General features: G+C 27.2%; 50 protein-coding genes, 1 riboswitch and 1 other annotated feature (1 of these 52 running past the window's edge). Of the genes, 14 read left to right on the top strand and 36 right to left on the bottom strand.

The window, feature by feature from the left end; genetic code table 11:
- On the top strand, positions 1 to 843 hold the 3' portion of the coding sequence (locus tag Q3223_RS18245) for a DEAD/DEAH box helicase (RefSeq protein ID WP_407812343.1). Its footprint begins 303 nt before the window's first position; the window shows 843 of its 1,146 coding nt (coding positions 304-1,146); the start codon falls outside the window, past its left edge; the stop codon is at positions 841 to 843.
- Positions 844 to 937: 94 nt separating this feature from the next.
- On the opposite strand, the gene Q3223_RS18240 is transcribed toward Q3223_RS18245, so the two are convergent.
- Positions 938 to 2,314 carry an NCS2 family permease gene (locus Q3223_RS18240; RefSeq protein ID WP_054270573.1) on the bottom strand — a complete coding sequence of 459 codons (1,377 nt, stop codon included), beginning with the start codon at positions 2,312 to 2,314 and terminating at the stop codon, positions 938 to 940.
- Between the two features lie 93 nt (positions 2,315 to 2,407).
- Positions 2,408 to 2,510: riboswitch (purine riboswitch) on the bottom strand.
- Between the two features lie 387 nt (positions 2,511 to 2,897).
- Here Q3223_RS18240 and Q3223_RS18235 point away from each other — a divergent pair.
- Positions 2,898 to 4,292, top strand: a complete 1,395-nt coding sequence (locus tag Q3223_RS18235) for an SLC13 family permease (RefSeq protein WP_407812342.1) — start codon at positions 2,898 to 2,900, stop codon at positions 4,290 to 4,292.
- 123 nt (positions 4,293 to 4,415) lie between these two features.
- Here the strand turns inward: Q3223_RS18235 and fsa are convergent, their stop codons facing one another.
- Positions 4,416 to 5,090: a fructose-6-phosphate aldolase gene (gene fsa / locus Q3223_RS18230; RefSeq protein ID WP_054276903.1), complete on the bottom strand. Its 675-nt coding sequence runs from the start codon at positions 5,088 to 5,090 to the stop codon at positions 4,416 to 4,418.
- Between the two features lie 272 nt (positions 5,091 to 5,362).
- Here fsa and Q3223_RS18225 point away from each other — a divergent pair, with 272 nt between their 5' ends.
- Positions 5,363 to 6,127: a DeoR/GlpR family DNA-binding transcription regulator gene (locus Q3223_RS18225; protein WP_054270576.1), complete on the top strand. Its 765-nt coding sequence runs from the start codon at positions 5,363 to 5,365 to the stop codon at positions 6,125 to 6,127.
- Positions 6,128 to 6,339: 212 nt separating this feature from the next.
- On the opposite strand, the gene Q3223_RS18220 is transcribed toward Q3223_RS18225, so the two are convergent.
- The 6 genes from Q3223_RS18220 to Q3223_RS18195 form a co-directional block, all read right to left on the bottom strand.
- Entirely contained in the window at positions 6,340 to 6,561 is a 222-nt protein-coding gene (locus Q3223_RS18220; RefSeq protein WP_054270577.1) for a hypothetical protein, read from the bottom strand.
- 409 nt (positions 6,562 to 6,970) lie between these two features.
- Entirely contained in the window at positions 6,971 to 8,248 is a 1,278-nt protein-coding gene (locus Q3223_RS18215; protein WP_054270578.1) for a cell wall metabolism sensor histidine kinase WalK, read from the bottom strand.
- The gene (locus tag Q3223_RS18210) at positions 8,232 to 8,900 is read right to left on the bottom strand and encodes a response regulator transcription factor (protein ID WP_003424455.1); all 669 of its coding nucleotides are present in this window, start codon (positions 8,898 to 8,900) and stop codon (positions 8,232 to 8,234) included. The genes Q3223_RS18215 and Q3223_RS18210 overlap by 17 nt, the downstream gene beginning before the upstream one ends.
- A gap of 159 nt (positions 8,901 to 9,059) precedes the next feature.
- Positions 9,060 to 11,558: a heavy metal translocating P-type ATPase gene (locus Q3223_RS18205; RefSeq protein WP_407812341.1), complete on the bottom strand. Its 2,499-nt coding sequence runs from the start codon at positions 11,556 to 11,558 to the stop codon at positions 9,060 to 9,062.
- Positions 11,559 to 11,857: 299 nt separating this feature from the next.
- On the bottom strand, positions 11,858 to 12,049 hold the full coding sequence (locus Q3223_RS18200) for a hypothetical protein (RefSeq protein WP_003424459.1): 192 nt from the start codon (positions 12,047 to 12,049) through the stop codon (positions 11,858 to 11,860).
- Between the two features lie 145 nt (positions 12,050 to 12,194).
- Positions 12,195 to 12,437, bottom strand: a complete 243-nt coding sequence (locus Q3223_RS18195) for a hypothetical protein (RefSeq protein WP_021384973.1) — start codon at positions 12,435 to 12,437, stop codon at positions 12,195 to 12,197.
- A 210-nt stretch (positions 12,438 to 12,647) separates the two neighbouring features.
- Between Q3223_RS18195 and typA the strand changes: the two genes are divergently transcribed.
- The gene (gene typA, locus Q3223_RS18190) at positions 12,648 to 14,471 is read left to right on the top strand and encodes a translational GTPase TypA (protein ID WP_054270580.1); all 1,824 of its coding nucleotides are present in this window, start codon (positions 12,648 to 12,650) and stop codon (positions 14,469 to 14,471) included.
- An 87-nt stretch (positions 14,472 to 14,558) separates the two neighbouring features.
- Here typA and trxB read toward each other — a convergent pair whose 3' ends face one another.
- Entirely contained in the window at positions 14,559 to 15,467 is a 909-nt protein-coding gene (gene trxB, locus Q3223_RS18185) for a thioredoxin-disulfide reductase (RefSeq protein ID WP_054270581.1), read from the bottom strand.
- A gap of 856 nt (positions 15,468 to 16,323) precedes the next feature.
- Positions 16,324 to 16,555: a binding site (T-box leader), on the top strand.
- A 105-nt stretch (positions 16,556 to 16,660) separates the two neighbouring features.
- Here trxB and thrC point away from each other — a divergent pair.
- The 3 genes from thrC to Q3223_RS18170 all read left to right on the top strand — a co-directional run bounded on the left by thrC (position 16,661) and on the right by Q3223_RS18170 (position 20,230).
- Positions 16,661 to 18,142: a threonine synthase gene (thrC, locus tag Q3223_RS18180; RefSeq protein WP_231300698.1), complete on the top strand. Its 1,482-nt coding sequence runs from the start codon at positions 16,661 to 16,663 to the stop codon at positions 18,140 to 18,142.
- Between the two features lie 9 nt (positions 18,143 to 18,151).
- Positions 18,152 to 19,045, top strand: coding sequence for a homoserine kinase (gene thrB / locus Q3223_RS18175; RefSeq protein WP_407812340.1), 894 nt, complete (start codon positions 18,152 to 18,154; stop codon positions 19,043 to 19,045).
- 126 nt (positions 19,046 to 19,171) lie between these two features.
- On the top strand, positions 19,172 to 20,230 hold the full coding sequence (locus Q3223_RS18170) for a nitronate monooxygenase family protein (RefSeq protein WP_074179651.1): 1,059 nt from the start codon (positions 19,172 to 19,174) through the stop codon (positions 20,228 to 20,230).
- A 164-nt stretch (positions 20,231 to 20,394) separates the two neighbouring features.
- Here the strand turns inward: Q3223_RS18170 and Q3223_RS18165 are convergent, their stop codons facing one another.
- The gene (locus Q3223_RS18165) at positions 20,395 to 20,907 is read right to left on the bottom strand and encodes a flavin reductase family protein (protein WP_054270585.1); all 513 of its coding nucleotides are present in this window, start codon (positions 20,905 to 20,907) and stop codon (positions 20,395 to 20,397) included.
- Between the two features lie 519 nt (positions 20,908 to 21,426).
- Between Q3223_RS18165 and Q3223_RS18160 the strand changes: the two genes are divergently transcribed.
- On the top strand, positions 21,427 to 22,362 hold the full coding sequence (locus tag Q3223_RS18160; RefSeq protein WP_021384983.1) for a magnesium transporter CorA family protein: 936 nt from the start codon (positions 21,427 to 21,429) through the stop codon (positions 22,360 to 22,362).
- A gap of 91 nt (positions 22,363 to 22,453) precedes the next feature.
- Here the strand turns inward: Q3223_RS18160 and Q3223_RS18155 are convergent, their stop codons facing one another.
- Positions 22,454 to 24,325 (bottom strand): tetratricopeptide repeat protein, encoded by a 1,872-nt coding sequence (locus tag Q3223_RS18155; protein ID WP_407812339.1) that lies wholly within the window; start codon positions 24,323 to 24,325, stop codon positions 22,454 to 22,456.
- Between the two features lie 191 nt (positions 24,326 to 24,516).
- On the opposite strand from Q3223_RS18155, the gene Q3223_RS18150 reads away from it, so the two are divergent.
- The gene (locus tag Q3223_RS18150; RefSeq protein ID WP_074179650.1) at positions 24,517 to 25,443 is read left to right on the top strand and encodes an AEC family transporter; all 927 of its coding nucleotides are present in this window, start codon (positions 24,517 to 24,519) and stop codon (positions 25,441 to 25,443) included.
- A 138-nt stretch (positions 25,444 to 25,581) separates the two neighbouring features.
- On the top strand, positions 25,582 to 25,728 hold the full coding sequence (locus tag Q3223_RS18145) for a hypothetical protein (RefSeq protein WP_167640550.1): 147 nt from the start codon (positions 25,582 to 25,584) through the stop codon (positions 25,726 to 25,728).
- Positions 25,729 to 25,837: 109 nt separating this feature from the next.
- On the opposite strand, the gene Q3223_RS18140 is transcribed toward Q3223_RS18145, so the two are convergent.
- On the bottom strand, positions 25,838 to 26,362 hold the full coding sequence (locus tag Q3223_RS18140) for a GNAT family N-acetyltransferase (RefSeq protein WP_054276912.1): 525 nt from the start codon (positions 26,360 to 26,362) through the stop codon (positions 25,838 to 25,840).
- 46 nt (positions 26,363 to 26,408) lie between these two features.
- A complete protein-coding gene (locus tag Q3223_RS18135; protein WP_054270588.1) occupies positions 26,409 to 26,633 on the bottom strand; it encodes a hypothetical protein in 225 nt (74 codons plus the stop codon).
- Positions 26,634 to 26,828: 195 nt separating this feature from the next.
- Here Q3223_RS18135 and Q3223_RS18130 point away from each other — a divergent pair, with 195 nt between their 5' ends.
- Entirely contained in the window at positions 26,829 to 27,953 is a 1,125-nt protein-coding gene (locus tag Q3223_RS18130; RefSeq protein ID WP_054270589.1) for a DUF3810 domain-containing protein, read from the top strand.
- Between the two features lie 196 nt (positions 27,954 to 28,149).
- Here the strand turns inward: Q3223_RS18130 and ispG are convergent, their stop codons facing one another.
- The 4 genes from ispG to Q3223_RS18110 all read right to left on the bottom strand — a co-directional run bounded on the left by ispG (position 28,150) and on the right by Q3223_RS18110 (position 31,931).
- Positions 28,150 to 29,205 carry a flavodoxin-dependent (E)-4-hydroxy-3-methylbut-2-enyl-diphosphate synthase gene (ispG, locus tag Q3223_RS18125; RefSeq protein ID WP_407812338.1) on the bottom strand — a complete coding sequence of 352 codons (1,056 nt, stop codon included), beginning with the start codon at positions 29,203 to 29,205 and terminating at the stop codon, positions 28,150 to 28,152.
- Positions 29,206 to 29,391: 186 nt separating this feature from the next.
- Positions 29,392 to 30,396, bottom strand: coding sequence for an RIP metalloprotease RseP (rseP, locus tag Q3223_RS18120; RefSeq protein WP_074179647.1), 1,005 nt, complete (start codon positions 30,394 to 30,396; stop codon positions 29,392 to 29,394).
- Positions 30,397 to 30,408: 12 nt separating this feature from the next.
- Positions 30,409 to 31,563 carry a 1-deoxy-D-xylulose-5-phosphate reductoisomerase gene (locus Q3223_RS18115; RefSeq protein WP_054270592.1) on the bottom strand — a complete coding sequence of 385 codons (1,155 nt, stop codon included), beginning with the start codon at positions 31,561 to 31,563 and terminating at the stop codon, positions 30,409 to 30,411.
- A gap of 164 nt (positions 31,564 to 31,727) precedes the next feature.
- Positions 31,728 to 31,931 carry a helix-turn-helix transcriptional regulator gene (locus Q3223_RS18110; protein WP_021384994.1) on the bottom strand — a complete coding sequence of 68 codons (204 nt, stop codon included), beginning with the start codon at positions 31,929 to 31,931 and terminating at the stop codon, positions 31,728 to 31,730.
- Positions 31,932 to 32,107: 176 nt separating this feature from the next.
- On the opposite strand from Q3223_RS18110, the gene Q3223_RS18105 reads away from it, so the two are divergent.
- Both Q3223_RS18105 and Q3223_RS18100 read left to right on the top strand, forming a co-directional pair.
- Positions 32,108 to 32,833 carry a hypothetical protein gene (locus Q3223_RS18105; RefSeq protein ID WP_231300701.1) on the top strand — a complete coding sequence of 242 codons (726 nt, stop codon included), beginning with the start codon at positions 32,108 to 32,110 and terminating at the stop codon, positions 32,831 to 32,833.
- A 130-nt stretch (positions 32,834 to 32,963) separates the two neighbouring features.
- A complete protein-coding gene (locus Q3223_RS18100; RefSeq protein WP_219673371.1) occupies positions 32,964 to 33,545 on the top strand; it encodes a hypothetical protein in 582 nt (193 codons plus the stop codon).
- An 85-nt stretch (positions 33,546 to 33,630) separates the two neighbouring features.
- Here Q3223_RS18100 and Q3223_RS18095 read toward each other — a convergent pair whose 3' ends face one another.
- From Q3223_RS18095 to Q3223_RS18040, 12 genes are all read right to left on the bottom strand, one after another.
- Positions 33,631 to 35,448, bottom strand: a complete 1,818-nt coding sequence (locus Q3223_RS18095; RefSeq protein ID WP_074179645.1) for a bifunctional diguanylate cyclase/phosphodiesterase — start codon at positions 35,446 to 35,448, stop codon at positions 33,631 to 33,633.
- Between the two features lie 198 nt (positions 35,449 to 35,646).
- Complete coding sequence (locus Q3223_RS18090; RefSeq protein ID WP_054270595.1) at positions 35,647 to 38,688, bottom strand: diguanylate cyclase domain-containing protein; 3,042 nt, start codon at positions 38,686 to 38,688, stop codon at positions 35,647 to 35,649.
- Positions 38,689 to 39,373: 685 nt separating this feature from the next.
- Positions 39,374 to 40,153, bottom strand: coding sequence for a phosphatidate cytidylyltransferase (locus Q3223_RS18085; RefSeq protein ID WP_054270596.1), 780 nt, complete (start codon positions 40,151 to 40,153; stop codon positions 39,374 to 39,376).
- A 12-nt stretch (positions 40,154 to 40,165) separates the two neighbouring features.
- Positions 40,166 to 40,900: an isoprenyl transferase gene (locus Q3223_RS18080; protein WP_054270597.1), complete on the bottom strand. Its 735-nt coding sequence runs from the start codon at positions 40,898 to 40,900 to the stop codon at positions 40,166 to 40,168.
- Between the two features lie 28 nt (positions 40,901 to 40,928).
- Positions 40,929 to 41,132: a hypothetical protein gene (locus Q3223_RS18075; protein WP_054270598.1), complete on the bottom strand. Its 204-nt coding sequence runs from the start codon at positions 41,130 to 41,132 to the stop codon at positions 40,929 to 40,931.
- Positions 41,133 to 41,134: 2 nt separating this feature from the next.
- Positions 41,135 to 41,692 carry a ribosome recycling factor gene (frr, locus tag Q3223_RS18070; RefSeq protein WP_021384992.1) on the bottom strand — a complete coding sequence of 186 codons (558 nt, stop codon included), beginning with the start codon at positions 41,690 to 41,692 and terminating at the stop codon, positions 41,135 to 41,137.
- Positions 41,693 to 41,717: 25 nt separating this feature from the next.
- On the bottom strand, positions 41,718 to 42,422 hold the full coding sequence (gene pyrH, locus Q3223_RS18065) for a UMP kinase (protein WP_021384989.1): 705 nt from the start codon (positions 42,420 to 42,422) through the stop codon (positions 41,718 to 41,720).
- An 84-nt stretch (positions 42,423 to 42,506) separates the two neighbouring features.
- Positions 42,507 to 43,418, bottom strand: coding sequence for a translation elongation factor Ts (gene tsf / locus Q3223_RS18060; protein ID WP_054276922.1), 912 nt, complete (start codon positions 43,416 to 43,418; stop codon positions 42,507 to 42,509).
- Between the two features lie 78 nt (positions 43,419 to 43,496).
- Positions 43,497 to 44,210, bottom strand: a complete 714-nt coding sequence (gene rpsB / locus Q3223_RS18055; RefSeq protein ID WP_003424537.1) for a 30S ribosomal protein S2 — start codon at positions 44,208 to 44,210, stop codon at positions 43,497 to 43,499.
- 207 nt (positions 44,211 to 44,417) lie between these two features.
- Positions 44,418 to 45,602, bottom strand: a complete 1,185-nt coding sequence (locus Q3223_RS18050) for a D-alanyl-D-alanine carboxypeptidase family protein (RefSeq protein ID WP_176702528.1) — start codon at positions 45,600 to 45,602, stop codon at positions 44,418 to 44,420.
- A gap of 103 nt (positions 45,603 to 45,705) precedes the next feature.
- Entirely contained in the window at positions 45,706 to 46,764 is a 1,059-nt protein-coding gene (locus Q3223_RS18045) for a potassium channel family protein (RefSeq protein ID WP_054270601.1), read from the bottom strand.
- Positions 46,765 to 46,956: 192 nt separating this feature from the next.
- On the bottom strand, positions 46,957 to 47,601 hold the full coding sequence (locus tag Q3223_RS18040) for a helix-turn-helix domain-containing protein (RefSeq protein ID WP_054270602.1): 645 nt from the start codon (positions 47,599 to 47,601) through the stop codon (positions 46,957 to 46,959).
- Positions 47,602 to 47,784: 183 nt separating this feature from the next.
- On the opposite strand from Q3223_RS18040, the gene ytaF reads away from it, so the two are divergent.
- Positions 47,785 to 48,408 carry a sporulation membrane protein YtaF gene (gene ytaF, locus Q3223_RS18035; RefSeq protein ID WP_074179643.1) on the top strand — a complete coding sequence of 208 codons (624 nt, stop codon included), beginning with the start codon at positions 47,785 to 47,787 and terminating at the stop codon, positions 48,406 to 48,408.
- Between the two features lie 54 nt (positions 48,409 to 48,462).
- Here ytaF and Q3223_RS18030 read toward each other — a convergent pair whose 3' ends face one another.
- The 7 genes from Q3223_RS18030 to Q3223_RS18000 all read right to left on the bottom strand — a co-directional run bounded on the left by Q3223_RS18030 (position 48,463) and on the right by Q3223_RS18000 (position 57,372).
- Positions 48,463 to 50,379 (bottom strand): endonuclease MutS2, encoded by a 1,917-nt coding sequence (locus Q3223_RS18030; RefSeq protein WP_074179642.1) that lies wholly within the window; start codon positions 50,377 to 50,379, stop codon positions 48,463 to 48,465.
- A 518-nt stretch (positions 50,380 to 50,897) separates the two neighbouring features.
- Positions 50,898 to 51,965 carry an RNA ligase RtcB family protein gene (locus tag Q3223_RS18025; protein ID WP_407812337.1) on the bottom strand — a complete coding sequence of 356 codons (1,068 nt, stop codon included), beginning with the start codon at positions 51,963 to 51,965 and terminating at the stop codon, positions 50,898 to 50,900.
- Between the two features lie 249 nt (positions 51,966 to 52,214).
- The gene (locus tag Q3223_RS18020; RefSeq protein WP_223152915.1) at positions 52,215 to 53,195 is read right to left on the bottom strand and encodes a protein kinase domain-containing protein; all 981 of its coding nucleotides are present in this window, start codon (positions 53,193 to 53,195) and stop codon (positions 52,215 to 52,217) included.
- 181 nt (positions 53,196 to 53,376) lie between these two features.
- Positions 53,377 to 54,636, bottom strand: coding sequence for a VanW family protein (locus Q3223_RS18015; RefSeq protein ID WP_054270607.1), 1,260 nt, complete (start codon positions 54,634 to 54,636; stop codon positions 53,377 to 53,379).
- Positions 54,637 to 54,875: 239 nt separating this feature from the next.
- Positions 54,876 to 55,505: an endonuclease/exonuclease/phosphatase family protein gene (locus tag Q3223_RS18010; RefSeq protein ID WP_054270608.1), complete on the bottom strand. Its 630-nt coding sequence runs from the start codon at positions 55,503 to 55,505 to the stop codon at positions 54,876 to 54,878.
- 204 nt (positions 55,506 to 55,709) lie between these two features.
- Positions 55,710 to 55,871, bottom strand: coding sequence for a hypothetical protein (locus tag Q3223_RS18005; protein ID WP_003424559.1), 162 nt, complete (start codon positions 55,869 to 55,871; stop codon positions 55,710 to 55,712).
- A gap of 340 nt (positions 55,872 to 56,211) precedes the next feature.
- Positions 56,212 to 57,372, bottom strand: coding sequence for a DUF819 domain-containing protein (locus tag Q3223_RS18000; RefSeq protein ID WP_054270609.1), 1,161 nt, complete (start codon positions 57,370 to 57,372; stop codon positions 56,212 to 56,214).
- Between the last annotated feature and the right edge of the window lie 299 nt (positions 57,373 to 57,671).

Genomic DNA, 57,671 nt, shown 5'->3' with positions numbered 1-57,671 from the left:
ACTTCTTTAGCTTTAATTGGGGAAGTAAATATACAAAAGCAAATAAAAAACATAAAAACAATAAAACCACATATAGTAATTGGTTCTTGTGGAAGAGTTTTAGACTTAATAAAACAAAAGAAATTAAAATCACATAATATAAAAACTATCGTCTTAGATGAAGTAGACAATCTATTGAATGGAAAAAATATAACTTGTATAGAAGATATAATAAGAACTACATTAAGGGATAGACAGATTATAGGATGTTCTGCAAGCCTTACTGATAATACTATAAAAATTTGTGATAAAATTATGAAAGAATTTGAAATAATAAAAACGAAAGAAAAGTCACAAATAAATCCTAATATAAATCACTCATATTTATTAGGTGAAATAAGGGATAAATTTAATTTTCTTAGAAAAACATTAGCTGCCACAAATCCAAAAAGAGCAATTGTATTTGTAAACAACGAAAAAAATATAGAAGTCCTAGTATCAAAACTAAATTATCATAATTATAAGGCAATTGGAATCTTTGGAAACATGGCAAAAGAAGATAGAAAAAATGCAATAAATAAATTTAAACTTGGAAAAGCAAAAATTTTAATTACAACTGATTTATCTGCTCGTGGACTAGATATAGTAGATGTAAGTCATGTTTTTAATTTAGATTTTCCAAAAAGTAAAAATGAATACTTGCATAGATGCGGCCGAACTGCTAGAGGGAATCGAGATGGTAACACAATCTCAATAGTAACAAAACAAGAATTAGATGTTATAAAGGATTTACAAAAAGAATTTAATATAACAATTGTGCCTAAAACTTTACAAAACGGAAAGCTAATAGATACAGTTAAATAATTTAACAAATACAAAAGAGCTGTAATTTCTCATTAAAACATGTTAGAAATTACAGCTCTTTATTTTATTAAATTAATTTTTTAAATAATATTCATTATAAAAGCCAAAGTTTTATTATAAATAATATAGCCAAGACAATCATTACTATAGAAACATGCTTCTTATCTTCTGCTTTTTTAGTTCCAAATATATTGTAAAATACATTTACGAAAACATAAGTTAATATACCTAAAGTTAAACCATCACCTATACTATAAGTTAATGCCATACAAGCAATAGTAACAAATGCTGGAACACCTTCAGTTATATTGTCAAACTCTATATCCTTAACTGTACCAAGCATTAAATATCCAACATATATTAAAGCTGGTGCCGTAGCACATGATGGAATTGCTATAAATACAGGAGAGAAAAACATTGCAGCTAAGAATAAAATCCCAACTGTAACTGCTGTCCATCCAGTTCTTCCACCTGCAATAACTCCTGTTGAACTTTCAACATAAGTTGTAACTGTAGACACTCCAAGTCCTGCACCTACTGTAGTTGCAACTGCGTCTGTAAGTAAAGCTCTTCCTACATTAGGAACATTTCCTTTTTCATCTAGCATGTTTGCTTTAGAACAAACACCTACTAATGTACCAACTGTATCAAAGAAATCAACAAATAAAAATGTGCAAACTACTACTAAAAATCCACCTATATTCGTTGGATGTAATACATATCCTAAATCTATTTTACCTGCTATTGGTGCTAAACTTTCAAATTTAAATACTCCACCAGGTAAATATATCCCTAGTTTTTGTGCATACTCTGGATTCATAAAAGCAAATCCCCAAGCAAGTAATGAACTTACTACTATTCCAAAAAGTATAGAACCTTTAACTCTTTTTTTATCTAATACAGCAATAATTATTAATCCTATACAAGTTATTATTACTGCTGGTGTAAATCTACCCATTTTGATAAGAGTAGCTTGATCTCCAATAACAATTCCGCTATTTACTAAACCTATAAGTGCAATAAATATACCAATACCACCTGTAACAGCTAATTTCATATTTTTTGGTATTGCATTTACAACAGCCTCACGAACTCCACTTACTGATAAAACTATAAAAATAATACCTTCTACAAATACTGCTGTAAGAGCCACTTCCCAAGGAACACCCATTTGTAAAACTACTGTGTATGCAAAAAATGCATTAAGACCCATACCTGATGCCAAAGCAAAAGGAAGATTTGCAACTACACCCATTAAAATACATCCAAATGCTGCTGCTAAACATGTCCCTGTAACAAGTGCACCAGCTGGCATACCTGTCTCAGATAAAATATTTGGATTTACAGCTATTATATAAGCCATAGTTAAAAAAGTAGTTACTCCTGCAATGACTTCTTTTTTCATATCAACATTTTTATTAGTCAAGATTGGAAAAAGTTTCTGCATGGTACTACTGTTTGTTGTTTGCATAACAACACCTCCTATTAAATTTTACAAAAAAACGACACAGTAATTGATAAGCTGAGCCGTATCCTTCATAATTCAGTTAATTAAATATTTAATTAACTAAATAATAGTATACATAGTCAGAATATTTACGGTATTCCGGTAGAAACTTATGACCCATATTGTCAAAATTATATGTTATACAATCCAAAACATTATTTTTTCTTTACGAATATTATTTTAATTTATATAATTAATTTTGTCAATATATACGTATATATTATACTGATTTTGTATTAATATTCGATTATATTAAGTATTAATTTCTCTTATCCCGATTATAATTATATTCTTTACATTTTCGAAAAATATATGATATTTTAATACAATTTATTTATAGTTGAAATATAAAGCTTACTCTAAGATTATATTATAATGAATTGATAAATTTTTTATTTTAAAAAAACAAAGTGAAGAATTTAACTATATGCCATAAAGGGTATCAAAAAATTAAAGTTATTGTAAATCATATAATCAATGAATAATCTTTTGATAAAATGTATTTACCTCCATTATGATATAATAAATTATGGAGGTGAATATAAAAATGGGTATTATTCTTAAGCCAAAAAAATTTTATATGACTATTATAGCTACAATAATTCTGTACCTTTCTCTTAATTACAGTTTTAATATAAAATTTTCTATATGCTTATCTTTTTTGACCATCTTAATTTGGGCTATAGACTCTGTTGAAAAAACTGTAGTTGCATTATTTTTCGTAATTCTAGCATTTATTTTTAACATTGCACCCTTAAATGTAATTTTACAATTTTTATTTACAGAAAATTTTTATATAATAGTCCTTGCCTACATAATTACTAATGCAGTTACAAAGACAGGTGTTGCAAGGATTATTTCTGAAAAATTAATTTTAAATATTGTTAACACTCCTAAAAAAATGATTCTTTTATCATATATTTTAGGTATCTTGTTAATATTTTTTATTCCACAACCATTCCCAAGGGTCATTTTGGTATCAGCTTTTTACAAAGAGTTTTTAAAAGAACAAAAAATAACTGAAGATTCAAAATCTATACTTTTATTTAGCATATTTACAGCATCTACCTTTACATCTATGTTTTTTATAAATGGAGATACCCTTTTAAACTACGTTGTATTAGAACTTGGAAACTGTAATATAAATTGGGGTCAATGGGCTTTTTATATGTCTGTTCCAACTATAATTACTTGTCTTGTAACTTATTTTTTATTTATTTTTATTTTTAAAAAAGAATTAGCTTCAATAGAATTTATTTCTAACAAAAATCTTGATTCTAATAAATTTCAATTTTCATATTCTAATTTTAAAATGGAGTTTAATTTATTGAATAAGGAACAAAAATACACTTTTTTATGCCTAGGAATAATGTTTTTTATGTTTTTGACCCAGTTTATACATAACATAAACACTCTAATCATAATGTCAATTTGTGTACTTCTTTTATTATTAAGAAAAATAATTGGATTCAATACTTTAAAAGAAATAAACTGGAAAGTCCTTATTTTTTTCGTAGCGGCATTTTCAATTGGAGGAGTATTAAAGTACTCTGGAGTTGTAGATATAATGGGAAATTATTTGATAAAGTTTATACCACACTCTTCAGAAATTATTTCAATCTTATTTTTAATAACTCTAACAATAGTATTGAATATATGTCTTGGAAGTGCTGTTACTACATCATCTGTGGTAATACCATTGCTTGGAAGTTTGCACATACTAAAAGAAAATAGCATTACATTATGCCTATTTGTCTATATCATAGTAAGTATACAGTACATACTACCATTCCATCATGCAACAATAATGGTTGGACACGGTGAAAATCTGTATAATAGCAAGGTTATTTTTAAGTATGGTTTAACTTTAATTCCTTTAACTTATTTTATAATAATATGTGTGACATTCCCCTGGTGGAGATTCATAGGTTTAGAAATCTAAAAAGATGAAAATATGAATTAACTTAAAATAATAGCTTAAATTATTAAAAATAATTCATATTTTCACCTTTTAATACAAGTCTACTTACATAATTAGGCATAAAACCACTTTTTAATTATAATGCTAGATATTATTTGTTTTACTACCTTTTCCAAAAGTATTCTCCCAATCTTCTATAAACTTATCTACACTCCAGTCTGTCAATGGATGATTCATCATAGCCTTACAAATATCGTATGGTACTGTAACACTATGTACTCCATTTTGCATTAATTCTATAACTTGTTGTGCATTTTTAAAACTTGCAGCAAGTACTTTTGTGTCCATTTTATATGTATCTATTATTTTTATAAGCTCTGAAACCATAGATACTCCATCGCCAGATATATTATCAAGTCTATTTACATAAGGCGCAATATAGTTTGCTCCAGCTTTTGCAGCCAAAAAACCTTGATGTGCTGTAAATATTGCAGTAGCAGTTATTTTTATCCCTTTTTTATGAAGGTCTTTTATAGCTCTTAAACCATCTTGTGTTACAGGTATTTTTACATATATGTTTTTTCTCAAACTACTTATATATAATGCCTCTTCTAATATTTCTTCATACTTTTTACTTAACACTTGAGCATGTATAGGCATATCCTCACCTATAATTTCACCAATCTCATTTATGAGTTGCTTAAAATTCTTTTTTTCTTTTGAGACAATACTTGGATTTGTAGTTACACCATCTATTGGTAAACAAGTACATAATTCCTTAATCTCCTCTACATTACCTGTATCTAAGATTAGTTGCATTAAAATATCCCCCTTTAGTTTTTATTTATTCTTATTATATATTGATTTGGTATTATTTTCAATAATTTTGTTATTGTTTTTTCTTTTTTATTATTGTTTTGCTTTTCTTTTTAATTTTATAATCTCTTTATTTATTAAATTCTAAATATATAATTATCAAAAATATACTTTTTATATTAAATTAATTTTGTATTCCATGTTAAAATAGTTGATATATGGTATTTTATCTTATAATATTTACTATAATACTACATTAGGAAAAGAGGTAAAAAATGTTTGCAGAAGAAAGGATTCAAGCTATATTAAATATCCTAAAAAAAGAAGGTAGAGTTACTGTAAAAGAACTCAGTTCTAAATTTAACGTTACAGAAGATTGTATAAGAAAAGACTTAAAAAATATAGAAAAAATCTCTTCAATACGAAGAATTTATGGTGGAGCTGTATTAGCCAGAGAAACCTTAGAAAACCAAGATACAAAAGATAGAAAAGAAATCAACATTCCAACAAAGAAAATAATAGCAGAGAAAGCATTTAATCTAATTACAGATAGAGAAACTATATTTTTAGACATCTCTACAATTAATATTTTACTGGCAAAACTTCTAGCTGAAAGTAATAAAAAGGTGACACTAGTGACAAATATGTTGGACATACTAAATGTAGTTACTTCAAGACCAAATAATTTAAATATAATCTCTACTGGAGGTTTATTAAATCTTAGTCTTGATGGATTTGTTGGCACTCCAACTATAGACTTTATATCAAAATATAAATTTGACAAGACCTTTATGGGTAGTTGTGGTGTGGATGTATTTAACTCTTCACTTACAACTTTTGAAATTGAAGATGGGCTTACAAAAAAAGCTATAATAAATTCAAGTAAGAAAGTATTTATAGTTATGGAAGATAAAAAATTTAAATTTGATGGAAACTTTAAATTTGCTCACTTAGAAGATATTAGTTCTATAATTACAGAAAAATCTCCTACTCCTGATATAGTAAACACTTTATCCGAATTTAATGTAAATGTTTTATAAACTCAATTACACACTTTATAGATTTACTTATAAATATAAATTATTATTTTATAAAGAAGCTTAAAAAACCTAATTTTCTAATAATTATTTTACAATTGAATTTAGTAGTTAAAACTAATTTGAAATAGACTTTCTAAATCTAATACAGTTATTTTTAGAAAGTCTATTTCTTTAACAAACAATTTAATACTATTATACACTATATATAAATCTTATTTCATTTCATCTTTCATTTGCTTTTCTATTTCTTTAGCAAATTTTTTTTGCTCGTATCTTTCCATCATTTCGTCTTTTTTCATTTCTAAGTTTACCATAGCACCTTGTGCATCATCTTTTAAATCCTCAGCAGTATTCTTCATTACATAAGCTGTCTTTTTAACACCGTCTTTTATATCTTCTTTCATATTTTTCATGTCTCTTTTTAATCTATCCATCAAAACTACCTCCTCTGTAAATATAATATTTTCTATATTTATTTTTCCCAAAGTACATATATTTATTTGCAATATCACTTATAATTTTTAAGTCATTAAATGTAATTTAATAGTGCTTAAATATATAAATTTCGATAGATTAAATATTTCTTGTTTCAAAATAAAAATAACATCAAACATAAACTATATGCTCGATGTTATTTTCTAAATTCACAATAACTTAATTGTTGGGATTACTATAATGATGACTTATATGGAGGATGTAATAAAATCTCATCATTATAGTTTGGTGTATTCTATGGTTTAAAACTTTTTTTATTTATATTTATATAATACATTTTTAGTATGAATTTTTTATGATTTTAGAATGAACTATTATTGAAACTTCTATATTATTTATTCAAACAAATCAATTTTTAAATTCGACTGTAAATACTACAGAGTTTTCTTTATTTTTTATACTATAATCAAATCCATGACTTTTAAAAATTTGACTGACTATATAAAGTCCAAGTCCACTTCCTCCAGTTTTTCGTGAACGAGATTTTTCTATTCTATAAAACGGATTAAATATTTCTTCTAAATAACGTTTCTCTATAGTTACACCAGTATTTTCAATTTCTAAAATTACCCTTTGATTAGAAGTCTTTTTATTTATACGTTTATTTTTATCATAAAGTCTAATTATAAGCTCTGAACCTTCAGGAGAATATTTTATGGCATTATTTATTATATTATTAATTGCCTTAGTTATTCTTTCTTGGTCTGCTTTTACTTCTAGATTTTCCTCTATTTTTAAAATAGTTTTCATATGTTTTTCTTCTATTAAAAATACTTGTCTTTTTACCAATCTATTTAAAAGTTCGCTTATATTTATTGATACAAGCTTCAAATCTTTTTCAAGTATCTCTGATTTTGAAACTTCTATCATTTCATTTACTAAATCTTTTAATTCTTGTGTACATTCATATGATTTTTTCAGATAAGTATCCCTATCTTTATACTTACCTACACTATAAATCATCCCTTCAATTTGACCACTTATTATGGTTATTGGAGTTTTTAGTTCATGTGATATTGTGGCGACAAAATCCTTTCTCCTATATTCTTGTTCTCTCTCACTCTCTATTATATTTATCAGAGGTTTTGTTATTACAATCGAATATATATAGGCTCCAATAATTGCTATTAATATCGCTATTGATATGATGTATGGCATTAACTTTCTTATAACTTCGTTTGCTTCATCAATTGGCTGTAATGGCATAACGAGTTCCAAAGTATATGGCCCATCTTTTGCATCTTTAGTATATATAGGTATAGATGTTCTATATTCATCCTCAATGCTATTAATCATGTACTTACTGTATCTTAAAATAACTACTTCATTTTTACCATATACGATTTTTCCTTGACTATCTTTTAATAAAATAGCAAGATTTTGGTCTTTAGCCATATAATAAAGTCTTTCTTCTAGAGTATACGTATCAAAATGAATCGAACTATCTACTAAAGACTTTAAACTTTCTTGAAGAGACTCAATTTTATACTCATGATAATATGATGGCAATAAAAAATATAAAATTAAATATATTATTAAAGCTAATGCTATTAATAATGATGTCGTTATAGAAAATAACTTATACTTTATGCTTAACTTTTCCCACTTATCAAATATCCTTCTCAAGTGTATATCCTATCCCTTTTACAGTTTTAATATATGGTAATGATATTTTTTTTCTTATATTTTTTATATGTGCATCTACAATCCTAGTATCTCCATAATAGTCATAACCCCATATACTATCTAAAAGACCTTCTCTAGTTATAACCTGTGGATACTTTTCTATTAGAGCTTTCAATATATTAAACTCTTTTAGTGTAAGCTCTATAGGTTCTCCATCTATCTCAGCTATATATGTGTTTAAATCTAACTTTAATTTTTCAAAAACTATAAATTTATCATTTATAGTTTTGTTACTTCTTCTCAAAATAGCTTCTACTCTTTTTATAAGAAGATTAAATGAAAATGGCTTTGTTATATAGTCATCACATTCTAGGTCAAAGCCTTTAAGTTGGTCCCCTTCATCATTCAAAGCAGTCAAAAATATAATTGGAACACTTGATGATTTTCTTATCATTTTACAGACCCCATAACCATCTAGATTTGGCATCATTATATCTAATATAACTAAATCATAACTTCCTTGTTTAAACTTTTGTATACCTTCCAACCCATCATTGGCTGTATCAACTTGATAACCTTCTGCACTTAAAAATTCTGATATTAATTCTTGTATATTTGAATCATCTTCAATTACAAGTATTGACGAGTTCATTCTATCAATCCTTTCTATTTTATTTGAAATTTCCTACATTACTTATATTTTATATCATTGTTGTGAATTTTACATGAAAAAGGAGCTATCTTAATTTGTAAATTAATTCTTTTAATTTAAAGATAGCTCTTTTTTATACATTTTATTTAACTTTTTAATCTAATCTCTTTTATATGGTTTGAAATTTTTAAGTCTAAGTGCATTTGAAACAACTGAAACTGAACTTAAACTCATAGCCGCTGCTGCAATCATGGGATTTAACAAAGGTCCTCCAAATATATACAATAATCCTGCTGCTACAGGTATACCAATCGTATTGTATCCAAATGCCCAAAATAGGTTTTGTTTTATGTTTTTTATAGTCTCATGACTAAGTTTAATTGCTGTTGGAACATCCATCAAGTCACTCTTCATAAGTACTATATCTGCAGACTCAATTGCTACATCAGTTCCACTTCCTATTGCTATACCTATATTTGCTTTTGCAAGGGCTGGAGCATCATTTATTCCATCTCCTACCATTGCAACAAAGTTGCCTTGGTTTTGTAATTTTTCAACTTCTTTAGACTTATCTTCTGGTAATACTTCTGCTAACACCATATCTATACCTACTTGACTTGCTATAGCATTTGCAGTTTTTACATTATCTCCAGTTACCATTGCAACTTTTATTCCCATATCATGAAGGATTTCTATTGCTTTTTTACTACTTTCTTTAACTACATCTGCTACTGCAATTATTCCTGCCAACTTTCCATCTACAGCTATATACATAGGTGTTTTACCTTGGCTTGCCAACTCATTAGATTTTTCTTCTAAATCTTCAAGAAGAATATTATTATCATTCATAAGTTTTTTATTTCCAAGTAATATATTTTCTTTATTGATAATAACTTGTATACCAGCACCTGGTATAGCTTTAAAGTCGTCAACTTTTTCCAATTTTATATTCTCTTCTTCACCATATCTTACTATTGCTTCACCAAGAGGATGTTCTGAACCTTTTTCTGCACTTGAAGCAATCTTAATAAGATATTCTTCTTCTACATTATTTAATACAATATCTGTTACCTTTGGTTTTCCTTCTGTTATTGTTCCTGTTTTATCAAATATTACTGTATTTACTTTATGTGCAGATTCTAATGCTTCTCCACCTTTTATCAATATACCATTTTCTGCGCCTTTTCCAGTCCCAACCATTATAGCAGTTGGTGTTGCTAATCCTAGTGCACAAGGACAAGCAATTACAAGCACTGATATAAAGATAGTAAGTACAAAGACTATATCTTTTCCACCTACTAAAAACCACAATAATGATGCCACTACTGCTATTGCAATTACTATTGGTACAAAATATCCAGACACAGTATCTGCAAGTTTGGCAATAGGTGCCTTTGTACCTTGAGCATCTTCAACTAATTTTATTATTTGAGCAAGAGCTGTGTCTCCACCGATTTTTTCAGCCTTAAACTTAATAACTCCATTTTTATTTATACTAGCTCCTGTAACTTTACTTCCAACATTCTTTTCTACTGGTATACTTTCTCCTGTAAGCATAGATTCATCAACTGATGTATATCCCTCTATTACGACACCATCTACTGGTATCTTAGTACCTGGCTTTACTAATATTATATCTCCAATTCCTACTTCTTCTATAGGAGTCTCTACTTCTTTACCATCCACTAATACTATTGCAGTTTTTGGTTGTAATCCCATAAGTTTTTTAATTGCTTCTGATGTTTTTCCTTTTGATTTTGATTCTAAATATTTGCCAAGTAAAATAAGTGCTATTATTATTCCTGCACTTTCATAATATAACTGATGATGGTGCATACCTTGAATTTGTCCATTTGCTATTTGTATTGTTGTATATAAACTATACAAAAATGCTGCTAATGTACCAATTGCAACTAAAGAATCCATATTAGGGCTTAAAGAAAAAAGTGCTTTAAATCCATTTATATAAAATTTATATCCAGCTATCATTACTGGTATTACTAAAATCAGCTGAATTAATGCATAATTCAAAGTATTCGTCATAGGGTTTATAATCTCTGGCAAAGGCCATGGCCCTATAGGCCTTATTATCATAGGTCCCATTGCTATATAAAACAATGGAACTGCAAATACTATTGCAACTATAAATTTAACAAATAAAGACTTCATTTCTTTTTCTTTTCTTAATTTATCTTCATCTACATCAACCTTATCTCTTACCTCTTCTATTGGCTTATATCCAGCTTTTTCAATAGCTGCTTTTATTTGAGATAATTTTACCTTTGATGGATTATAATCTATATTAGCTTTATCTGTTGCTATATTTACACTAATGTTCTCTACTCCATCCAATTTCTTTACTACTCTCTCTACTGCTTTTGCACAAGCTGCACATGTCATTCCATCAATTTTCATATCAATTTTTTTATTACTTTCTTCCTTTACAATTCCATATCCAGCTTTTTCTACAACCTGTTTTATATCATCAAAACTAACTTTAGAATTATCATATTCTATTTTAAGTTTTTCAGTAGCTATATTTACACTCTGGTCATATACTCCATCCATTTTCTTGGTTACTCTTTCTACTGCCTTTGCACAGGCTGCACATGTCATACCTGTGATTTTATAACTTTCTACTACTTTATTTGAACTCATAATAAATCCGTCCTTTCTTTTAACATGTTTTCAATCAATTTATAATTTTGCACTTTGATATGTAATCTTGATAAATTATTTATTTAGAAATCTATATTTTTATTATACCCCCTATAGGTATGCTTAATCAATATTTTTTTATAATTTTTTATAAATAAATTTATTAGTTATATTTATTTGTATTTACTAAAAAAGTATACTCCTAATTAAATATATAAATAAAAATAGAGTATATAAATTGTTTAATGTTTGTACAATTTATATACTCTATTTCTTATAATTTATATTCTATTTATAGTTTATTCCTTACATGCTTCGAAAAATTCTGCTTCTGTTTCTTTTATTTCAAGCTCATTGTCTATTATCCCGACAGCTTCTTTTTTAAATGCTCTACATTGACCTATACAACCAGTCTTCACATTTTCTTCTCCAACTAAAGTTTTTAACTTATTTACATCCACATTTGAACAGTTTGGACATACTCTTATCATATTTAAGTTCCTCCTAATTAATGTCTAATTAATAGTTTTATACCCAAATATAAATTTTATAAAAATCTTTTTTGTTATAAATTATTTCCATAAATTCCATTTTTATCATATTATCAACATTATATAGACATTTTATATATTATTATTACATGTATGGTGGTATCTGTTGTTTTCTTATTATTTCCAATTCTTTAATTTCCAAAGATTTAATTACATTTACTTTGTAGTTTTCTTTAGACTTTATATATAAAACATCTTCTGTCTTTTTACCTTCAATAAATTTATGAGACCATTCTAATAGCTCATCAAAATTACAAATCTCTTCTTTTAAGAAAGTATCACTTTCGCTAGCAAAATACTTAATTATTATTTTTGTTACTTCCAACATATATCATCCTTTGCTTTTTATTAATATTTTCATTTATAAATCTATTATTTGTATATAAAAATTTTTTAAACAAAATAAATTTTTATATACAAAACTAGCATTTTTGTTCAATTTGAGCTATATTAATACATTTTAATCTATTTCTCCTTGTACCTAATAATATATTGTGATATAATTAGTAAGTTATTTTAATCGAAGGGAGCAACAAAGATGTCACAAAAACATAAAATTATAAATATCGCAGTTATAGCCCACGTTGATGCTGGAAAGTCAACATTGGTTGATGCGTTCCTTTCTCAAGGTGGTGTTTTTAGAAAGAACGAAGTAGTCAAAGACTGCGTTATGGACAGTAACGACCTTGAAAAAGAAAGAGGCATAACTATATATTCAAAAAACTGTGCAATAAACTATGAAGATTATAAAATAAATATAGTTGATACTCCAGGACATAGCGACTTTTCTTCTGAAGTTGAGCGTGTTATGAAAACTGTTGACACAGTTATTTTATTAGTTGATGCTAGTGAAGGCCCAATGCCTCAAACTAGATTCGTTTTACAAAAATCTTTAGAGTTCGGTTTAAAACCAATATTATTTATAAACAAGATTGATAAAAAAGACCAAAGAGCGGAAGAAGTAGTTAATGAAGTTTTCGATTTATTTGTAGACTTAAATGCAACAGATGAACAATGTGAATTCCCTATAATATATGGTATAGCTAAGCAAGGTATAGCTAAACTTGAAATGGATGATGATAGTGAAGACCTTTCTCCTCTATTTAAAACTATTGTAAATCATGTTGAAGCTTATCCTGATTATGACAATGAACCTTTACAGTTCCAAATATCAGCCCTTGCATATGATGATTATGTAGGTAGACTTGGTATAGGTAGAATTTACAAAGGTACTCTTAAAAGCAATACACAAGTTGCTATATGTAGAGAAGATTCTGTTGTATCTAAAGGAAAAGTATCAAAACTTTCTGTGTATGAAGGTTTAAAACAAGTTGAAGTTGATGAAGCTACTAGTGGAGAAATAGTTGTTATAGCTGGTATACCAGATATATCTATAGGAGAAACTCTATGTGATTTAGATAATCCACTACCTATGGAAATGATAAGAATAGAAGAACCTACTCTTTCAATGAACTTCTTAGTAAATGACTCTCCATTTGTTGGAAAAAGTGGAAAGTTTGTTACAACTAGACATTTAAAAGATAGACTTGAAAAAGAACTTGAAGTGAATGTTGGGCTTAAAGTTGAACCTCTTGAAACTACTGATGGATATAAAGTTTCTGGACGTGGAGAACTTCACTTATCTATACTACTTGAAAATATGAGACGTGAAGGTTATGAAATTGGTGTTTCTAAACCTGAAGTTTTAATGCATAAAGAAGATGGAAAATTAATGGAACCAGTAGAAAGAGTTGTTGTAAACTGTCCTGAAGTTTATTCTGGTACTATTATAAACGAATTGAACTTAAGAAAAGGTATGATGGAATCTATGTCAATAGAAGGAGACTATGTAAAAATAGAATTCTTAGCACCTACTCGTGGTCTTTTAGGATATAGAAGTGAATTTATAAATGCTACTCGTGGAGAAGGTACTCTAGTTCGTTCATTTGAAAAGTTTGAAGAATTCAAAGGAGAGATACCTTCAAGAGGAAATGGTGTTTTAATAGCACAAGGACCTGGTGTTACTATGGGTTATTCTCTTAATGCTTTAAGTGATAGAGCTGTAATGTTCGTAGACCCTGGTGTAGAAGTTTATGAAGGTATGATAATCGGTATGAATTCTAGAAAAGACGACATGGTAGTCAATCCTTGTAAAAATAAAAAAATGAGTAATGTACGTGCTTCTGGTTCAGATGATGCTATAAAACTATCTCCACCTAGAATATTTACTCTTGAAGAAGCTCTAGAATTTATAGAAGATGACGAATTAGTTGAAATCACACCTGATTCTATAAGACTTAGAAAAAGATTCTTAAATGAACATGATAGATTAAGATATAATAAATCTAGACAAGGTAAATAATATATATTTATCTCTAGTTAATAAAATAGCCATACATACTAAAAGATATCTTTCAGTATATATGGCTATTTTTATTTAAAATTTATATTATTCAATATTTATATAATTAGCAGCTTGAACGGCCGCAATTGCTCCATCTGACGCTGCTGTTATTATCTGGCGTAAAAATTTAGTTCTACTATCTCCTGCTACATATACACCTTCTACTGATGTTGTACAAGATTCATCTGAAATTATATATCCACCTTCATCCAAGTCAAGAACATTTTCAAACATTTTATTATTAGGTTTAAGACCTATAGCAATAAAAATACCACTAACATCTATTGTTCTTTTCTCTTCAGTCTTTAAATTCTTTACTTCTATATTTGATACAGTCTTTTCACCTTCTATTTTTTCTACACCATGATTATAAAGTATCTCAATATTTTTTCTTGCCTTTACAGATTTTTCTAATACTTCTTCACCTCTAAAACTGTCTCTTCTATGAATTAAGTACACCTTTGTACAGTTGTTAGCCAAAAATAAAGCATCTTCTAAAGCAGTATTTCCTCCACCTACTATGGCTACTTCTTTATCTTTAAAAAATGCTCCATCGCACGTAGCACAATAAGATACTCCTCTACCTGTAAATTTTTCTTCTCCCTCACAACCTAATTTACGTCTTTCAACTCCATTTGCAAGAATAACAGCCTTTGCTTTATGCTCACCTGAAGATGTCTTTACAACCTTTATCTTTCCTTCAAGATTTATCTCTTCAACCTCATCAAACTGAATATCAACACCTTGAGCGATAGCTTGATTATATATATTATTAGAAAATTCTACCCCAGAAATCTTTTGAACTGCTGGATAATTTTCTACTTCAGATGTACTTGCAACTTGACCTCCATAAATACTTTTTTCAAATACTGTGACACTTAATCCTGCTCTCATAGCATAAATTGCTGAAGTTAAACCTGCTGGTCCAGCACCAATTACAATAATATCTACCATAACATTTTACCTCTCTTTATATTATTATTTCTTATATATTATTCTCATTATTCTTATACTTTACTATTATTATCCATATATACTATAAACAAAACATTATTTTTTATTAATGTATAAAAAGTTTAATTAACCTTTATTTCGATATAAGGATTGTTTTTTATTAGTTAACTTTATTTTACATATATGTAAAAAAACTGCAAATAAAAGTAATTTTTATTTACAGTTCCTACTCATTTATATAATTTAAAACCTTATTGGTTATCATTTACAGTGTCTTCTAATATATTGTTTTCTGATATATATGATAGAATTGAAAGTCCATACATAACCAAAACTAATGCTGCTGTTATAAGTACTATTCCCATATTTAATACCTCCTTTTGTTTACAGTATACTATTATTATGTGAAATACTTGTGAATTTAATTTGAATATAGCTGTAATTTTATATTAACAATTTCTTCAAATTAAATATTCCTAATTATATACTTTTATTAAGTCAATTGTTATTAATAGTTTAAATATTAACATTATTTACTTATATTTATATCATATACCATATAATTACATTTTTCAAATTAAAGTTTTGTAAACTTTTTTTGTAATATAGTGTAGTATAAAACTGTAATATTACAGAGATGTAACTGTTCCCTCTTGATTAGTTATATTAAAAACAGCTTCATTCCTATGAAAACACAAAATCCTAAGATTTTAAAAACAGTTAAAAAAATATTTTTCTATGACCCAATTTGATTACAATTTTTTTACAATTTAAAAAATATTTTTCCCAAATTTTTATATTAATACTTGACTTTGTCTGTTTTATAATCTAGAATAATTAATAATATTAAGAATATTGAAAGGCTTTGATTAGGAAGAGTAAATCTGAATCGGTTACCAGAGAAGGAAACTATTAGCTGAAATGTTTCCCTAATTAGAAAGATTGAAAACTACCTATGAGCTTCTATCTGAAGTTATCTTAATGATTTTAGTAGGAATAGACGTTTTTATTACTTACGTTAAAGTATCAAGTGGATTTTTTTAAATCAATTTGGGTGGAACCGCGGGAAACAGATTCTCGTCCCTTTTTTAGGGATGAGGGTCTTTTTTTATTACCTAAATTCAGTTTTTAAAATATTCTGTACTTAACTTAATTAGCTAATTAAAAATCTAAAATATATGGAGGATTATAGAATGTATTATTCAAGTACAAGAGGCACCGAAGAAAAAGTAACTGCATCACAAGCAATAATAAAGGGAATATCAAATGATGGTGGTCTTTATGTCCCAAGTAAATTTCCAAATGTTGAAAATGAACTTATAGATTTAATGAATTTAACGTATTCTCAGATAGCATTCTTTGTGCTTAGTAAATTTTTATGTGATTTTACTGAAGATGAGATTAAAGACTGTATAGAAAATGCATATGACGAAAAGTTTGATTGCACTAGTATAGCTCCATTAAATAAAATAAATGATACTTATTTCTTGGAATTATATCATGGACCAACTTTAGCATTTAAGGATATGGCACTTACTATAATGCCTCATCTTCTTAAAACATCTATTAAGAAAGATAATTTAGAGAAAGATGTCGTGATTCTTACTGCTACATCTGGAGATACAGGAAAGGCTGCACTTGAGGGATTTAAAGATATTGATAAAATAAAGATAATTGTATTCTTCCCAGAAGATGGTGTAAGTGCAGTACAAAAGCTTCAAATGAAGACTCAGACAGGAAAAAATACATATGTAGTTGGTATAAAAGGAAATTTTGATGATGCACAATCTGGTGTAAAGAAAATTTTCTCTGATAAAGAATTTAATCAAAAATTATTAGATAATAATTATATACTATCTTCTGCTAATTCAATTAATATAGGAAGACTTCTTCCACAAGTTGCATATTATTTTTATTCATATATGAAATTAGTTGATAAGGGTGAGATAAAGTTAAATGATAAAATAAATTTTGTTGTACCAACTGGTAATTTTGGTAATATTTTAGCTGGATATTATGCTAAACAAATGGGACTTCCAATAAACAAATTGATATGTGCATCAAACGATAATAATGTTCTTTATGATTTCTTTAAAACTGGTATTTATGATAAAAATAGAACATTAAAATTAACGTCTTCTCCTTCTATGGATATATTAATATCTAGTAACTTAGAAAGATTGTTGTTTGAGATATCAAATAGAAACACTGCTATCGTAAATAAACTATTATCTGACCTTAATGATAATGGAGTCTACAAAATAAATGAAGATATGGAAAAAAATTTATCTTCATTTTATGGAGAATATTCAAATGAAAAAGAAGTTAAAGAAACAATAAATAATGTATTTAAAAATTATAACTATTTGATAGATACTCATACTGCTGTTGCATACAATTGTTATGAAAAGTACAAAAAAGAAACTTCTGATAACACAAAAACTGTTATTGTAAGTACTGCAAGTCCATTCAAGTTTTCTGAGGATGTTCTAAAATCTATAGATTGTGATTTTGAGAACCTTGATGACTTCGCTATAATTGATAGATTATCAAGTATTTCTAAAACAGATATACCAAAACCTATTAAAAATCTTAAGGATGCAGAAATACTACATAAAGATATTTGTGAAAAAGATGAATTAAAACTAGCTATAAAAAAATTTTTGAAAGTATAGGTGATTATTATGTTAGAGATTATAGTACCTGCAACAAGTGCTAATATAGGTCCAGGGTTTGATTGTCTTGGAATTGCATTAAATATATATAATAAATTTTATATTGAAGAAATTGAAAAGGGTCTTGAAATAGAAGGCTGTGAAGATGCCTATAAAAACGAAAATAATTTGGTTTATACATCTATGAAGTACTTTTTTGATAGAGTTAAGCCAGACAAAATACCTACTGGCATCAAAATAAAAATTCAAAGTGAAGTCCCTATATGTAGAGGTCTTGGTAGTAGTGCATCTTGCATAGTAGCTGGTGTTATAGCTGCAAATGCTCTATCAAATGCTAATTTGGATAAATGCCAGTTGTTAAATATAGCATCAGAAATAGAAGGGCATCCAGATAATGTTGCCCCTGCTATTTTAGGAAATATGATTGTCTCTGTGACTGATAATGATAACATACACTATGATATTATAGAAATTCCTAACGAACTTAAATTTTGTGCAATGATACCTAATTTTAAGTTATCAACTGAAAAAGCTAGAGGTGTTTTACCAAAAGAAATACCTTATTCTGATGGTGTATTTAATGTCAGTAGGGTTGCATTACTTGTATCAGCTCTACTAAACAAAAACTTTGACCTTCTTAAAGTGGCTTGTCAGGATAAATTACATCAAGATTATAGAGGAACTCTAATTGAAAACTACAGTGATATTGTTAAAAAATCTGAGCAATTAAATAGTATTGGAGTCTTTTTAAGTGGAGCTGGGCCTACTATAATGTCTTTAATAAAAGAAAATGATGATAATTTTGTAGATAATATGAAAGACTACCTATCAAAATTAAAATCTGATTGGCAAATAAAAGAGTTATGTTGTGATTCTAATGGAGCTGTTTTAAATATTATATAATTATCATCTCATCTATAAAATATAACTACTCTTTTATTATAATTTGTAGTATAATAATTAGGACTAGGTAATAATATTAAGTATTATAATCTAGTTCTTTAAACATGTTTACATTAAGGAGGGATTATCATAAAAGAGTTAATAATTAGAGATTTAGTTGCAAAAGTTCCTATAATTCAAGGTGGAATGGGCGTTGGTATATCTAGATCATCATTGGCTGGTGCAGTTGCTAAGCTTGGTGGTGTTGGTGTAATTTCTGGGGTTCAAATTGGATATGATGAGGAAGATTTTGAAACTAACACTATAAATGCAAATTTAAGAGCTATAAAAAAACATATTTCTAAAGCTAAAGAAATTTCAAATGGTGGTATTATTGGTATTAATTTCATGGTAGCTATGAAAGAATATGAAACATACGTAAAGGAAGCTGTTAAAGCTGGCGTAGACCTTATAATATCTGGAGCTGGATTACCTAATAAGTTACCATCATTGGTAAAAGGAAGTAATGTAAAAATAGCTCCTATCGTTTCAACTGCAAAAGCTGCTAATGTAATTTTAAAGATGTGGGATAGAAAAGAAAAAACTACGGCTGACTTAATAGTTGTTGAAGGTCCAAAAGCTGGTGGTCACCTTGGATACTCTAATGAGGAACTTGATAACATAGATTCTATAGACTATGATAAGGAATTTGTTGAAATCTTAAAGGTTGCAAATACTTATGGAGAAAAATTTGGCAGAAACATTCCAGTTGTTGCTGCTGGTGGTATAACATCAAGTAGCGATGTTAAAAAATATATAGACATGGGAGCAAGTGGTGTACAAGTTGGTACAAGATTTGTTGCTACTTATGAATGTGATGCACATGAGAACTTTAAAATGGCATACATAAATGCTAGTGAAGACGATGTTCATATAGTTAAAAGCCCTGTAGGTCTTCCTGGACGTGCTATAAGAAATAAATTTATAGAAGAAGTTAAAATAACTCGTCCAGAAATAACAAAATGTTACAATTGCTTGATTCCTTGCAATCCAAAAGAAACTCCTTACTGTATTTCTCAAGCTTTAATCAATGCAGTTAAAGGAGATGTTGAAAATTCACTTTTATTTTGTGGAAATGATGCATATAAGATTGACAAGTTAAGTAGTGTTGAAGATGTTATCAATGAATTGATTTCTGAGTTGTAATTTAAAGAGTTATAATTTGAAATTTTATAAAGCTAAGGAATTTATATATGTTATCGATTAATCTTTGTTAACATATTTACTTCCTTAGCTTTTTTATATGTTTTTATATATCAATATATTTTTGCAAATCTCCTATTCAACTCAATTTAATAGTAGTCTTACATTTAATCTTCTTTTACAAGAACATTAGTTATTTCAGCTATATATAAAGTGTGGTAATCCTTTTGTGGATACCATCTTCCATCTATACCTTCAGCAATAAAACATTGAGGCTCTATTTTCTGACTATACATCTTTTTACATATAATAGCCATCTTTGCTTCTTTAAAATAAGGTGTCTCATTTAAGTGTTCTATATTAAATCCAATTTGTGATATCTTATCCTCTTCTCTACCAGATACTTTACCACAATATGAAAGCTCTTTACGGAAATCTTCATCAAAAAAAGTAAGAGAAAATTTATCTGTATTATCTATAAACTCCTTAGTATAACGTTGTGGTCTTATTACTACAAAGGCAACATCTTTTCCCCACATAACTCCAAGACCTCCCCAACTAGCAGTCATGGTATTTACTTTGCCCTCTTTTTCTGCTGTTATAAGTGTCCAGTCTTTCCCTATCAATCCAAATGGATTATTTTTAATATCTTCTGCTACAATTTCTTTAAATTCACTCATATCTCAATAACCTCTCATTCTCTTATATTTATGGTACTCTTATTTTCGTTACAAATTATAAATAAAATTTACTTTTGAAAATAAAATACCTTATTTTAAATATATTATTGTAAATAAGTAAATATATAAACACACACTTATTTTTTTAATATATTTAATATTTTCACTCAGAATATATATATTCTTTATTTAAGTTAAATATAACTGTTGTATTTAACATGTAAATTGTGGTAAAAATATTATTTAATCAAATCAAAACTTGATTTATATACCTGGAAAAGGTATTATATTAAAGAGTGCTTAAAATACGAATTTAGTATATAGGTATATAAAATAATAAATAAGGAGAGTGATGGGCAATGGATACTAGTCCGTTGCGGAGAGAATTTTTTACAATCTCATCACTTAATAATATCTAAAATCAAAACTAATACATATATTCAGTTATATAAATTAGCTAATTAATAGATACTATTAAATGATGAGATTTATATAAAACTGAATAAAGGATGTGTTGCCATGATAAGATATTACAAAACTATAGATTCAAAATTAGAGAAACTTAGTTTTTTTGAAGATGGCTGTTGGATAAATCTTGTTGAACCTAATCATAGCGAAATCAACGAAATTTCTAATTTATTGAATATAGATGTAGAAAACATAGAATCTGCACTAGATGAAGAAGAACGCTCAAGAATAGATGTTGAAGACAATCATACTCTTATACTTATAGATATACCAGTAGACGAAAGTGACTCTAATTCTTCTCATTATACTACAATACCCCTAGGTATTATAATAACTAAAGAAGCTATTATAACCGTTTGTAATGCACAGACTAAGATTTTAAACGACTTTATAGTTGGTCATATTAAAGATTTTTTTACATTTAAAAAAACTCGCTTTTTACTTCAAATTCTTCATAAAAATGCAGCTTATTATTTGCATTACTTAAGAAAAATAAATAAGATGACAATCATAATAGAGCGAGAAATTTACAAATCAATGAAAAATAGAGAATTAGTTCAATTATTGGAATTAGAAAAGTCTTTGGTATACTTCTCTACTTCATTAAAATCTAATGAACTGGTTTTAAACAAAATGGTTAGAACTGCTGGTATAAAGAAATACCCAGACGATGAAGACCTATTAGAAGATGTTATAGTCGAAAATAGACAGGCTCTTGATATGGCTAAAATATACGGAGATATATTGAGTAGAATTATGGATGCTTTCAGTGCAATTATAAGTAATAATCAAAATAATGTTATGCAAATTTTAACAGTAGTTACACTAATTTTCTCAATACCTACAATAATATCAGGATTCTTTGGTATGAATGTTATCAATATGCCATTTTCCAATAATCCAAATGGATTTTGGATAATTCTGCTTATTACCTCTATAATATGTATAGTGATTACATTTTTCATGTCAAGAAATAAGCTCTTATAAAAGATTTATTAAAAAAGCCATTAGAATTAATTGATTTCATTTATTCTAATGGCTTTTATATATTTAAATCTATAGACTCTTATAACGTTTTTTAGTTATCGTGTTCTTCATCTATAACCATTTCAGTTTCAAGACCTTCTAACATAGAATCTAAACTCTCTTTTATATTTAATATATAAATTGGCACATACTCTTCTTCGTCAATTACTTCCTCTTGTAGTTTAAATGGAGGAATTAATACTTCATCAAAGTTTATATTTAAATTAGGGAAATCTTCTACTATCTCTTCACAATTATCATATCCTTCATTAGCTAAAGAAGTATACATATCTAAACTTTTTTTGTAATAAAGGCCTGCAAGCATATACTCACACTTCTTACTTCCATATTTAATACCTTCTTTATAATATTTCTCAGCTTCTACATCATCATTTAATTTCAAATAAATTTGTCCTAAATTATAGATTGATTCAACACAACCTTGTGCTCTAGACTTTTCATACCAAAACTTAGAATTTACATAGTCTTTATAGAACATATCATAAATTAATCCTACCATATGTTGAGCATACACATTATTTTCATTAGCAGGTGTATCAAACATCATCTTAGCTTCTTCTAATTTTCCTTCTCTAAAGTAAATTCTACCTAAGTGTATACGAGCATTCATATGACTTTTACTACTTGCCATCTCAAAATATTTTCTAGCATTTTTTGTATTTCCTAGATTTTCATATATACATCCCAATCTATAACTAGACCTAGTATCTCCATTTTCAGATGCTTTCTTATACCAAATTATAGCTTCTTCGATATTATTTAAATCCTCATAGATATTTCCTAATTTGATTTGACAAGATGCATTATTAGGAATCCTTGAATAGTACGAAATTGCTTTTTCTATATCTTGATTTTGATAATATAAATCTCCAAGATTCTCAAGTGAACTTTTACATCCAACAGCTATAGCATCTTCATAATATTTAATAGCATTTTCATAATCTTTTTCTTCAAAATATATACCTGCCAGATTATTTTTTGCCTCTGTTATATCATCTTCTGCAGCCATTTTGTAATAAATTTTTGCTTTTTCTATATCATTTTCCCTATTATATAAATTAGCAAGTCTATATTTAGAAAGTGTATGATTTTTTTCTATTGCTTTCTCATAATAATAAATTGCATCTCCTAGTTCTTCTTTTCTATCGTATACATATGCAAGTCTGTATTCAGATTTTACATCTTCTCTATCTGCACTTTTTTTATAGTACCTTTCTGCTTCTTCTAAATTATCATTTATTTCCATAATCATACCTAAGTTAAAGCAACCTTTCATATGACCTGATTTATACAATTGTTTATATAGACTCACTGTCGATTTGTTATCTTTCTTTTTTCCATTTAATATTGCTAAATTATATTTTGCATCATCATCTAAAAGTACAGAACCTTTTTTATAATACTCATATGCTTCATCATCCTTCTCCAAAAAAGTATATAATACTCCTAGATTAAAACAAGCTTTCCCTAAGTTATTGTCTGCTGCTGCTTTTAACCATTTTTCACTTCTTATAAAATCCTTCATTTTAAAATGGCATACACCCAAATTATTTTGTGCTGGTAAATATCCTAAAGTTGCTATCTTTTCATACCAATATATGGCATACTCATAACCATCCAATCTATAATACATATTACCTAAATCAAAAGCGGCATCCTCACTTCCATTTTTATATGCCATTGAGTACCATTTTTCGGCTTCTTTAAATTGTTTTTTACTTTCATATATATTTCCCAAAGTATATTGAGACTTTACATAATTATCTAATGCTGCACTCTTATATAATTCTATTGCACTTTCTGTCTTACCCATCTTTTCAAGAAGAGCCCCTTTAGTATGTATCACTTTCGGGTCACTAGATATATTTTTTATTTTTTTTATAGAAAATTTTGTATTTTTCATTATTAGCTACCTACCCATTTTATAAAATATAATCTCTCAAACATTATTATACATTATAATCCATAATTAATGCTATAATATTGAATTTTTACCTTTTGTCACTATATTGTAACATTAGATTTTAAATTTTATAATCATTAGATTTTATTATATAATTGGTATATAATGTATATATAGGGAGGGGACATTTTATGAACTTCAGCAATATTTTTATTCAAGTGGCAGTTTTATTTATAATTATTTTAGTTGGATATTTTGTCAGAAAATTCAACTTATTAGATGACCACTGCACATCTAAACTTTCAAACTTGACAATGACGGTTTTTTTGCCATCAATGATAATTAGCTCCATGCAAATTAACTTTGATAATAAAATGATACAAAAAATACTATTGTTATTATTTACATCTCTGATTATGTATATGGTCTCAATTATAATTGCATTTTTATTAAAATACGTTTTGAAATGCGACAATAAAAAAGATTTGGGGATATATCAGTATATAGTTGTTTTTTCAAATGTTGCTTTTATGGGCTATCCTGTAATTGAAGCTGTTCTAGGCCATGAAGCGATATTCTATACTGCTATATTCAATCTACCATTTAACTTGTTTTCTTTTACTTTAGGAATTTACCTTCTATCTAAAGGTAGTACAAACAAAAGTTTTTCAATGAAATCACTTATAAGCCCTGCTACAATAGCTGTGGTTATTGGACTTTTTTTATTTGTGACAGGACTTAGATTACCTCAATTTATAAATGACCCGCTTAAGATGTTAGGAAACATCACTACACCAATATCAATGATTATCATTGGAAGTTTACTTGCTAATTCTTCAGCTCTAGATTGTTTTATCAATAAAAAATTATATCTAGTCACTTTTATAAGATTATTAGTACTTCCTGTGATTGTATATTTTATTCTAAAGGGATGGATAGATGATAAGATGATTTTAGCTATACCAGTAGTAATTTCTTCAATGCCTGCCGCCGCAAATACTGCTATAATGGCTAATCAATATGATTCCAATATAACATTAGCTTCACAATGTGTGTTTTTTACAACACTATTTTCAGTTATATCTATACCTTTTATAAGTATTTTATTGTTATCTTGATTTATTCTTTTATGTATTATATAATAACATATTCAATAAATTACAAATATAAACATTTTATTGTAGCATATTTATGGAATTTTTTCCTAGATATTTGTCAATAATATCTATATGTATTATAGAATAGGAGGCTTAAATATGGATTTAGATTTACTCTTTAAAATAGTATTTGCTATAGTTGCTATAGGTGTTTCTGTAAAAATTATAAAGACTGTTGCTAGTCTAGCTTTTAAAATAGCTTTGATATTGCTAATAATTTTATTTGTATATAGAATGTTTTTATAAACATTTAAAAATAAGTTTTTTAATATAATAGAGAAGTAGAATAAATTATCTTTAATGAAAATTTATATTAAAGACAATTTATTCTACTTCTCTATTCCTATCAGACTCTTTAAATCAAATTTTTATTATATCTTCCCATAACATAGGTATCTTCAAATTTTCCATCTCTAATTACAGCATATCTTTTAATACCCTCTACTTCAAAACCTAACTTTTTATATAAATTTAATCCCTTTTCATTATCCACAATTACTTCTAATCCTACTCTAGCTAACATAATCCAATTATCTGCTATATCTAAAAGCTGCTCTATTAGTTTTTTTCCTACTCCTCTTCTATGATAATTCTCATCCACAGTTATTCCTAGTTCTGCACTATGTCTTAATCTTGGAGAGGAATTTACATGTAAACCAGCAAAACCTATTACAGTTTTTTCTCCATTGTTATCAATCTCAGCAACAAACATGTAATCATTTTCTCCTAAAGAATTCAACATAGTTATAGTTTTATCTACTCTATCACTCATTAAAGCCAAAGTATTTCTCATAACACCATATGTCCTTCTCATTTCATTAACAGCTTGTGCATCTTCACTCCTTATAGGTCTTATTATTATATCTATAGGATTACTCATATTAAATTCCCCCTACTAAAAAAATTTTATTTAAATTTTATAATCCTTATTTTATACTATTTAAATCTATGTATGCTTCTATTTGAGGCACATATATCATATTATCTTTTATATGTGTACTTCCAAATTCTTTTAACTCTACACCTTCTTTATCTTTAGTTATTTTATATCTAATTGACTCTTTTCCTTCAATTAATTCTGCATGAAAAAACATGCCTTCATATTGCTTGAATCTAAAATTGAAGTTATCTTTAGTAAGTTTTATTACCATATTTTTATCTACTCCTTATATAGTTAATATTTTTTATTATTATTAGTTGTATACATATTGTTTATTCATATTAATATATTATAACTTATCATTAATTTAGTATAAAGTTATAAATACATATATATACTTATTTTACAACATATCTCCAATTGATATATAATATGTTTATATAAACTAGAGTCTGTGAGGTGAAATATGAACAAAAAAGCAAAATATTTTTCTTTAATTCTTTTTCCTATTGCTTTACTTTTAAATTTTATAGCAAGTAAAATTCCACACATTGTTGAAAAATATTACTCTCAAGCAATAGATAAAACAATTGTACAAATATTGAGTAAGATTTCAGGAATTTTCCCATTTTCTCTATATGAAATAACAATGTACATAATTGTTATATCTATCATTTTATTTTTATGCTCTACTATATTTACGATTTTCAATAAGAAAAAAAATTTTAAAATATTTTTAAAGAATGCTATTTTAAATATATTATCTATTGTATCAATAGTATACTTTCTTTTTATAGTGCTTTGGGGGATAAACTATAATAGGATTCCACTTGAAACTACCCTTATAAATCAATATAATTTAGAAAATAAGAGCTCTATTCAACCAAAGCAACATAGTGCTAAAGAACTTACTAAATTATATAAATTTCTTGTAACTAAGTCAAATGAAACTAGAAAACTCACATTACAAGATAAGAATGGAGTTATAAAATCTAATACAGATTATAAAGGTGTGATAAATAGAGCTCAACTAGGATATGATAATGTTCTAGATATATTACCTAGCGTTAGTGGAAGTTATTCTAAAGCTAAGTATGTTATTTCATCGAATATTATGTGCTATACAGGAATAACAGGTATATATTTTCCATTTACAGGTGAGGCAAATGTAAATGTAGCAATACCTGACTTGTATATTCCTTGTACAGTCGAACATGAAATGGCACATCAAAGAGGATTTGCTAGTGAAGATGAGGCTAATTTTATAGCATATCTTACATGTATAAAACATCCTAATATTGATTTTAACTATTCTGGTTATATTTTAGCTTTAAATTATACTGCTTCTGCCTTAAGTAGGATTGATTATAATGCCTATGTTGACATATCTAAAGGTATTTCAGACTCAGTCCTTAGAGATTTAAAAAATGAAAGTGAGTTTTGGCAAAAATATGAAGGTAAAATTGATGAAATTTCTAATGAGTTCAACAATTCTTATTTAAAAGCTAATGGTGTTGCTGAAGGTACTCAGAGCTATGGTAAAATGGTCGATTTATTGCTAACTTATTATGAATTATATTCATACAATTAAACAAGACAATTAAAAACGCTCTTAACAAGATAACAGCTGTTGGATTAGCTGTTTTTCATTTAAATCAGAATATATATTTCTTTATATCTATTAAAGTTTCTCAAAGTAAAAGTGGCTAGATGATTAAAATACTCTAGATAAAATCTAGTCTAAAAGTATTTAAAAATCTAGCCAATTAAAATCGATTTATTTTATACTATAACTTATCAATCTCTTCTAGTAACTCATCAACTAACTTATTACCATCAATCATTCTTACTATTTCTCCCTTTTTAAATAAAAGACCTTCACCTTTACCTCCAGCAATACCTATATCCGCTTCTCTAGCTTCACCAGGTCCATTTACAGCACATCCCATAATTGCAACAGTAATATCTTTTTCCATATTTCCAATCTTTTCCTCAACCTCATTTACAACACTAATTAAATCTATATTACATCTACCACATGTAGGACATGATATAACCTTAATCTTATCATTCAAAAGTCCTAGACTTCTTAAGATTTGTTTACCAACAACAACCTCTTCAACTGGGTCTCCTGTCAAAGATATTCTAACAGTATCTCCAATTCCTTTAAGAAGTAGTGCTCCTACACCTATAGAAGATTTTATTGTTCCTTTATGGATACTTCCAGATTCTGTAATTCCAACATGAAGAGGATAATCAACTTTTTTTGATATTAATTCATATGCATCGACAGTTTTATAAATATCAGATGATTTTAGAGATATAACTATATTATGAAAATCTAAATCTTCAAGAATCTTAATATGCCCCATTGCACTTTCAACTAATGCTTCTGCTGTTGCAGAACCATACTTTTTTAAAAGTTCTTTTTCTAAAGAACCTCCATTAACTCCAATTCTAATTTTCAGATTTTTTTCCTTACATTTCTCAACTATAGCCTGAACTCTTTCTATATTACCAATGTTACCAGGATTTATTCTAATTCCATCCACACCTTGTTCTATAGCTTCAAGAGCTAATTTATAATCAAAATGTATATCAGCAATAATAGGTATATTTACACTAGACTTTATCTTACCTATATTTTTAGCTGCTTTAATATCAGGAACTGCTACTCTAACTATATCACAACCAGCTTCCTCTAGTCTCTTTATTTGATCTATTGTAGCATCTGCATCTCTTGTATCAGTGTTTGTCATAGATTGAATACTTATAGGGTTTTCTCCTCCTATTTTTATATTTCCTACACTTACTTCTCTAGTCTTTCTTCTCTCGTAACTCATATTCCACCTCTATATATTATTTTATATTAATTCTATTTAACTATTAAAAATACTCTAATCTACATATATATTATAAATTAAAAAGCTATATAGTTAAAGAAATAAGAATAAATATCGTATATTGAAATTTATTTATTCTCATTTAAAACTACATAGCCCTTTTCTTAATATCTATAAAAAACTAAATTATTGAAATAACCTTAATATATCTTTATATGTGATAAAAAGCATAAATAACATCAAAGCTCCAAAACCAACCACATTTATCATACCTTCTTTATTTGGGTCAAGTTTTTTACCACCTCTAACTGCTTCTAGTAATAACATAAGTATTCTCCATCCATCAAGGGCTGGTATTGGTAATAGATTTACTATACCTAGATTTAAACTTATTATAGCAGCTAAATACACTACATTTATAATACCTGTACGAGCTGCATCTGATACCATACCAATAACACCTACTGGACCTGCAACAGCATTACCAATTCCTCCTGGGACACGTCCTGTAACCATTTGACCTAAGAATGTCAACATTTGCTTCGTCATATCCACAGTAGTTTTACATGCATTTACAATTGAACCAAAAAAATCCTTCTCTCTTTGTGGTTGAATCCCTATTTCATACTTTCCATTATTGTTTTTAGGTGTTACATTTATAACCTTATCACTTCCATCTCTAGTTATACTAAGCTTCAATTCTCCACCAGAAGAAGTATTTATTATATTTGCAACTTCATCCCAAGACTTAACAGAATTACCATTAATTTTGTTTATTTTATCTCCTACTTGAAGCCCTACAGCCTGTGCAGGAGTATCTGGCATTATCTTCCCTAATTTAGTTGTTGGAGAACCTATATATAAAAATACTGGTACCAAAAGTATTGCTGCTAATATTATATTAAATATTGGTCCTGCTACAATAGTACTAAATCTTTGTAATATAGATTTATTTCCAAAAGAATTTGGACTTACTTGTTCTTCATCTTCACCTTCCATACTCACATATCCACCAATTGGAAGTGCTCTTATAGAATACTCTGTATCTTTTTTTACACTATATATCTTAGGTCCCATACCTATAGAAAACTCATTTACTTTGATACCACTTCTTTTTGCAAATATAAAATGTCCTAACTCATGTATTAATACAATTATACTAAATAGTATTAATGCAGCTATTATAGTCATAAATTCACCTTCCTATTTTTTTATCAGATTTGCAACATAAGCTCTACTCCATCTATCTGTTTCTAATATTTCCTCCAATGTTGGTTTACTTATGCTACTATGAACTTCTAAAGTCTTCTCTATGTAATATGGTATGTCATAGAAACCAATTTTATCCTCTAAAAATTCACTTACCAAAACTTCATTTGCTGAATTTAGAACAGAAGAATAAGTTCCTCCCATTTTTAAACATTCATAAGCCAATTTTAAACATGGAAAAGTCTCTAAATCTGGCTCTTCAAAAGTTAAAGTGCTAAATTTTGAAAAATTCATTCTTTCAAAGCTACTTTCCATTCTATCTGGATATGTAAGAGCATATTGTATTGGTAGTCTCATATCTGGACATCCTAATTGTGCTATTATTGAGCTATCTGTATATTGTACCATTGAATGGATTATACTTTGTGGATGAACTACTACATCTATATTTTCTTGTTCTACCCCAAATAGCCATTTAGCTTCTATAACTTCAAGACCTTTATTCATAAGTGTTGAAGAATCAATACTTATCTTTCTACCCATACTCCAGTTTGGATGCTTAAGAGCTTCATTTTTAGTTATATTTACAAGTTCATCTTTTTTCTTTCCTCTAAATGGACCTCCAGATGCTGTAAGTATTATCTTTTCTATGTTTTTTTTATTTTCTCCATTTAAACATTGAAATATAGCACTATGTTCACTATCAACAGGAAGAATATTTACATTATATTTTTCTGCCTCTCTCATTACAAGTTCGCCAGCAGTTACTAACGTTTCTTTATTCGCTAATGCTATGTCTATTCCCTTCTTTATAGCACAAAGAGTTGGAACCAAGCCTATCATTCCTACAACAGCAGTTAGAAGTACATCAACTTCATCAAGTGATGATATTATTTTTAGTCCTTCCATCCCTGCTAAAACTTCTATTTTTATATCTTTTGACAACATTTCTTTTAATTTTAATGCTTTATCTTCCTCAAAAACTGTTACGTATTTAGGTTTAAATTCTACTATTTGTTCTAGTAATAACTCAATATTACTATTAGCTGATATTGCAACTATCTCAAACTTGTCTCTATTTTCTCTGACTACATCTAAAGTTTGTTTACCTATAGAGCCTGTAGAGCCTAAAATTGATATCCTTTTCATATAATAATCCTTTCTAATAATAAATATACCCTATCAAAACATTATAACACTACTAAAACAATTATTTTTACTCTTCATAGAAATTTCATGTAGTATATTCTACAAACCAAAATCAATCCATTGTTTCTGTATTTTATAAAGTATTATAAAATATTTTAGTATTATTAAATGTCTCTTTTTATTTCAACAACATCCTCTATTTTACAGTCTAGTGCCAGACATATCTTCTCCATTGTATCCATAGAAACAGATTTATCATTTCCTAGTCTCCCTAAAACAGAAATACTTATACCTGATATATTTACAAATTCCATTTTCTTTATTTTTCTGTCAATTAATAATTTCCATAATGGAGCGTATGAAATCATATTATCACCTCGCAAAATATATTCTATCACATTTTATCTATTTTGGAAAATTTTCACCTATTTAGATAAATAATTCTTTTATAAATAGATATGAATTATAGTTTAGTAGAAATAAATATGTTAAAATAAATCAAAGTAATAGATTTAAAACTATACTACTAACAGGAGATGATTAAATGAATCAGGCTCATAAAAGAAAACACGAATTTATAAAAAATCATTGGGATTTAACTGTCATAGAAAAAGAAAGAAATGTTGTTCGCATTATTCGTTACTTTCTAACAACACTTGCTATTGTTGCTTTTTTTCTTCCCACTAAGCTTAAGTTCTCTATATACATATTTATCTCATTATTTTGTTGGATAATGTATTTATTACTATATCCTAAAATGCCAATGGAAATGCCTAAAAAAAGTGACTTAAAAAAATATTATATACCATTTCCTTTCACTGCATGTGTATTGTCAATAATGATTCTTCTTCTATCTACAAATTTATTATATACATCCACAAAAGAGAGATTCACTTTTGTTTTCATTTATATGATAATATTATTTATACCATATATTTTAATGTTAATTTCAAAAAAAATAAGAGAGACAAAATTTATCATCTTATTAGTTCTCTTTTCTACGTTCATTCTTAGTTTTTCTACAACACCAGCTTTAAATTATGTTGCCACATTGGATAAACCTGAAATTGAATTTGTAAAAGTGATTGATAAAGTAAGTATTTCTTCTCGTTCTGGAAAGGAACATTATTTTAAAATAGAGGCAGATAATAAAATAAAAAGAATGAAAGTTTCCAATAAAATGTACAAGTCAATAAATAGAAATAAATTAGTTAAACTTTGTAAAAGAAAAAGTATATTTGGTTATGAATACTGGGCATTACAAAACTAGAAAAATAGCTATCCAAAAAATACATACTATTGTATTGATTTAAAACTCATTATTATAATATTATATAAATCATATACAAATATTTAATTAAAAAATTTTAAAATTTATATTTTAGAAAAAAGGAGAAAATATGCCATATTTATTAAAAATTAATCAATTTGAAAGAAGCTACGATATAGGAATTTTTAAAAATGAACAATCGATATATAAATTTATTGAAAAAATACCATTTGTAAAAAGAGACAGTAGTAATTTTAATTATATAAATTACTATATTGAATTTAAAGATATCCCTGAATATTATGAAGTAAATTTCAACAATTATTTATATATTATTACTAGATTTTCATTCATACCAAATGATGGTGAGATATTTTTTAGCTGGAACGAAATCCATTGTTGGGATGAAAAAATTGCTAATGAAAAAACCTTTATAAATGGTGAAACATTGGTAGATTCATATAATTTTCTAAACAATGAAGTAAAAGACTATATACAAAAACGAGAATCATTATATAGAGAAACAAAAATATATTATGAGGAAAAAGGATTAAAAATTGAAAGGCATGCACTTGGCTCAGAAGATGGGGAATATATTGAACTTGTAAATGATTCTATACTTTATTTACTAGATGTAGAGGCAGTTGAAATATGGGAACAATCAAAAAATATAGAAGAATTTTTATATAAATATAAAAAACAGTTTAAATGATTTATATTTTTTGATGTACATAACTATGGATTGAGCTATTTCATATTTCATTAAATAGCTCAATCCATAAATCAATAAAAAAACATTATACTATTTTTCCAGTTACATATTTATTAAAAAATTCTTTTTCTTCTATCGGTTTAGAAAAATAGAAACCCTGTCCCACATCACATTTAATCGTCTTTAAAAAATCTAGGTCCTTTTTAGTTTCAATACCTTCACATACAACAGACATATCTATACGATGTGACATTTCGATAATACACTGAATAATACTATACACTTTTTCTCTATTAAAAGTTTCTTTAAGTAGACTTTTATCTAACTTTAACCCGTTAATCGATAAAGAGCATAAAAGACTTAGAGAAGAATATCCTGAACCAAAATCATCCATAGAAATTAAAAATCCTAACTTTTTAAGATTATCTAAAATCGAAATAACTGGCTCAGATATTTTATTAAAAGCACTTTCAGTTACCTCTATTTCTATATATTTAAAAGGAATTTCATATTCTCTAACAATATCCAAAAATCTTTGGTAGAAGTCATTTTGATAAATAGTAACTCTTGAAAAATTAACTGCTATAGGATAAGTGTATTGATTTTTTTTCATAAATGTCTTTTTTATAAATGAACATGCTTTCTTTAACATATAAAAATCTAATTCAATAATAAATCCACTTTTCTCAAATAATGGAATAAATTGATCTGGTGACAAAAATCCAAGTTCTGGAGAAAACCATCGTACAAGAGCTTCTGCACTCACAACGTTTAAAGAAGATATCTGAAATTTTGGTTGCAAATACATATGAAATTCCTCATTTTCTAGTGCCTTGTGCATATAATTATAAATACTATTTTCCATTTGTAGTTGCTTTAACAGATTTTCATTATACCATACAGTAGATGAAATCCCTCTCTTTTTACTTACCTTATGTGCAATATTTGCCTTATCCATTATAGAGTTAATAGATTTATAATCTAATTTCTCATCTTCAACTAAATATGCACCTATACAATAAGATATAGTTTGAGTTACATTCATATTTAATTCAGATATTATGGAATCAGTCAGAATTTTACTAATTTCATCTAATAGAGTCTCTCTATATTTTGCAAGTATCACAAAATTATCTGAACCAACTCTTGCACAAATTTCTTTAGTATTAAATGTCTTGGAAAGTGCGGTTGCAACTATTATTAAAACTTTATCACCATATTCATATCCATGTGTATCATTAATATATTTAAAATTGTCAATATCAATATTTAATAACACATATTCTCCCTTATGTGCATGATGTAAAATTTCAATAGCTCTGTTTTCAAATGCAACTTGATTTTTTATTTTTGTCAAATTGTCTGTATAAAATATTTTATCAAATTTTCTTTTATTATAACATTCCCAAATCAATAGGCTTATTGTTGAGACTATAAGATAGATAAGTAATGCAGTAGCAAAGGTATGCAATTTTATGTCAGAATGTTTTTCAGATATAAAAATAACATCTCTAGATAGTGAAGAATATGTTTCGCTCAATCTGTATAATTCATCACCTGAACCACCATTTCTAACTTTTATAATTTCTTTTTTCATAGATTTCCACATAGAATCCATTTGAATTAATTTTTCTTGAAATTCTTTATTATCACACCTTTGTAATCCATTTTCCCCTTTACCTGTTCTTAGCTCTATTAAAATGCTATCTAGTTGTTTTATCAAGTTATCATTTCTTTTATTATTCAACTCTTGTTTAACAACTTTTTGAGTTTCACTGCCAATGGTACTAGTATAATTTATAATTTTAATATGTTCTATACTATTGTATAGGGAAAATATAAAAATTATAATAGCAACTAACCAAATAGTAGCATAAATTAAAAAATCATATTTTTTCTTCATTATTGTTACCTCAATTATAATATATCTATATAATTTGCAAATGACTAATCACTTCTGAATCTCCCATAACTAAAGTCACAGGGTTCCTGTTTCATAGAATTTTGCATAATCAACACTTTGCAGTAGTATGTATTTACCTCAAATAGCTCTATCTTCTATATATCTAAGATAGACCAATCTCTGATAATATAGATTTTTTTAGATAGAAAACATACAATATGTGTTTTTTCCTTCTTCTTTTGCTCTATATAGAGCACTATCTGCATGATGATATAACTCATAAAATTGTTCTCCATCTTCTGGATATACAGAAATACCTATACTTACACTTATTTCAAAATATAAATCATCATACTTAAATGTACTATCTAGTATTTTTAATATATCAAGACCTTTATTTTGTATACTTTCTTTTTCTCCACTGTACTCCATAAAAGCTATAAACTCATCACCTCCTACACGACCAACTATATCTGCTTTTCTAAAATTTCTTTTTAAACATTCAGCTAAGTCAACTAATATTTTATCTCCAAATACATGTCCCATAGTATCATTGACATATTTAAAATTATCTACATCAATCATAAACAGAGCATAACTTCTACTTCTATCACTCGATAGCAATATGTTTCTAATCTTTTCCTCAGTAGTGCTCTTATTTAGCAATCCTGTCATTAAATCATTTTGAGATTGTTCAATTAATTTATTATACTCTTTCTTTTCTTCATCTATATTTCTTATTTTTCCTAGTATGGATATAGCAGTATCTCCAATCTTATCTGGTTCATTAAACTCTATAGAACACCATAAATGCACATTATTTTTAGAGAGTATACGTATTTCTATTGTTTCTGGCTTGTTACCTCTCTGTGCCTCTTCTAAAGCATCCAGTAAGGTCTTACAATCATCTTCATAAATATTTAATAACTGTTCAGTAATTGTTGATTTTGGTTCTACTTGAAAAATATTGTAATAATTATCAGAAAATATTATTGTATCATCCTTAAAATTATATTCAAATAAAATGTCACCCCATTGCTTTAATGCTTTTTGGTATCGATTAGCTAAATTATTAGATGTTCTATCTTTTTCTTCATAAGTTTCATCTGTTACGTCTACTATACTTGAATAAAAATACTGTTTCCCATCCTTATCATTTTCACATAACCTAGAAATTGTTTCTAAAGAAATTAAACGATTGTCTTTGCACCTGATGCGATAGTTGAGTGTAATTATATCTTTAGAATTAATTTGGCTTATTATATCACTTATTACATTTTTTCTATCTTTTTCAAAGATTAAATCAATATACTTTCCATCAAACTTGTTTTTTATTTCTTTTTCTGTATAACCTATTAATGATATAAAACTAGGAGAAATGTAATCTAAAGTGAAATCTTCATCAAAACGAATACATTTTACACAAGCAGGAATATTATCCAGTACTTTCCTGTATTTCCAATATGATTCTTCCATCTCTAAAGACCTCTTCTTAAGTCTATCATTTTCTACAATAACTACAATTAAGCTCTTAAATCCTTCTTTTCCTCTTACGACATTACCTGTTCCGAGTATCCATATAGGTGTTCCATCAGATTTTACTACTCTAAATTCAATAGTTACTATATCACTAATTCCAAGTTGTCTCCTAATTTCATAATTTACATATTCTATATCATCTTGATGAACAAATCCTAATGCTTGATTCTTAAATTTTTCTTCCATCTCTTTAATTGTATAACCAAGCATTCTACGATACCCTTCATTACATGTAAGAAAAGTAAATTCATGGTCCATTCCAACTTGAAATATACCTGCATATGCATTATCTATCAGTTCTTTTATATTCATTGAATGCGTTGGAGTGAGTGCAGAATATACCATGCTCTTTTCCTTTTCTAAAGAAACGTCTTTTGATATAATATCTTCCTGATAGTTAAATGAATCAACATATTTTTCAAAATAATATTCATGAAACTTATCTGCATTTATAGGCTCTTTATAATAAAACCCTTGCAGTATTTCTGGTCTCATCTGTTCAATAATTTTTAAAGTTTCCTTATCTTCAATTCCTTCAACATAGACTGTCATATTCATACTGTGACACAAGTTAATAATTTGTGAAACAATTTTTTGGTCTGTTACATCATATGTAATACGATTTAAAAGAGTATGATTAATTTTTAAAGAATCTGCACTTAATTCACGAAAAATTTCTAAGGATGAATGTTTCGCTCCAAAACTATCAAAGGTAATCTTAATGCCTTGACTTCGAAGAAAATCGAAAGAACGTCTTATTTCTTCTATTTTTTTTATAGTATTATCTTCTGTCAATTCCAATGTTATTAGAGATGGTGGCACACCTTCTTTTCTTATAGTATCTAAAATAAAGAACTTGAAGCTAGGGTTTTCAAGTTGTTGATATGATACATTTATGTTCATCTTGAAATTTGGCATATATTTTATCCATATATTCAGTTGTTTTAAAGCAGTTCTAATTATCCATTGACTAACTTTATCCATAAGTCCAGAAGATTCTAAAAAAGGTATAAACTCAGTTGGGCCAAGTTTCATTTCAAAATTAGGATTCTTCCAACGAAGTAATACTTCACATCCATATAGTTTCTTATTATCAGCAAAAATGAGTGGTTGATAATTTAAATAAAATCCTTTAAAATCATTTAACACACTTTCTCTTAGATACTCTATCAATTTTATAGAATACTGAGAAAAAGTTAACTTATCCTTTGAGTAGACAAGGAGAGTCTTTTTTCCTTGTTTCTTTGCCCTCTCAAAAGTAACACGTGCATTTTGGTACAATGAATCACAATCTATACCATCCTTAGGATAAAAACAAATACTTCCTGATATAGTAAATGAAATAGCATGTCCATTAATCTGTTTTATACATTGTGCTACATCCTGAAACCTATTAAATAGTTTTATTAATTCATAACAATCTCCATCTGGATACAAAACTCCAAAGCCATTTCCATCCAATCTATATAAACTTACATCTTCAGGTAAAAAGGGTAAAATAGCTCTAGAAAATTTTTTTAAAACCTTATCTCCAAATGAGTAAGAATATAAATTATTAATTTGCTCAAAATCATCTATTCCAATAAACATAATTCCATATGGATTCTTCTGATTTTCTAAGCTTGAAAGCATCATCCTAAAATTATAATTCCCATTTAAATTCGTTAATTTATCTATAATATTATTAGTTAATGTCTCCATTAATCCATCCCCCTCAAATTTCAAACTTTTTGAAATAAACATTTATCTATTATTTTTTTATTTTACTAACATTTTATATCTCTGAAAGTTTTTATGTGTATAATAAATCATTACCTAATTCAAAAGCTATTTTAAATATTAGTCTACTTTAAATTTAATCATCAAGTAAATGACATTGAAGATGGAATATCTAATTTATTTTAATAAACAATTAAAGTACCATTTACCTAGAATTTAACTCTTTGAATTTATTTTATCACATTATGGAAATATATTCCTTTTTTTTGAGATATTACTTAAATTATACATATACTTGTACAATAAAAGCAACAATCTACTTATCTATTATTAATTATGTTTAAAAATAAAATTTATAAATATATAATAAACTAATTACATTTAGATATATATATTATAAAAAGATAATAAAATTAAGAATATCGATATTATTAAACAAAAAAATACTTTTTAATGACAATTCTCGTATACAAAACAAATGCATACTACAAATATAGTATACATTTGTAAAGCAATACCTATTTTATATAATCCACTTAATATATTCTAAATCATTAAACAATGAAAATAGCCATGTAACTAAACAATCGCAGAATCTTCTGCTTTTAGAAGTTACATAGCTATTTTCATTACTAGCAATTATAGACTGCTCTTTTAAAACCAATCTTTATCTAATAAAAAATTTAATAGCACTATACACAAAAGGTGCAACTAATATAACGCTATCGAATCTATCTAATATACCCCCGTGACCAGGTATTATCTTTCCATAATCCTTTATCCCTACATATCTCTTTATAGAAGATGCAAATAAATCTCCTAATTGAGCTATTATACTTCCTATGCTTCCTATTATTGCTAATTGAAGCAAATTAATACCAAATAAATATCCAAATATAATACAACAAAGTGTACTTCCTATTATTCCTCCAATAGCTCCTTCTACAGTCTTTTTAGGACTCACTTTAGGAATTAACTTATGTTTTCCAAGTAAATAGCCACTAAAATATGCAAATATATCTGTCATAAAAGATATAACAAATATAAGCCATACATAGATATTACCTTTTTCAAAACCATTTATAGTTATAACTATAAAATCTAAAAACACTCCTATATAAAAAATCCCTAAAAACGTAATCGAAACATCTATAACATTGTTTTTGCCCATCAACATATAAATTATACTTGCTAAAAATAAAATGAAAATCATTGCATAAGTATACTCTAATGGTAAGTTAAAAATATTTTTTATAGCTAAATAAATAGAAAATATATATCCAATAATGAAGATTGGATTTATATCTTTTATTTTAAACGCCTTATAAAACTCATGTAATGCAATATAAACTATTGCCATCTCAGCTATATATAAAGGAATCCCTCCATATACAACAAATAGAAATAATGGAACCAGAGCTAGTGAAGCAATAATTCTTGTAAGCATAAAATAATCTCCTTACTTAAGTCCTCCAAATCTTCTATCTCTTTTTTGATATACATAAATAGCCTTTTGTAATTCTTCTTTATTAAAATCAGGCCAATGTATATCAGTGAAGTAAAACTCAGAATAAGCAACTTCCCAAAGTAAAAAGTTACTCAATCTTTGTTCACCGCTTGTTCTTATTACCAAGTCTGGATCTGGTATAGACTTTGTGCTTAAATAGTTTTTTATAATATCTTCATCAATATTGTTTATATCTATTTTACCACTTTCACAATTTTTTACTATATCTATAAGAGCATTTTTTATATCTGCCCTACTTCCATAGTTTAATGCTAAATTTAAGTTAACTCCTGTATTGTCTTTTGTCATTTCCTTAGCTGAGTTTAATTCTCTTATACAAGTCTTTGGTAAAGCACTTATATCTCCTATAGCTGTTACTTTTACATTATTTTGATGAAGCTCAGCTATTTCATTTCTTAAGTATGTAGATAATAAGTTCATAAGTGTATCAACTTCAATTTTTGGTCTCTTCCAATTTTCTGTTGAAAATGCATATAATGTCAAGTGCTTAACTCCTAAATTTGAGCATTCTTTTACTATATCTCTTATAGTTTCTACTCCAGCCTTATGTCCTGCAGTTCTTGGAAGAAATCTAGATTTTGCCCATCTTCCATTCCCATCCATTATAATAGCAATATGAGTAGGTATGTTATTTAAGTCTATGTCATACATAATGTTGTTATTCATATTTTGCCTCCAATATTGTTCTGACTCCTTAAACTAAGGAGTCAGAAAAGTATGTGATTATTAGTTCTACATTATCACCTATCTCAGATATTTTTATAACTCTAGGAACTACAAGTTTATCTTTATCCTTTTTGCCTTCAATCGATTTTATAGTATAAGTTATATTTTGTTCATCAAAATATTTTTTTACCTCATCTACATGAAGACCTAAAAGGTTATAATATTTTTTCAATATTATACCTCCATTATATCCTTTTCTTTTTTAGATAATAATGCATCTATTTCTTTTATAAATTTATCAGTCATTTTTTGAACTTCATCTTGTGCTTTCTTTGACTCATCTTCAGTTAATTCTCCGCCTTTTTCCATTTTTTTAATCTTTTCATTGGCGTCTCTTCTTTCATTTCTTATTCTAACTTTAAATTCTTCTGCAGCTTTACTAGCTTTTTTAGCTAGTTCTTTTCTTCTTTCTTCTGTTAAAGCAGGTACAGAAAGTCTTATAACTTCACCATCATTTGATGGATTTAATCCTAAATCTGAATTAGATATAGCTTTTTCTATTTCATGCATAGCAGATTTATCCCAAGGAGATATCATCAATACTCTTGGTTCTGGTACAGATATAGCACCAATTTGATTTATCGGAGTTGGAGTTCCATAATAATCAACTCTTATCTTGTCTAACATTTGTGCATTAGCTCTTCCTGCTCTTATAGTCCCAAATTCAAATTTCAGAGCATCAATTGTCCCATTCATTTTCTCTTCTAACTGCTTATGTATTTCTAGTTTCATAATTTTACTCCTCCTTCATTCTTCATTATTTTACAGTAGTTCCTATATTTTCACCTTTTACTGCTCTTATTATATTCTCTGTTGTAAGCTCAAATACCTTTATTGGAATCTTATTATCCATACATAAAGATGTAGCTGTAGAGTCCATTACTTTTAATTCTTTTTGTATAACTTCCATATAACTTAATTCTGTAAATTTCTTAGCATCTGCATGTACTTTTGGATCCTTGTCATATACTGCATCAACATTTTTAGCTAACAGGATAACTTCTGCTTCCATTTCAGCAGCACGTAAAGCAGCAGTTGTATCTGTTGTAAAGTAAGGGTTTCCTGTTCCTGCACCAAATATAACAACTCTTTCCTTTTCTAAATGTCTAACTGCTCTTCTTCTTATATATGGCTCTGCAATTTGTCTCATATCTATAGCAGTTTGAACTCTTGTAGCAACCTCTATATTTTCTAGTGCATCTTGTAATGCCATCGCATTCATAACTGTAGCTAACATTCCTATATAATCAGCAGTAGTTCTGTCCATTCCTTCGCTAGTTCTACCTCTCCAGAAGTTTCCTCCACCTACTACTACAGCTACTTCAACACCTATTTCTTGTATTTTTTTAATAGCAATAGCAATATCATTAACTACATCATTGTTTATACCAAAACCTCTTTCTCCAGCTAATGCTTCTCCACTTAATTTTAACAATACCCTTTTGTACATTGGTTTATCCATCAGAAACCTCCTATTTCAATCCTTCATATCCATTTTTTTCTATTTTTTAAAAAAGAGAACACCTGCGTGTTCTCTCTTTGGTTATTACTTAAGTTGCTTCGCAACTTCTTCTGCAAAGTTTTCTTCTCTCTTTTGTATACCTTCACCAACTTCGAATCTCACAACTTTAACAACTTTTATATCAGAACCTACTGCTTTAGCAACATCAGCAACTAATTGTTTAACAGTTATATCTGGATTTTTAACGAAAGTTTGCTCTAATAAACAAACCTCTTTTAATTCTTTTTCTAATCTTCCTTTAACCATTTTTTCAACTATATTAGCTGGCTTTCCTTCATTTAAAGCTTGTTGAGTTAATACTTCTGTTTCATGTGCTATGTATTCAGCATCTACTTCATCTCTTGAAACGTACTTAGGATTCATAGCAGCAACTTGCATAGCTACATCTTTACCTAATTCTAAAACTTTAGCATCTCTAGCTTCTGTTTCCATTTCAACAAGAACACCTATTTTTCCGCCACCATGAATGTATCCAGCAACTTGTCCATTAGTTACAACTTTAGCAAATCTTCTAAAGTCTAATTTTTCACCGATTTTTGCAACTCTATTATTTAAAACTTCTTGTAAAGTTATTCCTTCTCTATGAGTCTCACCTAATAAAGAAGCTACATCTTCTTTATCAGTAGCTAATGCCATACAAGCAGCATCTTTAACGAATACTTTGAAGTCTTCATTTTTAGCAACGAAATCTGTTTCTGAGTTAACTTCTACCATAGAAGCAACTGTATTATCATCATTCATTTCTATCGCAACTAGACCTTCAGCAGCAACTCTACCAGCTTTTTTAGCAGCTTTTGATAATCCTTTTTCTCTTAATAAATCTACTGCTTTTTCCATATTTCCTTCAGCTTCTTGTAAAGCTTTCTTGCAGTCCATCATTCCTGCGCCTGTACTTTCTCTTAACTCTTTTACCATTTGAGCAGTTATATTAGCCATTTTTTAAGTTTCCTCCTACTTATTCTATTCCATATTATAAATGGTAAGGGCGACCCTTACCATTTAATTGTCAAATTATTATTCTTGGTCTTCAGCTACTTCTTCTTCAGCACCTTGTCTACCTTCGATTACAGCTGTTGCCATAGCACCAGTTATTAATTTTACGGCTCTTATAGCATCATCATTTCCTGGTATAGCAAAGTCTAATTGCTCTGGGTCACAGTTAGTATCAACTATACCAACTACTGGTATACCTAATCTATGAGCCTCTTGTATAGCTATGTTTTCTTTTCTTGGGTCAACTACAAACATTGCACCTGGTAATTCAGGCATGTCTTTTATTCCACCTAAGTATTTTTCTAGTTTTTCTTTTTCAGCTCTTAATTTTATAACTTCTTTTTTAGGAAGAACATTAAATACACCTTCTTCTTCCATTTTTTCTAATTCTCTTAATTTATTTATTCTAGTTTTTATAGTTTTGTGGTTTGTTAACATTCCACCTAACCATCTCTCATTAACAAAGTACATTCCACATCTTTCAGCTTCATCTTTTATCGCATCTTGAGCTTGTTTTTTAGTTCCTACGAATAAGATTGGCTTTCCTGTTTCAGCTACTTCTTTAGTGAACTTGTAAGCTTCTTCAACTTTTTTAACTGTTTTTTGTAAGTCTATTATATATATTCCATTTCTTTCTGTGAATATATACTTAGCCATTTTAGGGTTCCATCTTCTTGTTTGATGACCAAAGTGAACACCTGCTTCTAATAATTGTTTCATTGATATTACTGACATATTTTACCTCCTGGTTTTATACCTCCAGCTTGATCTTCTCCCTAAAAAACCATGTAATAGGCACCTTTTAAGGATCCCAATGCTGTGTGTGATTTATTTTATTTTTTCACCTCTAGTAGTATATCATAGAGGTGAAAAAATAACAATATTTTTTCCATATTTTCTATTTTTATATTTTTTTGTGTATTTTATACCATTTTTTTGAATTTAATTTGCAAATTTCATTTTTAATTTTGTTTTTAATGATATATTGTCTACATTATTACTACTTACTATATCTACACTTCCAAGTAAGTCACCTGAATTAGTATAGTATTTTATAGTACCCATAGTATCACCTTTTTTAACAGGATATTCTATATCTTTAATCTTTACTTCTGATTTTATACTTTCATCATCTTTTAATACTGTGTAAAGTTCATCCTTAGCTTTTAAAGTAACTTCTAATTCTTTCATGCCTTTAATATATTTCTTACCAATAAAACTATCTTTATCAATTAATTTTTTCATATTAAAATTTTCTTTTCCATATTTAAGTAGTGCTAAAGAAGCAGATGTTCTTTTATTTTTATGATTAGTACCCAATACTACACCTATTACTCTACGTTTTTTCTCATTTTTTTCATTTTTGTTTACAATCATAGAAAATGATAAACAATATCCGGCATTACCAGTATATCCAGTTTTTATACCATCTACTTCTGGTATAATTCTTAATAATGCATTTGTATTGCTTTTTTCAAAACTTCTATCTGAATTTGTATATGTCTCCATATCAGTTATAGCTGTTACTTGTTTTTCATAATGGTCAAACATGTATTTGCCAAGAATAGCTATATCCCTTGCAGTAGATTTATTTTCTTTTGCTGGTTGTTTTGGATTATTTAAATCGTATATTGGAAGACCATTTGGATTTAGAAAATGTGTATTTGTCATTCCTATTTCTTTTGCTTTTTTATTCATTCTATCCACAAACGCTTCCTTAGTTTTACAAATATGTTTTGCTATAGCAATTGCCGCATCATTTCCTGATACAATCATAAGACCTCTCATAAGCTCTATAAGTGGTACTTCTTCACCATTTTTAAGTTTATAACTTGAACCTTTTACAGATGCAATAGACTTGTCTATTTTTACTACATCAGTTTCTTTTACTTCTTTATTTTCAATAGCTTCTATTGCAAGTAAAAAAGTCATCATCTTACTTAAACTAGCTAATGGTACCTTCATATCAGGTTCTTTACTATATAAAACTCTACCTGTCTCTTGGTCTATAAGTATAGATGTTTTTGAGTATTTGTCTACAGATTTTTCATCTGCAAATGAATAAGTTGGTATTATAAAAACTAGTATCATGGCTAATGCTATAATTTTTCTTATTGCATTTTTCAATTTTTTCACCTTCTTGGATTATTAAGTATATTTATATTTAAATTTTCCCTATTTAGTCCAATTTATATCTAGTAATTAATACCTATCCATATTTACACAGATATTATCTTATCATCCTTTTAATAATCACAGATGCCCAAATTGCTCCTATTGTAACTCCAAAAAATACTTCTATTCCTGCTAAAGCCTTTCCAATTAAACTTGTAGCAACCATATCTCCATAGCCTACTGTACTAAATGTAGCCATACTAAAATACCATAAGTCTATATACATTCTAAAAATCTCACTTAATGAATAATCACCTATATTATTTATATTTAAAGCTACAAGTGTACTATTTGAACTTTGTATGCCTACAAACAAGTATAATAAGGCAAAAACACTTATTATCACTATAATTACTAACAATATATTCCATGGCTTTTCTCCATAACCTGTAGTATAACGTGCTACTTGGTCAAAAAATTTCTCAACTAAATAATCACTGAAAGTAGGATAATCAGAGCGTTTCATTATTTTACTACTATAAATTCTTTCCTTATAATAATAAAACCCTATCATTTCGTATTCTCCAATTTTTGTTGCTTGATTTCTAGCTATTCTATAATTTATCTTTCCATGCTTATACTCACTTTTATCATACTCTACATTTTTTAGTACAAACTTTGTACACATACTAAAAATAATTCCATCCATTCGTGGAAAATTTTCTGCTCTATTAACTACTAAGTCAGGTCCTTTAAATTTTACTTTTTCAAATATACGGTCATTTATATAGGCTTTACTGAATCTTGTTTTATTAAAATCACAGTTTTCTAGAAATACACCACCATTAAAAAACACACTTTTTCTAAATTCTGTATAGTTAAAAATAATATTCTTTTTAAAAATGTATTTTTTAAAATTTACTTTCTCTTTAAATATTACTTCAGAAAAATTCAATCTTTTGTAATCATAAGTTAATATTTCTTCTGCATTAAATTCATTTTCAAATATAAACCCATCAAATTCACTAATTTCTTCTTTATAAATAGTATCCATCATTAGTTGTATATCTTTATCAGACTTATGTTCTTTATGAAAGATACAATATCCAGAAGAATCCGCTTCTCTAGGGCATTTTTTTTGTCCATCTATTTTAGATATCCATTTACAGTTCATAAATATCCTCCAGTACAAAACAATTATTACTATTTTGTATTAGTTTGGATATTATTTTATTTTATATACTTAAATACTTATAAAATATATATTAACTTGTTTATTTTAAAATTTTTAATATCTTACTTACAAATAAGAGAATAAATTTTATCTATACTTTTATTTCTTTAAGTAATAAATACAACTTTAAAATTACTTATCATCCTTGAGTAATTTTGTAACTATATTTAGTGCTACTAAGTCATCCATAAATCCTATTGGAAATACAAAATCTGGAATAACATCTGTTGATATTACAAAATAAAGTAACATACTTCCAATCAATAAATATTTCTTTATTGTAAGTCCTCCTGTACAAAAGTCAGCATACATTTTTCTTAGTCTATCTGTAAATTGACCTTGCTTTTCAATAGAATCTACTTTTTTACTAAAATTATCAAAAAGTAGTTTTTTCCCTTCATCTGTCTGTACATATAATTTGCACTTACTCAATTCTTTTTCAATGTTTCCATTAAAATTCTTATCATTGATTAAATTTGCAAATCCAAGAATATCATCAAAATTACTAAAATCACTCTCTGTATTAAATATTTGATTATTATTGCTTTTAAATTCATGTCCTGAAGCTTTTAATAACTCTTCTAAATTAATATTTAAATGTATTGCTATCTTTTCCAAGTGATTTATATTGGGTTTTTGCTTATTATTAGCTATACGAGATATAGTAGCTTTGTCAATTCCACTTTTTTTGCTCAATTCTCCCATTGATATATCTTTTTCTTCTAGCAAAATCTTAAATAAGTCACCGAAATTCCCAACCGCACTATTTTGTTCCATCCTTTTCACCTGCTTTATTATGATTGGTTTTATATTATTAATATGATTGTTCTGTTACTTAGGTGTTGTATGATGTTGAAATTTTATCAACAATTTATTGGTTTATCTGTAACAATTTATCCATTTTTACAATACTATAACTAATATAAGTACAAAATTTAAGAGAAAGGATGTTAATCTGCTGTGATTGAATCAATTTTATTAGTGACTTCTCTTTGTATAGATGCCTTTGTAACAAGCTTTGGATATGGCGTAAATAAAGTTAAAGTTCCTTTATATTCAAATATAATTATTAGTGTAGTCTGTTCAGCTATTTTAGCAATATCACTTTTTGCAGGTACAATCGTTAGAGATTTTTTACCTCAAAATATAACAATGTTAATATGTTTCTTTATCTTATTTTTATTAGGAAGTGCTCGACTAATTGAAAGCTTTTTTAAATCTTATTTTAAGAAAAAATCCATACATTCAAAAGATTATAATCTTAATATGTTAGACCTTAAACTAAATTTTAATGTAAGCATTGAACCTGATACTTTAGATACAAGTAAATCTAAAATACTTAAGTCCGCTGAAGCATTTACACTTGCTATTGCTCTAAGTCTAGATGGATTAGCAATTGGATTTGGTAGTGGTCTTGTAGGAGTAAATTATATACAAGTTATTCTATTTTCTTTACTCTCAAATATAATTGCAGTTCTACTTGGTTGCTTACTAGGAAATGTATTTGTTAAAAAAATAAATCTAAACTTATCTTGGTTAAGTGGTTTAATACTGTTGGTCATTGGATTTATGAAGATATGTTAATAAAGAAGCTATCTAAAAATAAAATTTTATCTTTAGATAGCTTCTTTTGTGTTTTTATATTTGTTTTCTATTTTCTCTAATTTCTTTCTGAATCTTTTTAAGAGCTTTCTTTGAACCTCTCTGAATGTCTTTTTCTAATTTTCTATCTTCAAAACTAGTAAACAAGGTATCCAAATCATATCCTTCTGGATATAATTCTGACGCTTTTATACTAAGTTCCAATCTTTTTATGTTTACTGAAATAAAATCATCTTTAAATAATACTTCTACATTATTAAACTTGTCTGTTGGTTTATATACAACCCCAAAATCATTTTCATCTAATAATTTTACCTTATCTCCTACATTATAATCTGTATAGTTTGAAATAATTTCAGAGTTTTTATTTTCTTCAACATTCGATTGTAATTTACTTCTTTTAACTAAGTCTAAATTATAGTTTCTATCAATTATATATTCTTTAGCTCTCTCTAGTACTCTATTTTTTATTCCCATTTTTTTTGAAATAAAAAGAGCATTACTATCCTCAGATTTTCCTATAGTCAACTTATACATTGGTTCTAAAGTTTCTTTATCAAACATCATACCAGCATTTTCGAACTCTGGATGTAAATTAGCAAATTTCTTTATCTCTCCATAATGAGTTGATGCTATTGTTATACATCCCATTCTGTAAAACTCTTCTAATAATGATATTGCTAATCCTGAACCTTCATTAGGTTCAGTTCCACTTCCTATCTCATCAAATAGAACAAGAGTAGAATTATTTGATGAACTCATAATCTCTGCGATATTTTTTATGTGTGATGAAAAAGTACTTAATGCATTTTCAATACTTTGATTATCTCCTATATCCACAAAAACTTTTTCAAATACACTAAATTCACTGCCTTCTTTTGCAGAAATATCAAATCCACATTGAACCATTAAAGTTAATAATCCAACGGTCTTAAGAGTTACAGTTTTCCCTCCTGCATTAGGTCCTGTTATTACAAGACTTCTGTAGTCTTTTCCTATTTCAAAATCTAAAGGTACAACATCTCCTGTTAGAAGAGGATGTTTACCTTTAATTATTTTTATATAGCCATTATTATTTATTTTCGGAGTAATACCTTTTATTTTTTGACTATACTTAGCTTTTGCAAATACCATATCATATTCAGAAAGTATTTCTATATTTAATTTTATCTGATTTATCTTATCAAATATAAGTTCTGTTAAATAAGATAAGATTTTATATTCTTCAATGGTCTCATCAGCTTTTAACATAGTCAATTCTGTACTTAGATTTGAAACACTTATAGGTTCAATAAATACAGTATTTCCCTTTGATGAGGTGTCTAATATAGTACCATCAACTTCATTTTTGTAGGAAGCTTTAATTGGTATTACATATCTATCATTTCTTTTACTTATTATAAACTCTTGTATATATTTTTTATTTATAGTTGATGTTATAAATTTATTTAGTCTATCTTTTATCTTTCCTTCTGTAATTTCTATATTTCTTCTTACTTTTTTTAATTCTTTACTAGCATTAGAATCGACTTTATTCGATTTTATACAGTAATTTATTTCATCTTCTATATTTTTACATTCTGTTATATTTAAAGCATAGGAACTTAATGTAGGTGAATAAAATTCTTTTTCTAGCATAAAAGCTTTAATCTTCCTACATCCTCTTAAAAAATCTTCAATATTTACAAGTTCAATTGGTTCTATTATCATTCCTTTTTCAATTTTGTCTATTGTAGAACCTGCATTAAACAATCCTTCAAGTGGTATATGATTGCTATTTTCAATTATCTTTCTAGCTTCTTTATTTTCTGCTAACTTTCTTCTTACTACTCCAATATTACCACTAGGAGTTAATTTATCTATCAGATTTTTTCCAAGTGAGCTTACACAATATGCTTTTATTAACTCTTTAACTTCGTTTAGTTGTAATCTTTCAAATGTATTACTATTCATTATTTTTTCTCCTTTATTTATAAGTCATAGGCTTTTAAATCCCCATACCATTTACTCTGATAATAGTTATTTTGTGAACGACTTAATAAATAAGGAGTTATTCTGCATCAAACTCCTTATTTATTAAGAAGCTTAACCCCGGACTCATTACTATTAGTATTTTTCTTCATAAAAAACTGCTCCTTTTCTATTTTTACTTAATCATTTATCTTGGTGCTCCTAATATTATTTCATAGATTCCATCTTCATGTCAATAAAAATAATTTCATTGATATTTTTGCATAATAAAAATTGTACTTCATCAAGAATCCATAAATACTTATACTCATTATATCCTTATTTTTCAACACACTTTTTAAACTTTCTATTTATTGTATTAACATAATCTCTTCATTTGCATTTTATATTCTTTTATGAGAACAAAAAAATAGCTAATAATAGTAAAACAATTTTACATGCTCTAACAAAATCAGCTATTTATAATCTAATATAATTTTAATCTTTCTTAACTTTGAAAATTAACCTTTATAAGTAATCAGTGGCTTCATAGTTGCCACTACTTGAATAAGCTTATACTCTATCAAACTTTCAATAATTTGTTCTATATTTTTATAAGCTTCTGGAGCCTCTTGAAATAATAAATTTATATCATTACATATAATATGGCTTTTAAATTTAGTTTGTTTTATGTTGTCTTTATTATACTTGTTTTTAAGACGAGATTTACAAATTGAACGAGACCATTTTCTACCAGCTCCATGTGACAGAGAATATAAAGATATCTCTGTATTTTCAGTAGGCATAACTATATATGATAAACTCCCTCTCGAACCTGGTATAATTACAGCTCCACTTTCACTTGAAACAGCGCCTTTCCTATGTATAAATTTATCTTGTCTTTTCTCTATAAAATTATGATTTATAGATAATATCTTTTCAATATTTCCAGATGTACCTATTGATTGCATAATTTTTTTACTGACAGCTTCACGATTACGTTCTGCCCAAATTAAAGCCTTATCATGACTTTCCATATACGCTCTTGCTTTATCACTTTCAACCTCAATACCATTTTTATTATAAAATTTATTCAAAATAGTTTCTCCATAATTTCTTGAGCCACAGTGGACCAACATCATTATATCATCAGTTGATAATCTTAATTGTTCAAATTCTTCTTTATTATAAACTTCATTTACACACTGAAACTCTACAAAATGATTTCCACCTCCAATAGTTCCCAAATTTAAAATTGGACATTCTTCTTCATATATATCTGCTATTTCTATATCTGATAAGTCTTTAATCTTATCAAGAGATTTAATCCATCTTTCTTTTTTAAATTTCTTTTTTGAAATCCCAATTTTAAATAAGGTCATTCCACATCCTATATCATTTCCAATTATATGTGGATAAATAAAGTCACTAGTTTCAACAGCTAGACCAACAGGTATTTTACCTGCATGTAAATCAGGTAATCCTACTATTTTTAAAACTCCATTTAAGTTTGAAATATCTTCAAGCTGTTTCTTTGCTATATCTTCAATCCAACACTTATTGCTTGCTATTATTTTTATTTCACTCATACTTTGCTCCTTTTTAATATGTTCCTGCCTTTAAAAAGTAGCAAAAAGCTGTGACTTTTAGCCACAGCTTTTTATTCTAAATTACAAAAGCAGGTGGCTATTTGTTAAAATATTCTTAGATGTTTGATACCTCATTATTTTTTTCTAACATAATAACCACTTCCTCTCATAATTTATGACTAAACTAGATTTTCTATCTATATGTATATTGTTCATAGATATTGCTTTTAAATATGTAATATATAGTTTTTATATTATAGAGCTGATAATAATCATTGAAATCATAACTATTGCTAGACCAGCAACAACAAGTTTTTTATGTAATTTTTTTCTCACTTTAATTTTTTCTTCTTTTTTTATCTGTACGACTTTTTCTTGTTTCTCTTCTTTTTTCTCATCTTCAACTTCTATATAAGCTTTTTCATACATTACTTTACTTAAATCAACAATAATATCATTGGCTCTAGTATACTTGTTATTTCTACCAAGAAGCCTCTTTATAACGTTTATAAGTTCTGTATTCCCATTAATTGCTTTTATACTATTCCAATCTAATCCTTTATCAATAGACTGTAATATTTTTTCTTCTGAATTCGATTCTCCAAAAGGTAATTTTTTAAATATTGACTCAAATAAAATAAGCCCTGTCGCAAAAAAATCACTTTCTTTATCGGTATAATTTATACATAGTTGATGTGGGCATAAATACCTTCTATTTCCATAACTTCTTGTATTAACCCCATTATTTGCTTTTGTAATTCCAAAATCACAAACCTTGATATTATATTCTGTATCTACTATTATACTACTTGATTTTAAACTACCATGATATGAATGATTTCTATGTATCATTTCTAAAGCTTTTAAAACTTGTATCATTATATTTACAATTGCTTCTAAATGAAGATAATTCCCTAGAATTAATTCATCTAATCCGATACCATTAAAGTCTTCACTTACAACATAATACAGTGTTGTTTCTTCTGTACAATGAATTCCAACATCTATTATTTTTAGTATATAAGGAGAGTTTATTTCATCTAAAGCAGTACTTTCATCAATTAAATTTGAAACAAAATCCCCACAGATATAATTATTGTGCTTTATGACTTTTATTAGCACATTTTTTCTGTAAAAAACATCTCTAGCTTTATAGATTTTGTTAATTTCTAAAACGTCATCAGAATTTACTACCTCATATCTATTGCCTATAAAATTCAACCATGTCACCTCCTCATACATTTTATATAACTAAATCTATTTACAATTATACCAATATATAGGAATATTTTCTATATATTAATGACTCTAATATCAAAACAAGAGTCAATAATGTTACTTTTATACAAAAAAAACAAGAAAGTCAGAGGCTTCCTTGTTTTTTTGTATAAATATCACTTTAAAAAATGATTTATTTTTTTAGTTCTTTATAGGAACTATTTGATATATGTTCTTTTTTTATTACATTTCCATTTGAATCTTTAAATATTCTATATGTAGAATACTTATTTTGACCAGTCTGTTTTACTTCTATTGATATATTAGGTTTGTCACTAGAGTTACCATATATTACTGATGATACACTTCCTCCACCTGCATAGTTTTTAATATATACAGGATGGTCATATGAATTTTTAAACTTTAAGTTTAATCCTCCATCACTTACAGTAGCATCTCTTCCTTTTGGCACATACGTTGATGCAGACGAATGATTTGTGACTTGAGTTATCTCCATTCCTGAGATAAGAGCAGCGTTATAAATTGTTGAAGATGTCTGGCAAACACCTCCACCTGCTGATTGTTCTAATTTCCCATAAACTATAACTGGTGCATCCTTATAACCATTAGCCTTATTGCTAGGTCCTGTAAGCTTATTATATGAAAACTCTTCACCTGGCATTAATAATACATCACTAGTTTTTCTTGCTGATAGACCTACATTATATGACCTACCTTCTACAGCCTGAGAATAAGTGGTTGAATATTGACCTATAACAGAATTCACAGTTTTTACTTGCTCAGTTGTTATGTCTGGTTTTTGAAGATTTACTTTAAGTTCTAAAGACTTATGCTCTTTATTCTTTATCATATTATATATAGATTCTTTGTTTGCTGCTAAATCAAACTCTCTTCCTACAACAGAATCTGTATAATTCAATCCTCCACTTCCAACACTAATAGAAGCATTTTTCATTTTGACATTGATACTATCTGCTATAGATGATACTTTTGAACTAAGCTTTGCCTCATCATAACTGGATTCTATTTTTAGAGCTAGCTTATTTATTCTTATATCAATATATTTTTTTAAGTTTTGAAAGTAAGAGCCTTTTTTTGTAGTCTCATATGCATTTTTTACAACTTCTTCTGTATTATATCTTAAGTCAATATCTTTTGGAGATATTGTATATTTTTTCCCATCATAACTAAGATTTAAATCTTCTGGAATATACTTACCTGTTATAGCTTTTAATGCTTCTTCTTTAGTCATATCAGATACATTTATTCCTTCTATATACACATTTTTAGCGATTTTCCCATTATACAGAAATTTGTTATTAAAAAAATAAGTAAATCCTCCTATAGCTACAACTAAAATTGCTAATACTATTATAAGATTTCTCTTTCTTTCTTTTCCTAATCTTGAAACCCTTGTTGCACTTCTGCCCATAACTTCACCTCATTTTAACACTAACTTAATTTTGCCTAATAGAGTTTCCATTTCAAAACTACTTTAGATTATATTTGAATAGCTTTTTTTAAACAAGGAATTTAATCAAATGTAACTTTATTGTAAATTTATGTCTTATAATTAGTTTTATTTTTGATATTTTTTTATTATATTTTTTTATTATTTCTTAATAAAAAAATCAAGGATTTTATAATAATTAGTTTAAATTATATTAAAATTTAAATATAACCTATCACTGGATAATGGTCTGACAAGTAAATTTTTTCTACTTCATATCCCTTTAACTCAACATTTTTATTAACAAAAATGTAATCTATCCTAGATTTTGATTTTTCAAATGTAGATAGATGAGACTTAGCTAGTGAAATGGCAATATCATTAAACATGCTTAAAAAGACATTTTCCTCATTAAAGTCACCACACAAAACAACTATCCCCACTAATCTGTTTCTATAGTCTATTATTTCATCTAATTGTTTTGCTCTTTCTTGTCTATCAAGACCCAAGTGAGTATTTATTATATTTACTATTCTTCCATATTCATCTATAGTCATACAAAGTGCTCCTCGTTGTTCTTTTTTGCTAGTTAGGAAAAAATGATTACTGTTTAATATTTTAAATTTTGTAAACGTGCAAATACCATATATCATACTTACTTTTTTTACGTTTGTAGCAAATACACCATCCATATTTAAAACAGTTTTTAAAGCTAAAAATTGAGGATATAATACTTCTTGCAAACAAATTACATCACACTCCAACTGTTTTAAATATGTTCCCATTTTAGTTAGAGTTAATCTATTATTTGAATCCATACCTTTATGAATATTGTAGGTTACTATTTTCATAATAATATCACCTCTTATGTAATATAATACTTATTAAAGTTTAAACTTATTTATTTTTCACTTAATAACATTACTTAGCTTATAAAATCAATTACTTATTTAATTACTTATAAACTTTATCACAAAAAAACCTAACTTAAGTATTTATATACTATATAAGTTAGGTTTTATAAACTATTATAATATTTATTATTTCATTCATTTCTAATGATGATTCTCCTTTTTTATCTTTTTCAATTTGCCTTCACTAACAACAAATAAAAATCCCATCTTCTTATATATTTCATCCAATTCAATTAAAGTTACTTCACCATTTTTTAAATTTGTTAATGTTATATCTTGTATTCTTCTTGATGGAATTATCATAAGTTATCAACACTCCTTTAAATTCTTTTTAATCTTTATATTTAAATATATTTATGTATTATGGTATATATTCATAAATTATTAAAATAAATTCAAAAAACATCCGTTCTGCAAACATTCGTTCTGTATATTTATTATACATCATACAGACGTTCGATTCAATACAAAAATTAAATATATCTCGATTCTAGTAAGTTTTACAATGTTATGCACTAAATATGTCAAAATATCTTTTTTATATAAATTATATTGTCAAACAAAAAATCATCTCAATAAAAGCTTACACTTAAATTGAGATGACTTTTCTTATATAAAAGTATTAGTTTAATATTGTTTTTTATTAAGCTAACATATGTAATATTTGAGTTACCATAAGAGCACAATATGTACCTATGACATTTCCTAAAAGTCCCATAAGCACTCCTACTGGTATTAATACTGGGTTATGAACTCCAGCAATCATAGGTGCTGTGGTTACTCCCCCTATATTAGCTATACTTCCTACCTCACAAGTAAATAAATCTAGTTTAAACAATTTTGCAAGTCCTATAAATGAAATAGCATGTACAAGTACTACTACTAACCCAAACATTATGTAAACAGGTGCTTCTGACAATCCAAAGAAATTTGCTTTACTTCCTGTAGCTGCAAGAAGTAAATACATAAACACATTCCCTACTAATGTACTTCCCTTAAGTTTTGATATTTTAGTCATACCTAATAGTATTGATACTGTAGATGCAACGAGTACTACCCACATAGTTTCATTAAGTATTCCCGAAGTTGGAAGTATCTTAGATACAATTTGTGCAAAAGCTGCTACTCCAAACCCAACAGAAAGTAAAGTCATAAGTTCTACAAATGTGGGTGCTGTATTATCTTTATTTTCTTTCTCAAGTTTTGATGTAACTTCATCTATAAAACTTGTATCACATTTTGTCCATTTATTAAATTTAGGTCCAAATTTTACAGACATTAAACAAACAGACATCCATACTGTATATCCTATAGAACCCATAAGTATTGCATAGCTAAGACCTTCTTCTGCAACTCCTAAAGCATTTGCTGCAGCAATCATATTTGATGAACCACCTATCCATGAACCAGATGCTGCTCCAAGAATTTTCCATGAGTCTGCACCCATTGAACCTTTAAAAATTATAAATGCTATAACAAATCCAAGCATAAATGTAAATGTAGCACAGAAAAATGATAATAACATTTTAGGACCCATTTTTAATATTTTTCTTAAATCACACTGAATTAACAAGAAAACTAACATTAATGGTAAAAAATTTACTGTTATTATATTTTGATATATTCCAACATCATCATTTTGTGCAAATAAACCAAATGATGCTAGTATAGCTGCTCCTAAGTATATTAAAAGCATTGGATTAATTACATCAAATATTTTCCATTTCAATTTATCTACCATAAAAAAAATTACACCTACAAATACAACTAAGAAACTACAATATACAAATCCATTCTCAATCACAATATACACATCCTCTCTTTTCTTAATTAATTTTATTTTTTATGATTACTAATAAAGACCTTTTCTTCAGAAAATAAACAATTAAAATAAATATTTTTATCTATATTATGCTAATTAAATACATATATACTTAACTATTTACATATATTAATAAAGGTTTGCAGATTAATTACTTTAAAAAATGAATAATCTGAATTTAAATTCTTTTCCAACAATTATTTTATTACTAAAATTTTTATTTGTAAAGATAATTAAACTAAATATTTTATTTATTCATTCATTTTGTTTTGTATTTATTT

Source organism: Clostridioides sp. GD02367 (assembly GCF_045900275.1).
Taxonomy (GTDB): Bacteria; Bacillota; Clostridia; order Peptostreptococcales; family Peptostreptococcaceae; genus Clostridioides; species Clostridioides difficile_A.
This window is presented reverse-complemented; position numbering and strand designations above follow the sequence as displayed.

Excerpts from the sequence above, each read along its gene's own strand:
- rpsB (WP_003424537.1), bottom strand. The coding sequence starts at position 44,210 with ATGTCAGTAATATCAATGAAACAATTATTAGAAGCAGGTGTTCACTTT.
- Q3223_RS18150 (WP_074179650.1), top strand. The coding sequence starts at position 24,517 with ATGAACTTCAGCAATATTTTTATTCAAGTGGCAGTTTTATTTATAATT.
- Q3223_RS18240 (WP_054270573.1), bottom strand. The coding sequence starts at position 2,314 with ATGCAAACAACAAACAGTAGTACCATGCAGAAACTTTTTCCAATCTTG.
- Q3223_RS18095 (WP_074179645.1), bottom strand. The coding sequence starts at position 35,448 with ATGAAGAAAAAATATGATTTTTTAATTTATGCTACTATTTGGTTAGTT.
- Q3223_RS18140 (WP_054276912.1), bottom strand. The coding sequence starts at position 26,362 with ATGAGTAATCCTATAGATATAATAATAAGACCTATAAGGAGTGAAGAT.
- frr (WP_021384992.1), bottom strand. The coding sequence starts at position 41,692 with ATGAAACTAGAAATACATAAGCAGTTAGAAGAGAAAATGAATGGGACA.
- ispG (WP_407812338.1), bottom strand. The coding sequence starts at position 29,205 with ATGAGTTACGAGAGAAGAAAGACTAGAGAAGTAAGTGTAGGAAATATA.
- Q3223_RS18145 (WP_167640550.1), top strand. The coding sequence starts at position 25,582 with ATGGATTTAGATTTACTCTTTAAAATAGTATTTGCTATAGTTGCTATA.
- Q3223_RS18115 (WP_054270592.1), bottom strand. The coding sequence starts at position 31,563 with ATGAAAAGGATATCAATTTTAGGCTCTACAGGCTCTATAGGTAAACAA.
- Q3223_RS18135 (WP_054270588.1), bottom strand. The coding sequence starts at position 26,633 with ATGGTAATAAAACTTACTAAAGATAACTTCAATTTTAGATTCAAGCAA.
- Q3223_RS18200 (WP_003424459.1), bottom strand. The coding sequence starts at position 12,049 with ATGATAAGAGTATGTCCAAACTGTTCAAATGTGGATGTAAATAAGTTA.
- Q3223_RS18110 (WP_021384994.1), bottom strand. The coding sequence starts at position 31,931 with ATGATTTCATACGCTCCATTATGGAAATTATTAATTGACAGAAAAATA.
- Q3223_RS18015 (WP_054270607.1), bottom strand. The coding sequence starts at position 54,636 with ATGGGCAGAAGTGCAACAAGGGTTTCAAGATTAGGAAAAGAAAGAAAG.
- Q3223_RS18030 (WP_074179642.1), bottom strand. The coding sequence starts at position 50,379 with ATGAATAGTAATACATTTGAAAGATTACAACTAAACGAAGTTAAAGAG.
- Q3223_RS18085 (WP_054270596.1), bottom strand. The coding sequence starts at position 40,153 with ATGCTTACAAGAATTATTGCTTCACTAGCTCTGGTTCCATTATTTCTA.
- Q3223_RS18010 (WP_054270608.1), bottom strand. The coding sequence starts at position 55,505 with ATGAAAATAGTAACCTACAATATTCATAAAGGTATGGATTCAAATAAT.
- Q3223_RS18225 (WP_054270576.1), top strand. The coding sequence starts at position 5,363 with ATGTTTGCAGAAGAAAGGATTCAAGCTATATTAAATATCCTAAAAAAA.
- Q3223_RS18040 (WP_054270602.1), bottom strand. The coding sequence starts at position 47,601 with ATGGAACAAAATAGTGCGGTTGGGAATTTCGGTGACTTATTTAAGATT.
- Q3223_RS18005 (WP_003424559.1), bottom strand. The coding sequence starts at position 55,871 with ATGATAATTCCATCAAGAAGAATACAAGATATAACATTAACAAATTTA.
- Q3223_RS18165 (WP_054270585.1), bottom strand. The coding sequence starts at position 20,907 with ATGAGTGAATTTAAAGAAATTGTAGCAGAAGATATTAAAAATAATCCA.
- thrB (WP_407812340.1), top strand. The coding sequence starts at position 18,152 with ATGTTAGAGATTATAGTACCTGCAACAAGTGCTAATATAGGTCCAGGG.
- Q3223_RS18205 (WP_407812341.1), bottom strand. The coding sequence starts at position 11,558 with ATGAGTTCAAATAAAGTAGTAGAAAGTTATAAAATCACAGGTATGACA.
- Q3223_RS18220 (WP_054270577.1), bottom strand. The coding sequence starts at position 6,561 with ATGGATAGATTAAAAAGAGACATGAAAAATATGAAAGAAGATATAAAA.
- Q3223_RS18025 (WP_407812337.1), bottom strand. The coding sequence starts at position 51,965 with ATGAGTGAAATAAAAATAATAGCAAGCAATAAGTGTTGGATTGAAGAT.
- typA (WP_054270580.1), top strand. The coding sequence starts at position 12,648 with ATGTCACAAAAACATAAAATTATAAATATCGCAGTTATAGCCCACGTT.
- Q3223_RS18045 (WP_054270601.1), bottom strand. The coding sequence starts at position 46,764 with ATGAACTGTAAATGGATATCTAAAATAGATGGACAAAAAAAATGCCCT.
- fsa (WP_054276903.1), bottom strand. The coding sequence starts at position 5,090 with ATGCAACTAATCTTAGATACAGGTAATGTAGAGGAGATTAAGGAATTA.
- Q3223_RS18100 (WP_219673371.1), top strand. The coding sequence starts at position 32,964 with ATGCCATATTTATTAAAAATTAATCAATTTGAAAGAAGCTACGATATA.
- Q3223_RS18130 (WP_054270589.1), top strand. The coding sequence starts at position 26,829 with ATGAACAAAAAAGCAAAATATTTTTCTTTAATTCTTTTTCCTATTGCT.
- Q3223_RS18210 (WP_003424455.1), bottom strand. The coding sequence starts at position 8,900 with ATGAACTCGTCAATACTTGTAATTGAAGATGATTCAAATATACAAGAA.
- Q3223_RS18090 (WP_054270595.1), bottom strand. The coding sequence starts at position 38,688 with ATGGAGACATTAACTAATAATATTATAGATAAATTAACGAATTTAAAT.
- Q3223_RS18155 (WP_407812339.1), bottom strand. The coding sequence starts at position 24,325 with ATGAAAAATACAAAATTTTCTATAAAAAAAATAAAAAATATATCTAGT.
- Q3223_RS18235 (WP_407812342.1), top strand. The coding sequence starts at position 2,898 with ATGGGTATTATTCTTAAGCCAAAAAAATTTTATATGACTATTATAGCT.
- rseP (WP_074179647.1), bottom strand. The coding sequence starts at position 30,396 with ATGACTATAATAGCTGCATTAATACTATTTAGTATAATTGTATTAATA.
- tsf (WP_054276922.1), bottom strand. The coding sequence starts at position 43,418 with ATGGCTAATATAACTGCTCAAATGGTAAAAGAGTTAAGAGAAAGTACA.
- Q3223_RS18105 (WP_231300701.1), top strand. The coding sequence starts at position 32,108 with ATGAATCAGGCTCATAAAAGAAAACACGAATTTATAAAAAATCATTGG.
- Q3223_RS18080 (WP_054270597.1), bottom strand. The coding sequence starts at position 40,900 with ATGAATAACAACATTATGTATGACATAGACTTAAATAACATACCTACT.
- thrC (WP_231300698.1), top strand. The coding sequence starts at position 16,661 with ATGTATTATTCAAGTACAAGAGGCACCGAAGAAAAAGTAACTGCATCA.
- trxB (WP_054270581.1), bottom strand. The coding sequence starts at position 15,467 with ATGGTAGATATTATTGTAATTGGTGCTGGACCAGCAGGTTTAACTTCA.
- Q3223_RS18160 (WP_021384983.1), top strand. The coding sequence starts at position 21,427 with ATGATAAGATATTACAAAACTATAGATTCAAAATTAGAGAAACTTAGT.
- Q3223_RS18195 (WP_021384973.1), bottom strand. The coding sequence starts at position 12,437 with ATGTTGGAAGTAACAAAAATAATAATTAAGTATTTTGCTAGCGAAAGT.
- pyrH (WP_021384989.1), bottom strand. The coding sequence starts at position 42,422 with ATGGATAAACCAATGTACAAAAGGGTATTGTTAAAATTAAGTGGAGAA.